Below are 53,450 nucleotides of genomic sequence, written 5' to 3'. Positions count from 1 at the left end.
TTTACAAATGTTCCAGTAAAACTACATCATGAAGTATCAGCAACATTAAAAGTACATGTAACGGAAGAATAAGGAGCGACGATCCATGAGTGAACCGATGATGGACCGCGTTCCACCGCATAACCGGGAGGCGGAGCAATCGGTTATCGGTGCTATTTTCCTTGAACCACAGGCGTTAATAACAGCATCAGAAATTTTATTGGCCGATGATTTTTATTTAAATGCCCATAAGAAAATTTTCGAAACGATGCTGCGTTTGAGTGATCAAGGAAAAGCGATAGATGTTGTAACAGTTACGGAAGAATTATCAGCTAAAAAAGAGATTGAAGACGTTGGCGGGCTATCTTATTTACTAGAGCTCGCCAATGCTGTCCCTACAGCTGCCAATGTCGCACATTATGCAAAAATTGTTGAGGAAAAGGCACTATTACGTCGCTTAATTCGTGTAGCTACGAAAATCGTCGAGGACGGCTATACGCGTGAGGACGAAGTAGAGGCGTTATTAGGTGAAGCAGAAAAGAAAATGATGGAGGTTGCCAATCGAAAGAACGCAGGTGACTTTAAGCATGTTAAAGATGTGCTTGTGGAAACTTTCGATAATATTGAGCAACTGCAATCACAAAAGGGAGAAGTAACAGGAATACCTACTGGCTTCCGTGATTTAGATAACATTACTGCTGGCTTCCAACGCAACGACTTAATTATTGTTGCGGCACGTCCATCTGTAGGGAAAACCGCCTTTGCGTTGAACGTTGCGCAAAGTGTTGCCGTGCAAGCACGTGAAAATGTTGCGATCTTTTCTTTAGAGATGGGTGCAGAACAACTAGTAATGCGTATGCTTTGTGCAGAAGGTAACATAGATGCACAAGTTTTACGTACAGGTGCTTTAACTACGGAAGATTGGGGTAAACTAACGATGGCAATGGGTAGTTTATCGAATTCAGGGATATTTATTGATGATACACCAGGTGTACGTATCAATGAAATTCGTGCAAAATGTCGACGTTTAGCACAAGAAAATGGACTTGGAATGATCTTAATTGATTATTTACAGTTAATTCAAGGTAGTGGTAAGCCAGGAGAAAACCGTCAGCAAGAGGTATCAGAGATTTCACGTTCCTTAAAGGGATTAGCCCGTGAATTAAAGGTTCCTGTTATTGCACTATCACAGCTATCACGTGGAGTTGAGCAACGACAAGATAAACGACCAATGATGAGTGACTTACGTGAATCGGGAAGTATTGAGCAAGATGCTGATATTGTTGCCTTTTTATACCGTGATGACTATTACGATAAAGAATCTGAGAATAAAAATATGATCGAAATTATTATTGCCAAACAACGTAATGGTCCAACAGGAACAGTTACACTTGCTTTTAAAAAGGAATTTAATAAATTCATTAATGTGGATTGGTCACAAATGCCACCACCACCGCCGCGTGATTAGTCATCATTCAGATAAGTTGCCTCTTAAGTAATGAAATATTACCCATAGATTGAATTAATCTGAATGTTCGATAATATTCATATCATTCTGTTATTAAACACGAACGTTGAATCAGATTTTTTGATTATATGTTCGTGTTTTTTAACTTTTTTTTATTGACGGGGCGTTTCTATCATTGTTACAATGATTTAGGCTTAAAAATTGAGATACAAAGGTATCTAACGGAGGTGCTGATTATGACATCAGTAGTAGTTGTAGGAACACAGTGGGGAGACGAAGGAAAAGGTAAAATTACAGATTTCCTTTCGCAAAAAGCCGATGCAATCGCTCGATTTGCAGGTGGGGATAATGCAGGACATACCATTAAAATTGATGGTGAAACATATAAACTACATTTAATTCCATCAGGGATCTTCTATAAAGAAAAAACTTCAGTAATTGGTAACGGATTAGTTGTCAATCCAAAGTCATTAGTAACAGAGCTTAAAGGCTTACAAGAACGTGGTATTGATACAGATAATCTACGTATTTCTAATCGTGCACATGTTATTTTGCCTTACCATATTAAGCAAGATATCGCTGACGAAGCTAGTCGTGGGGAAAATAAAATTGGCACAACTTGTAAAGGGATTGGGCCTTGTTATCAAGATAAAGTAGCACGTATCGGAATTCGAATGGCTGACTTACTTGATAAAGATATTTTTGAGGAAAAACTACGTCATAATTTAGCCATTAAAAATAAATTATTTGAGAAATTCTATGAAGTTGAAGGCGTAACATTCGAAGAAATTTTTGAGGAATACTATGGTTACGGTCAAGAAATTGCAAAATATGTAACAGATACATCTAAAATTTTAAATGATGTACTTGATGAAGGCGGTAAAGTGTTATTTGAAGGGGCTCAAGGTATTTTACTTGATGTAGATCAAGGTACGTATCCATATGTAACTTCTTCAAATCCCGTAGCTGGTGGAGTAGCCATTGGCGCTGGTGTTGGTCCATCACGAGTGACAAGTGTTATTGGTGTATCAAAGGCTTATACTTCTCGTGTAGGAGATGGTCCTTTCCCAACAGAGTTATTTGATGAAGTAGGACAACAAATTCGTGAGGTTGGTCGCGAGTACGGTACAACAACAGGACGTCCACGTCGTGTAGGTTGGTTTGATACAGTAGTTGTTCGTCATTCACGTCGCGTAAGTGGTATCACACATCTTGCTCTAAACTCTATTGATGTTTTATCTGGCTTAGAAACAGTCAAAATCTGTACTGCCTATAATTATAAAGGTGAAACAATAACAGAGTACCCAGCAAATCTTCATATTATTGAACAATGTGAACCAATTTATGAGGAACTTCCAGGCTGGTCTGAGGATGTAACAAGCTGCCGAACTTTAGATGAACTACCTGATAATGCTCGCCGCTACGTAGAACGTATTAGTGAGTTAACAGGAATTCAAATTGCTACGTTCTCAGTTGGACCTGCTCGTGAGCAAACAAACGTTTTAGTTGATGTTTGGGAAGCATAATTTAAGATAAATGGAAATGGGCGTGCCATAAGTGGTACGCCCATTTTTTAGTGAATATCCTTCTTCTTAAAGCGACCACCCTTTACCTCTGCGATATTACCAATGGCCAAAAAGGCATTATCATCTATCTCAGCGACAATTGATTTTAGCTTAGATTCTTCTAACCGAGTAATAACTGTGAAGATGACTTTCTTATCGTTGCCAGTATAAGCTCCTTCCCCATGAAGAAAAGTAACACCACGCCCAAGTCGATCCATAATTGTTTGTCCTATTTCATCAATGTCGTCACTAATGATATAAACGGATTTTGATTCCTCTAATCCTTGAATCACAATATCAATCATTTTATAGGCAATATAGTATGCAATAATGGAGTACATTGCTTGTTCCCAATTAAAAACAAAACCTGCCACTGTGAAAATAAGGACGTTGAAGAACATAATAATTTCTCCAACTGAAAAAGGTGTCTTGCTATTAAAAAGAATGGCTAGTATTTCAGTTCCATCCAAAGAACCACCATACCGAATGACAATTCCGACACCAACGCCTAAAATCATTCCCCCAAAAACTGTAGCCAATAATGTATCTTCCGTAAATGGATGTATGTTATGTAAGACAAGGGTTGCTAAGGAGAGTACGGTAATACCTAGCCCTGTAGACAGTGCGAAAGTTTTACCAATTTGTTTATAGCCTAAGAAAATAAAAGGTAAGTTTAAAATGAAGATGAAAATACCAAGGGGTAAATTTAATAAATGAGATGTAATGATGGAAACACCGACAATGCCTCCATCCATAATGTGGTTGGGTACTAAAAATAATTCTAAGCCCAATGCCATTATAATCGCACCTAGTGACACCATAATAATTCTTAGGAAAATTTTATGCATATTCGTTCTCTGATGTCTCAACATTTTTGTTGGATTATCAGCGGTTTGTGAATCACTCAATTTAATCGCTCCAATCAAATAGTGTACCTTCTCTTATATTTTATCGGAATATTAAAAAAGTAAAAAGTATTAAGTCAAAATTCCCTTGAAAAAATTTAGAGATTAGTATACTCACTATTCAGCATTCATTTCATTAATTACCTAATATGTAGATAAAATATCAATAAATAAAAAGTATCTAAAATGTATTCTATGTAACAATTAGTAGTTAAATAATACATTTACATTACAAAAGGGTGAAATTATTCAAACGTTATTTTCTTTATGGTACATTATAAGGGTGCAAAAAATCCTTGTGGGTAAATCATCCTACTGAAGGGTAAAGTTGGAAGGGGCTTTATTGATGAATTCGTTTTTTAAAAGAAAAGAAGAAAACAATAGATTCACCTACAATTTTTCTTCTTTTAAAAAGGCTTCAATCGTTGCAGTTTTAATGACAAGCCTAACGATTAATATGGGTTTTGCCAAGGAATATGACAAAGAAAACTTAAATAAAATTTACCACGTTTATGTGGGGAATGAATATATTGGTGCAGTATCTGATGAGAAGGTAATTCAAGATATCATTGCATCTAAAGAAAAAGCAGCGAGTCAGCAATTTAAAGGGCTTTCTATTGACGCTAGTTCAGCTGTTAAAATAATCCCAGAACAAGTTTTTGTGAATGAAACAAAAGATGCAGAAACACTATCAAAGCTTAAGCAATCATTAGTAGCGAAGTCTGATGCATTTACATTATTAGTTGATCATAAACCAGTCGTATCGTTAAAGAATACAGAGGCTTATGAAAAAACTGTTCAGCTGTTAAAGCTACAATATGTTTCTCAGCAAGAATTAGATAAACTAGCGAATACCCAACAATCTATTAATAATTTACCTGAACTGCAAAATGGTGAATCGCGTCTTTTAGATATTTCCTTTAAACAGGGAGTCTCAGGATTATCACAAAAGGTTACACCAACTGATATTTTATCGCCTGAGCAAGCAGTAAAATATTTAATGACAGGTCATCTAGAGCAAGAAACATATAAAATTCAATCAGGTGATGTATTAGGTTCGGTTGCTAAAAAACACAATTTAACAACTAGTGAACTATTAGCTTTGAACCCTGGTATTACTGTGGATACAGTTTTACAAATTGGGCAAGCATTAAATGTTACAGTGGCAAAGCCATTTGTCACAATTGAGGTAAAAAAGGAAAAGAAAGTTGCAGATGTAATTCCATTTAAAAAAGTGGTCAAAGAAGACCCGACTATGTATAAAGGCGAAAAAGTGATTAAACAAGAAGGCGCTAATGGAAAAAAAGAAACAACCTATGCATTAACATCTGAAAACGGTACGCAAACATCGAAAGTAGCATTAGAAGAAAAAATCATTCAACAACCAGTAGATCAAATTGAAGTAGTTGGCACAAAGGTAATTTCTTCACGAGGTACTGGCGAATTTGCATGGCCAGCAGTTGGGGGCTATATCTCAAGTGGTATGGGTGAACGTTGGGGAGCCTTCCATCGTGGTATTGATATCGCTCGTCCAAGTAACTATAATATTTTAGCTGCTGATAATGGTATAGTTGTTGCGGCTGGTTCTTCAGGCACTTATGGTAATCGTATTGTTATTAATCACAATAATGGTTATACAACGCTTTATGGACATTTATCTTCAATTAATGTTGAAGTGGGACAAGTAGTGGAAAAAGGTTCTGTAATCGGCATAATGGGTTCAACTGGTAATTCTACAGGTACTCATTTGCACTTTGAAGTTGAAAAGAACGGTTCATTAGAAAATCCATTATCTTATGTAGGTCGATAAACGCGTTGAATAGAAGGCAGTCCGAATAGTGGACTGTCTTTTTCTATTATTTCCCGAGAAATAATTGTTGAAATATATCCTTTTATGTCACAGTATTGGATGGATTGAATATCGATTAATGCATAGAACTCGAAAGCATGATAGAGTTAAGAGTAGTGAATTTACAAATACACATTGTTTAGAATAGATAAAAAGCGAAAGGGAGAGAATGTATGAACAAAACAATATTAGTTGTTGACGATGAAAAACCAATCGCAGATATTTTGCAATTTAATTTAATAAAAGAAGGCTATAAAGTTATTTGTGCTTATGATGGAGATGAAGCGTTAAAGAAAGTGGAGGAAGAGCAACCCGACTTAATGCTTTTAGATATCATGCTGCCGAAGCGTGATGGAATGGAAGTTTGTAGAGAGGTACGTAAAAAATACGATTTCCCTATAATTATGCTAACAGCGAAAGGCTCTGAAATTGATAAAGTATTAGGATTAGAGATGGGTGCAGATGATTATGTAACAAAGCCATTTAGTACTCGTGAGCTTATTGCGCGTGTAAAAGCCAATATGCGCCGTTTACAAGTGGTTGCTCCTGTGGCAGAAGAGGCTGAGGAAGAGTCAAATGAGATTGTGGTAGGATCTCTTGTTATTCAACCAGATGCATATCTAGTAATGAAGCGTGATGAAACAATTGAATTAACACATCGTGAATTTGAGTTACTTCATTATTTAGGAAAACACATTGGTCAAGTAATGACACGTGAGCACTTACTACAAACGGTATGGGGCTATGATTACTTTGGCGATGTGCGAACTGTTGACGTAACAATTCGTCGCTTACGTGAAAAAATTGAGGATAATCCTAGTCATCCTGCTTGGATTGTCACACGACGTGGTGTAGGTTATTATTTACGAAATCCTGAACAGGAGTAATAGGAATGCAGAAAGTAAGCTTCTTTAAATCCATTCATGTCAAATTAGTGCTGATTTATATTTTATTAATCTTACTTGCTTTACAAATTATCGGTATCTATTTCGCACGTCAATTAGAACAAAATTTGAAGAGCAACTTCCAAGATTCTATTTTCCAGCGGGTTGACTTGATGCAATATAGTCTCCGTGAGGAAATTTTAAAGGAACGCGATGAAAGCATGCCAAAACTAGAGGAAAGCTTAAAGTCAATTGTAATGGAGTTTTCTACTGGTTTAAGGGATGTTTCGAATGGTGATATTCTAGAAATTCGTGTCATTGATGATAGACAAAGGATACTAGCAACATCTGAGCTTGAGAATCAAAATTTAATTGGACAACGCTCTAACACAGACCTTGTACGACGTGCGATATCGGCTGAAACGCTCTTTGATATCATTAAACTTGATAACAAAACAAGGAATCGAGTATGGGTATTGGCGAACCCGATTCGAGCGGGTGCAGGGCCAGATGATGAAATTATCGGTGTTCTATATATTGAAGCGAATATTGAGTCTGTTTTTGAACAAATGAACGAAATTAATCGTATTTTCCTTGGCGGCACAGCAATGTCGTTAGTCTTTACGATCTTTTTAGGTATTCTTGTTGCACGAACAATTACACAGCCAATTGCTGATATGCGAAAGCAAGCTCAGGCAATGGCGAAGGGAAACTATTCCAGAAAAGTACGCGTATATGGTACGGATGAAATCGGACAGCTAGCGATAACCTTTAATCATTTAACTAATCGTTTACAAGAGGCACAATCGACCACAGAAGCTGAACGACGTAAGCTCGATTCGGTTCTGAGTAATATGACAGATGGGGTTATTGCAACAGATCGTAAGGGACGTATTATTTTAATTAATGATCCTGCACTTGAGTTGCTACATATTTCAAGGGATATTACATTAGGTCGCCCTATTGCTTCCGTATTGGGAATCGATCAGGAATATAGTTTTGAAGACTTGATTTATATGAGTGATGCAATCAATTTAAACTTTAGTACAGCGGATGCTCCCTATATATTACGTGCCAATTTCTCCGTTATTCAAAAAGAGACAGGCTTTATTAATGGTCTTATTACTGTACTACACGATATAACGGAGCAGGAAAAGATAGAAATGGATCGACGAGAGTTTGTATCGAATGTATCACATGAATTAAGAACACCATTAACAACAATGCGTAGTTATTTAGAGGCACTAGCAGATGGGGCATGGAAAGATGAAAATATCGCTCCTACATTTTTAAATGTAACGCAAACTGAAACAGAGCGTATGATTCGTCTAGTGAATGATTTATTGCAATTATCACGAATGGATAGTGCAGACTACGAATTGAATAAAGATATTGTCTTATTTAATTCATTCTTTAATCGTATAATTGACCGATTTGAAATGTCTAAGTCCGATAAAGTACAATTTGAACGAATATTCCCTGAAACGTCCTTTTATGTAGAAATTGATACGGATAAGGTGACTCAGGTTATTGATAATATTATTTCAAATGCAATCAAATACTCACCGGATGGTGGTAATATTCGCTTTGGCTTTACTGGACAAGGGGATATGCTGAAAGTCATGATTTCAGATGATGGTATGGGGATTCCTAAAGAAAACGTAGGTCGTATTTTTGATCGTTTCTATCGCGTTGATCGTGCACGAGCTCGTTCAATGGGAGGAACAGGATTAGGATTGGCTATTGCTCGGGAAATGATTGAGGCTCATGGTGGTAAGATTTGGGCTGAAAGTGAGGAAGGACAAGGTACAACCATTTTCTTCACATTACCATATGATGCAGATGAATTTGGTGAGGCAGGTGAGTGGGAATGAAATATATAGAACCAGTTAAATCTGTTGTACTATTTCTACTCGTCATGCTGAGTGTGGTTTTAACCTTTTTGATCTGGACCTATACACCTGATTATAAATATATAGAAAAAACAGAGTTAGAGGAAATTCTAATTAAGCCTCAAAAAGATATGGAGGATGTTATTCGTCCATACAAGGCTATTTTCCGTTCCGATGAGGAATTTAAAGGTACAGTATCTAACGCAGCTATGAAAGATATTATGAAAGTATTTAAAGGCTGGAATGTATTAGACTTAGTGCCTGTTAACAATAATCTTTCTGCAAACTATGTCAATCAAATCATTGGCACAAATAATCGCATGACAATCTTTTTCACTGGAGAGATTCCTTTTTCAGCCTTTAACACGATTTTTCAGTATACGGATAAGGAATTACCAGAAACAACATTTAATCGTATGATTATAGATTGGAGCAATTATAATAGCAAGGATTTAATGATTTATTACATTAGTGGTAATAACCAATCATTATTCCGATCACATGTCAGCGTGCCAAACATGAATCAATTTATACAGGAAGTCATAGAGCCTGCAAAAAAATATGGCACTTTTAAAGAAATTGAGCGAGAAAGCCAGACATCTCTTTATGTAGATAACAATAAAACGGAATCTGTAAAATTTACGTACTATATTGAAGAAATCTCACCAGAATTATTTAAAAATGTATTATTTACAGATCCAAATATTGTACGGCGCAATATTGAAAGTGCGTCTTCTGAAAAATATACAGATGGTATGTCATTAATGACGTTAGATACAAATCTAAAGTCATTAAATTATGTTTATCCAGCTGCAGAGAGCGGTATTAGAATTGAGCCATCAAAACTTCTAAAAGATAGCTTTGAATTTATTAACGAGCATGGGGGATTTACTGCAGATTTCCGCTATGCTTCAACGAGTACCAATAAAAATCAAATGGATTATCAATTATATTTGCAAGGTTTACCGGTCTATAGCAATCATGTCATTACCCGGATGACGACAATTTGGGGAGATAGCCGGATTTTCCATTATAAGCGTCCATACTTTTCCTTAGATATGGATATTGAAGCAGAAAAGGAAATAAAAGAATTGCCTTCTGGAGTAAATATTGCCGAGAGATTAAAAAACGCAAATAATATTGCCTTAGCTGATATTGATGAGATTGTTTTGGGTTATTATTTAACGCAAAACCAAGAACTTAATATATTTACATTTGAACCATGCTGGTTTGTCATTCGTAATGGATCTTGGATTAAACTAACTCCTGAAGTATTAGGAGGTGTTAAAAATGGATTGGAATAGAACAAAATCTATTTTTATATTCGTTTTTTTAATTCTAAACATCTTCTTGTATTCCCTTTATGTAAATCGCTATAATGAAGCGAAAGATATTGAGGTTCCAGGTGAAAAAACAATAGAAGCTCGTTTAAAAGATGATAATATTACGTATGGCACACTACCAAATAATATTGAAACTGCTTCGTATATGACAGCTCAAGTCCATAAATTCACAACAGCTGAATTTAGTAATAGCAACCAACAAATTAATATTAAGGATTCAAAGGCGGATTCAAAGGCTCGTGCTATTTTTATAAAACCTGTTAAATTACGTAATGTGAGTGATGATGCAAGCTTTACGGATTTTGTCCTTGCAAACATAACTGAAGGAGAATCTTACGCCTTATGGAAAGTAGACAGGGAAGAACGAGTCGCTGTTTTTTTCCAGAAAACCAATAATCGAATGTTTTATTATAATGGTTCATTAAAAATTAAGTGGAATGCTAACAATGAAGTAACGATGTATGAACAAACAATGATTGATAATATTGAGGAAATGGAACAACAGGAAACTGTCATTCCGCCTCTTCAAATTATTCAAACTTTATATGCAAAGGGAACGCTCAAGCCAGACTCGCGTATTACGCAAATGAAGTTAGGTTACTCCACGCTTGTTAAATTAACTCGAACTCAGGTATTAGTGCCAACATGGGAAGTTCAAGTGAAATTATCTGATGGACAAAAGGAAGAGTATTTTGTCAATGCAGTTGAAGGCAAAGTGATCGAGATCCAGGAGGACAAGCAAGAGAGCGAAGAAGAAGACTGGGGAGTTGAATAATGCGATTTAGTGTTTTAGCTAGTGGCAGTACAGGAAATTCGATTTATGTAGAAAATGACGACTACTCTTTTATCGTCGACGCTGGCCTTAGTGGGAAAAAAATGGAGCAGCTTTTTACAAAAATCGACCGTAATATGAAGCAGCTTAGTGGTATTTTTGTTACACATGAGCATAGTGATCATATTAAAGGGATTGGTGTACTGGCACGAAAATATAATGTACCAATTTATGCAAACGCCAAAACGTGGCAGGCAATGGACGGGCTAGTTGGCGACATTCCTATAGAGCAACGCTTTGAATTTGAAATGGACACAGTGAAACATTTTGGTTCTTTAGCCGTTGAATCCTTTGCCGTTTCTCACGATGCAGCAGATCCAATGTTCTACACTTTCCATGAGAATGATCGTAAGCTTGTCATTATTACAGATACGGGCTATGTCAGTGATCGTATGAAGGGTATTATACGTGGTGCAGATTCTTTTGTTTTTGAAAGTAATCATGATGTTAATATGCTTCAAATGGGACGTTATCCTTGGTCGATTAAACGTCGTATTTTAAGTGATGTAGGACATGTTTCTAATGAGGATGCCGCTATCGCAATGAGTGAAGTTGTGTTTGATAAGACGACCAATATTTATCTTTCGCATTTAAGTAAGGATAATAATATGAAAGAGTTGGCACGTATGAGCGTCACACAAACATTGCAATCTTGTGGCATTCTTGTAGGTGAGCATGTGCATCTTTTTGATACAGATGCAGAGGAACCTACAACATTAGTCACGGTTTAATCATAAGGTATTTAGGGAAAACTTGATGCTGTTCAATGCATTTCACAATGTGCATTGAGCAGCTATTTTTATGTCCATTTTAATTGTTTTTCATCTGATTTTAATGTTTGAATCGTAAGATTAGGGTAACAATTAAACAAATAGCAGTAAATGAAAGGATGAGGAACATGAGTTACTTTCAAGATGATGATAAAAACAGTGATTTCTTAAAAAAGGATGAAATACCGAAATCACCGCTGCAAGAAAGGTTAGAGCGTGAGGAGCAGGAAATGCAGGCCAAGCGTCTTAAAAAGAAAGGCGGAGGAAAAGGCGGTTATTTCTTTAGTGGTTTGATTGGTGTTATTATAGGAGCATTACTTGTATGGCTTATGTTACCGGGACTTGTCAATCAAATGCCTGGAACAACATCAAGTAGTACTGCAAAAAATAATACAACAATTAACCAAGTTGCAACAGAGGTAACGACAGATGTTACTTCAGCGGTAGACAAAGCCTCAGATGCAGTTGTTGGTATTGCAAATATTCAAGAAGTAACAAGTGGAGGTTTTTGGAGTCCACCATCAACAACTACAAAAGAAGCGGGCAGCGGTTCAGGTGTTGTTTATAAAATCGAAGGTGATAAAGCCTTTATCGTCACAAATAACCACGTTATTGAAGGGGCCAAGCAGCTAGAGGTCACAATGCAAGACGGAACAAAAGAACCTGCACAACTAGTCGGTCATGACGTTTGGACTGACCTTGCAGTTATTTCTATTAACTCTAAAAATGTTAAAACAGTGGCGACATTCGGGAACTCAGATGTTTTAAAACAAGGGGAAACGGTCATTGCCATTGGGAACCCACTTGGTCTAGAATTTTATGGCTCTGTTACAACGGGTGTTGTTTCAGGTAAAGACCGCTCTGTACCGGTAGACTTAAATGGTGATGGCACAGAAGATTGGCAACAAGAAGTATTACAAACAGATGCTGCGATTAACCCAGGGAATAGCGGGGGAGCACTTGTGAACTTAGCTGGAGAATTAGTAGGGATTAACTCCATGAAAATTGCTGAATCCTCAGTGGAAGGTTTAGGATTTTCTATTCCAATTAATTCAGCTATTCCAATTATCGAGGAATTAGAGAAAAATGGAGAAATGAAACGTCCAACAATGGGAGTTTCACTGGCTGATTTAACAGATGTCCCATCATTCTATCAGCAACAAACATTAAAATTACCTGCAGAGGTGACAACAGGCGTTGTTGTAACAGATGTTATGAATAACTCACCAGCATCAAAAGCAGGTGTTCAACAATATGATGTTATTGTTGAAATGGATGGTCAAAAAATTGAAACAACAATTGATTTACGCAAACATTTATATAATGACAAAAAAATTGGTGATAAACTAACATTAAAAGTGTACCGTCAAGGTAAATTAGTCGAACTATCACTAACATTAACAAATGGTAATACATTGTAAAGAGTATGAAAAAAACGATGGTGATCTAAAAAATCCCCATCGTTTTTTTATGAGGATGAGGAAAAACTTTAATGAAATATTGTGGATAACTAGAAAATTGTGAATACCATGAAATCGTGAGAAAAAGGCACTTCTTCCATACATGCCATTCCTTTGTTACAATAGATTGTGGATAACATAGACTGATTTGTGAATAAGTTTGTGGAAATTTCGGAAAATAAGGAGACATCAAAAAATGGAAAAGTACAGCTGTGAAAGTCATATAGATCACGCTTTAGACATGTTTGTAGCAGAGCAAAAAGAGTTCCCAATTATGGATAAAATCGAAGAGGATAAAAAGTTATCCACAAAGTGTAGCTACTGTGAACAGCCTGCGGAATATATTGTATCAAGTAAATAACTTTACACAATATATAGGTGGCGCTTGTGGATATGTTGATAACTTTTGTGGATAATTTGTTTGTAAATGAATTGTAAAGGTGGATAACGTGTGAATATAACGATTGTATCAGTCGGCAAACTAAAAGAAAAGTACTTAAAAATGGGTATCGATGAGTACGTAAAACGTCTAGGCGGCTACGCAAAAATAGATGTGATTGAGGTACCAGACGAAAAGGCGCCTGAACAACTAAGTGAAGCCGAAATGGACATCGTCAAGAAAAAAGAGGGGGAACGCATACTAGCTAAAATTAGCCAAGATGCCTACGTGATCGCTCTAGCTATTAACGGTAAAATGAAAACCTCCGAACAAATGGCAGCGGATATTGAATCTCTTATGACCTACGGCAAAAGTAAAATCACCTTTGTCATCGGTGGCTCCCTCGGCCTACATGAAGATGTCCTAAAACGAGCCGACGAACTACAATCCTTTGGCAAAATGACGCTACCGCACCAGCTCATGAAGCTCGTGCTAGTGGAACAGATTTATCGAAGCTTTAGGATTATGAAGGGTGAACCGTACCATAAGTAAGTGCGGTTTTCTTAGTCCTATACATCTAAAATGCTGCATTTTTAGAGGAAAGAGAAGACTTGAAAGATAATTATATAATGCGAATTTTGTAGAAAAGTGTCGGGTGCTATTAAAAGTGCCTGATACTTTTTTGTTTTATCGGGAGTAGATTGGGTATTAACTATCATAAGCAAGTTATATAGCAAGAGGTATTGAAGGAATAATCGAAAAAGAAAGGAGTTATAGCCAACATGTTGTTGAATAAGAAGTTACTATTAGTCTTTAGTACAATTGTAGTCTGCTTTTTGTCTGGTTGTGCTGAGAAGCAGAAGCTTGAAGACGGATCTGAATTAATAAATAAAAATCAATTTGTTTTTGCTACTTCTGGTGAATTTAAGCCATTTAGTTATATAAATGACGATCTCACAATGTCGGGCTTTGATATTGAGGTTGGTGAAGCGATTGCAAAGGAAATGGGCCTTGAGCCGGTTCAGAAACGAATCAAGTTCAAAGGGATTGTTGAAGGGGTAAAAACAGGCAGAGCAGATGCAGCCGTTGCAAGCCACACGATTAACCCACAGCGAAGTAAACATGTTTCTTTCTCTACCCCGTATTATTATTCAGGACCAAAAATTTTCACCAGACCGGATAGTAAGATAAGGACTGTTGAAGATTTAAAGGGAAAGGAAGTAGCGGTTGCAAAAGGATCAACATATGCCGATACAGCTTCTAAGTATACAGACAAAATAAAAACATATGACAGCGATATTACAGCATTAAAGGCGTTGAGTAGCGGACGTCATGATGCAGTAATCACAGATTTTGTTACAGGAAAAACTGCTGAAAAGGAAGGGTTTGAGATTAAAGGACAGCAATTAATTAATCGCAGTGAACAAGCAATCGTGCTGCCCCAGGATAATCCAAAGCTATTGAAGCGAGTAAATGAAACTTTGGAGCAACTTCGGGAAAATGGAACATTGACTCAAATCAGTATCAAATATTTTGGTGAGGACATTACCAAAAAATCAGAATAAACGAATGCTATAAAAGAAAGGAAGTAGTACTTTGCCAAGTTTTTCGCATTTTTTTCACATACTAATGGAAACAAAAGGTGTATTCTTTAAAGCTATGCTTTTAACATTAGAGCTGACGGTGGTTTCTATCTTGCTTGGAATCGTCATCGGACTTGCCTTTGCCTTATTAAAAATTTCTAATATAAAAATTTTAGAACTTATTTCAGATATATATGTCTATTTGGTTCGCGGAACACCGCTGATTGTTCAAATATTTATCCTCTACTTTGGAATTAGCGGGATTTTCCTTCTTCCTGATTTTTGGGCTGCTTCACTTGCTCTAGCGTTACATAATGGAGCTTATATTTCTGAAATTCTTAGGGGAGCAATTCAGTCAGTCGATAAAGGCCAGTTTGAGGCAGGACGCTCTTTGGGAATGACAAAGACACTGACATTAAGAAGGATTATTCTCCCACAGGCATTCCGTAGAGCATTACCGCCTTTAGGCAATCAATTTATCATAAGCTTAAAAGATTCTTCGTTAGCCGCATTTATCTCCATGAATGAGCTGTTTAATGTGGCGACAACACTTGGGTCAAATAATTTTGATGAAATGACTTATTTACTCATTGTAGCAGTCTACTATTTATTACTGGTAGCGTTGATGACATTTGTAGTGAAACGAACTGAACTAAAATTAACAGTAAGCGACAGATAGGAGCTGAAAAGATTGGACACTAAGGAAATGATTAAAATAAAACAATTGAATAAATCATTCGGAGACTTACATGTATTGAAAAATATCGACATGACAGTCTACGAGAGCGATGTTGTTTGTCTAATAGGATCGAGCGGATCAGGGAAAAGCACCCTCCTTCGCTGTTTGAACTTTTTAGAAAGAAAGGATAACGGCCATATTATAATTGAGGGAAATGAAGTCAATCCACGAACAGATGACCTTAACAAGATTAGAGAAAAGGTAGGTATGGTGTTTCAAAATTTCAACTTATTCCCACACAAAACGGTTCTGGAAAATATTATTGAAGCACCTATTATGGTAAAGGGTGTAGGCAAAGAGAAAGCTATCATCAAAGCAAAACAATTACTGAAAAAAGTAGGTTTGGAAGATAAGTCGGATGTCTATCCTAGTAAGCTATCAGGGGGGCAAAAGCAACGGGTGGCGATTGCTAGAGCACTTGCGATGGAACCAGACATTATGCTTTTTGATGAGCCAACATCGGCACTCGATCCCGAGCTTGTGGGAGAGGTTTTAACAACCATGAAAGACTTGGCTGAAGAAGGTATGACAATGGTTGTTGTAACCCATGAAATGGGATTCGCAAGAGAAGTAGCTGATTGGATTGTGTATATGCATGATGGGAAAATTATTGAACGCGGCACACCTGAACAATTTTTTAACCATCCGAAAGAGGAGAGAACTCGGGAATTTTTAACTGCGACAATGCTTAAATAAAACTAAATGGTCCTGCCTATATGAAAGGAAGGACCTCTTATATTGAAGCACTAAATTGTTAATTTATAGAGGAAAGAAGCATTCTTTATATTAATAACTAAAATTTAGTTAAATCACATCATTAAATTTCTTATAAAGCAGGTACTAAAAAACTGCAATTAGACTAGTTAAGGCGAACCATGGAAATTTAATAGCAAAAAGAGAAATTGCACAGCGCAATTTCTCTTTTTGCTTGAACTAAAATTAATTATAACTCAACCTCGGTAACTTCATTATTATCTTTACCGTTGCCATTACCATTACCATTACCGTTACCGTTGCCATTGCCATTGCCATTACCAGGCTTTTCAACCACCACATCAAATGTTAATGTGTGATCACCATACGTTACTGTAATTGTCGTAGTACCTTGACCTTTTCCTTTTACAGCCCCCGCTTTTACAGAAGCTATTTTATCGTTTGTTACTTCGTAGGTTGCAAGCGTTGTAACATCTTTTTCTGTTGTTTTTCCCTCAAAAGTAGTTACTTCAGTAATCTTAACTGAAACTTCTTTACCTATTCTAGTTTCAACCTTAGCTTGGTCAATTTCTAGTGTTACGATTGGTGTTTCTACAACAGGTGCTTTAACTGTAACATTTATCTTAGCTTCATTATCACCGTATGAAATAGTAATCGTAGTCGTGCCCTCACCTACAGCAGTTACTAATCCATTTGCTACTGTTGCAACATTTTCATCTCCAACCACATAAGTAGCTTTTGAAGTTACATCTTCCTCTGTTGCTTCACCTTCTGGAGGAGTAGATGTCTCTGTTACCGTAAGTTGTGCAGTTTCTCCAACTGTTAGGTTTAGCTCTGTTGGATTGACAGAAAGCGTTACTTTTGGTTCAACTACATCATTTTCATATATTAAGGCTTCACCAACATTCCCGGCAGCGTCTTCAATTTTTACAGATACAGCATTAGTTTCTGCTGTTACTGGGAATGTGAAGCTACCGTCTTGATTTAATTCAAAAGGAACTGGTGCTTGTACTTCGCCATTAATCGTCGAAATATAGGAAGCTTTTAATTTATCATTTAAATTGTAATTTAAACCGTATAAATATAACTCTTCATTGTAGTCGATATATTTATCTGTTACCTGTCCTGTAGCGACACCTTCAGTAACTGAACCAGTAATTTCTGGTTTCGTCGTTTTCACGATAATTGGTCCAACATAATCGGACACTACTCCTGATGCCGCAAGACCAGTAAAGTCAATTGTATAGAGACCATCTGGAATTGTTGTGGCAGGTTCTGGTCCCCATGGTTTGTACTGCCCAGCAATATTCAGCGTATAAGATCCTTTTCCTAGTGCAGTACCTGCGTGAAGATAGCCGATGTAGCCGTCACCATATTCTCCACCTTGAGGATTCATAATATCCCAAAGCTCGATATAGTTAGTTGTTACATCTCCAGTTAATGTAAATGAAAGGACAGCTGAATCTTTCACTCCATCACCGTTGAAGGATAGGTCTGTTTCTGTAATCTTTAAATCTTTAAGTTCAGTTACTGCCTCGCTGCCAAAGTCAGCTGCGAATGGTAATGAAATTTCTGTAGCTCCACCGCTGATGTGAATATACCCTAGTATTTCAGAGCCGTTTGGTGCAGTAGCTTGTGAAGCGGTTAATGTAATATTTAACAATTGCTCACCAACTAGGTTAAATGTTGGCTGGTCGACTGTAACAGTTGCATCACCAAATGTTTTTGTCACATCAATTGATACGTTATAATTACCGCCGTTCCCTTTTATATCTTTTACTAAAACTTGTTTTGTTACGGAAATATCCTGATCTTTAAGTGGTTGTGGACCGAACGTAACTGTACCTTTCAAGTTTTCTGAAACAGCTCCAGTTCCATCTAAAATTGCACTATCCAGTGCATAGGCAAGAATTTCTGGATGCGCTGCAGCATAAGCATTTACACGACCTGCTCCTTGAGAGAACACATCGTATTTTGTTTTATCTAAAACCTTTGCTGTATTAGAAAGCGCCACTTTTATGTCGAACGCGTTCCAATCAGGATTTGCTTGTTTAAGTAATGCAACAATACCTGTAATATGCGGTGTTGCCATAGAAGTTCCTGTTTTACGATCATATGCTTCTGCATAATCTGCATCAGGGAAATCCTTTTTATACATTGGAATCGTTGACATAATGTTTGTTCCAGGTGCACTTACATCTGGTTTAATATCAAAGTTTGGTGTAGATGGTCCACGGGAACTTGAATCGTTTACTTCATCTCCTAGTGTCTGTGTGGAAGTAAATTGACTAAAGCTAACTTTTCCAGTTCCGCCTGCCAATGCAGCTCGAATTGCATCGCCATCCGTTTGGGACATATCAAATGTTGGTAGAAAAGCAAATGAATCACCAAGGAATGTACCTGAAATATTAGGTGCATTTGTTCCACCAGCAAAGTTATGAATAATTGTTGCGACTGCTCCATTTGCCTTTGCGTTCGCAATTTTATCAACAAAGGCGATACTGCCACGAGAGATCAATGCCACTTTACCTTCTACATCGATTCCCTCAAAGTCTTTTACTTCCCCGTTTCCAGGGATAGCAACTAGGTCAAATTCTCCTTGAAGCTGTGTTGCTAAATCCCTTCCAAAAGTTGTTCCCATTAATGGGAGCTGTTTTGTTAAGTTGTAGTCACCAACAGTAACATTCACTTCCCCGTTATACTTTGTTTCAGGATTTGTTGTGTTACCGACAGCAATTCCTAAACGAGCAGTTGCAGGCGTGCCCATTGTTCCGCGATTTGGGCCGGAGTTCCCTGTCGCAATTACTCCGATTGTTCCAGCCATCATTGCATTATTAATAGCAAATGAACCAGCATCCGTTTCAGAGTTAGCTCCCCCACCAAGAGAAAGGTTAATAACGTCCATTTTTTCTGTTACAGCGGTTTCAATTGCTTTAACAATACCAGATGTAGCTCCACTTCCATATGCACCAAGAACACGGTAAGCATAAAGGTCTACTTTTGGAGCAATTCCTTTAATACCAAATTTGTTTGCTCCGATTGCTGCAATGGTTCCAGCAACATGGGTACCGTGAGAAGTATAGAACGAGCTTCCTTTTTCATTAAATTCAGGTGTTCCGGCAGGACGCTCAGAAGGCAATGTTTCCGATGCATCGTCATCTGCTCGAGGCTTCGTGTAAGTTGATGAATTTGGAATAAAGTTTTTCCCCCCCTTGTAAATTCCAGCGAATTCAGGGTGATCTGCGTCAATACCAGTATCTAATACTGCTACTTTTATTCCTTGTCCTTCAATTCCTTCATTCCACAGCTGTTCGATCCCAAGGAAAGAAATACTTGTGTTCATTTGGGCCTCTAATTGATCTTCCTTAATAAGTTCCGATGATTTCATTGTATTATCTTCTGATGCGTAAACAATTGCATCAGGTTCGATTAATGTAATTCCTTCTATTGAAAGCAGTTTCGGGAGATCATTTGCTTTCACTGTTGCCGCAAAACCGTTTAAAACAGTATCAAATGTGTAGCCTTGAGTCATTTGAACATTTTTAGTAGCTAACTCTTTTTTTACTTTTGCTTGTTGAGCTTTTACATTTGAACGTACTTCATTTGCTCGCGCATTAGAGAACTTTTGGCCTTTCACCTGGCTCATTCCTTGCTCTAGTGCCACAGGCGTTTCAGATAAATGTACGATGACTGCAACTTCTTGATTGCCTGATACATTTTGTAAGCTTTCGTGAAGAGTTGGACCATCTTTAGACAAGCTTAGCTGTTCAGCGATGGCCGCCTTAAGTTGAAGTATACTTTCACTTTGACTATCCTGTTTAAATGGTTTAGATTCTTCAGCACTAGCGCTCGATAATGGAACCAATAGAAAAAGCACCATAACGAAAGCTATAATACTACTTAAAAACTTCATAAACGTAAACTTTTTCAAAACCCATTTCTCCCTCCACATTTAATTATCACACTAAACAGAAAAGTGTGATAATTCCAATTTATCACAGGAGTAGTAATTCGAATATCGGAATATTTGAATATACCAAAATATTGATAATAAGTATTAGTTTATCAATTATATTTTAATTCTATTTTCCTAGTAATGTAATTAAAAAATAGAACTTTAAAATGAGAAAGGACTTACAGAAATATATTCATTTTGTCAATATAATTAGTAAAGCACAAATAAGAAAGATTTTTTTAAAATCTATTTGACGTTCTGTATTATTTTTTGTACGATATGGAAGAAAAGAATGTGCCCGGACTTGTACGGGAGAGGTTCATAGCTGATACCCTCTATAAAAAACTATGGAAACATGACATTATGCCATGTCCATATCGGACGTGGCTTTTTTATGTTTTTACTTATGTTTTAATAGAATGATTGGTAATGCCTCTCTTGAAAAGTGTTGGGAAACATTTTACAAGGAGGTTTTTTTATGTCTGGTCGAAGTCATGAAGAAGGACTAAAGGATTTAACATTGTTGGGTAACCAAGGTACACAATATTCATATGATTATGCACCTGAAGTTTTGGAGGCAGTAGATAATCTTCATTCCAATCGAGATTATTTCGTTAAGTTTAATTGTCCAGAGTTCACTAGTTTATGTCCGCTTACACATCAGCCTGATTTTGCAACGATGTATATCTCGTATATCCCTGATAAAAAAATTGTTGAGAGTAAATCACTAAAATTGTATTTATTCAGTTTTAGAAATCACGGAGATTTCCATGAGGATTGCGTTAATATCATTATGAATGATTTAATTACATTACTTGACCCAAGATATATAGAGGTTTGGGGGAAATTTACTCCACGAGGTGGTATCTCGATTGATCCATGGTGTAACTATGGGAAGCCAGGAACTAAATACGAAGAAATAGCCAATTATCGTTTAATGAACCACGATCTTAACCCAGAAAAAATTGATAATCGATAAGTGAAGCAAGAAAGAGGTTTTTAGCTACCCTCTTAAAAAAACTAAGAAGAAAGCAGCACTTTTTCTTAGAGTGCTGTTTTTTCGATATAAGGGAGTCTTTATGGATGAAGAAGGAAAAAGCGATTGTTGTATTTAGTGGAGGTCAGGACAGCACAACATGTTTGTTCTGGGCAAAAGAACGTTTTAAAGAGATTGAGGCAGTAACTTTTGATTATGGTCAAAGGCATCGTCTGGAAATTGAATGTGCGAAGGTGATAACAGAGGAGCTTGGTGTCAAGCATCACATTCTGGATATGTCACTCCTGAATCAGCTTGCCCCGAATGCATTGACACGACAAGATATAGAGGTGAAGGACGGAGAAAATGGTGAGCTTCCATCAACTTTTGTGCCTGGTCGAAATCTACTTTTTCTTTCATTTGCTGGCATCTTAGCGAGCCAAGTGGGAGCAAAGCATATTGTAACGGGTGTGTGTGAAACAGACTTTAGCGGATATCCGGATTGCCGAGATATTTTTATTAAATCCTTGAATGTAACGTTAAATTTATCTATGAATGATTCTTTTGTCATTGATACACCGTTGATGTGGCTGAATAAGGCACAGACTTGGGAGCTTGCTGATCAGCTTGGGGCGCTTGAGTTTGTTCGAGAAAGAACGTTAACTTGCTATAACGGTGTCATAGCAGATGGCTGTGGTGAATGCCCAGCGTGTAACCTGCGAAAAAAAGGGCTTGATGAGTATTTGAGTTATAGGAAGGAGTTTTAAGACATGTCAGATTATAAAATCGTCGAGAGGCTCCAAAAAATAGATGAGGATATTCAAAGAAATCAATTGAAATACCATGCAAAGCGTGTTCTCGTAAGCAAAGAATTTACCTTCGATGCTGCTCATCATTTACATCATTATGAGGGGAAATGTAAAAATCTGCACGGTCATACCTATCGTGTCATATTAGGACTGAGTGGCTACACAGATGAACGTGGTTTGATGATTGATTTTGGCGATATAAAAGAGATATGGAAACAAAAAATAGAGATTCATTTGGATCACCGTTATTTAAATGAAACACTTCCACCTATGAATACGACGGCAGAGAACATTGTTGTTTGGATTTACGAAAAGCTGACTGAGGCCTTGCTTGATGAAGGATATAACGGTGCGTGTGTAGAGTTTATCAGGCTTTACGAAACTCCTACAAGCTATGCAGAAGCAAGACGGGAGTGGATGGAAGTTGAGTAAAGTACCTATTATCGAAATTTTTGGACCAACAATTCAAGGTGAGGGAATGGTAGTTGGCCAGAAGACGATGTTTGTAAGAACTGCAGGTTGTGATTATTCTTGTTCCTGGTGTGATTCATCATTTACGTGGGATGGTAGCGGAAAGCATCTTATTGTCCAAATGACAGCAGAAGAGATTTGGTCTGAATTAAAACGTCTTGGTGGCAGTGGATTTTCATTTGTTACGATTTCGGGCGGTAATCCTGCACTCTATCCAAATTTGCAAGAGCTCATTGCGATTTTAAAAGAAAACAACATAAAGGTTAGTGTGGAAACGCAAGGAAGTAGATGGCAAAAATGGATGTATGAGATTGATGAGCTGACAATTTCACCAAAGCCACCTAGTTCTGGAATGACTACGGACTATTCGATGCTCTCAAATATCTTCGAAAAACTTAAAAATCGAAACAGTAATCACCATACATCCCTCAAAATAGTCGTTTTTAATCAAGAGGATTACGACTATGCTAAACAAATTCATCATCGTTATCCAACGATTCCTTTTTATCTCCAAGTTGGTAACGATGATCTTACGTCGATTGATAATTCACGAATAGCTATCCATTTATTAGATAAATATCATGAGCTCATTGATCGAGTAATAAAGGATGAAGAATTAAGAGATGTCAAAGTACTACCACAGTTACATGCTCTTGTTTGGGGGAATAAAAGAGGTGTATAGGGGTGCCATTACAATAATGTCTTGAAATTGATTTGAGGAGTAATAGGATGAGAATACTATTTTATTTATTATCTATTGTCGTTGCTAATGTGGTAACGGCAGCATTTGCGCCGTTACATTTTGGTATGTTTATCGTGCCAATGGGGACGCTTTTAATTGGAGCGACTTTTATTTTTCGCGATCTTGTGCAAAATAAATATGGTAGAGCAAAGACATATATAGTTATTATTACAGCTTTAATTTTATCAGCAGTAGTGTCATTCCTTCTAGGGGATACACTTTTGATTGTGGTAGCGTCAGCCCTATCATTTGTTGTCGCTGAAACGGCTGATACAGAAATTTATAGTCGATTGAAATTACCAATGGCATGGCGTGTGCTCTACAGTGGAATTGTTGGAGGATTTCTGGATTCTGCTATTTTCGTAGTAATCGGCTTGAGTCCATTGGGGGCTAATATGTTGCCTTGGGAAGCGGTGCCTGCCGCCATTTTTGGACAAATTATTGTGAAAACGATTATTCAAATGTTCGGTGCACTAATTTTAGGCCAAGTTGGTGCAATGAAAGAAAAACGTCTTATTTCAGGATAATTTTTGAAATATGATGAAGAGAGCTTTTCTGTAAAAGAAGTGTTTCAACAACATGGCTTTAGATGAAGTAATGCATTTCCTTTTCTATATTTTTTAAGAAATATAGTCTTATACTAGTTGCGTGGGACCATAACTTAAGCAACAGAAATTATAAAAAAGTACCAGTCCTCATGGGCTGGTACTTTTTATTCAAAGTTTAAAGATACTATTTTTATTTTATCTAGCAAGTTCAACAAGTATTATTCTCGAATTATTACTTTACCATTTCTAAGGCTGCTGGTTCTTTATGCTGTATATGACTTGAAGTCCAGCCGATGATGAAAGCGAGTAAAAGGTAAATAAGTAATATACATGCTTGTGTGATTAAGTTTGACCAGCCACCGAGAGAAACAACCTCCTGGAAGCTTTTCAATGAGTGGGCCATCGGTAAAAACCCTCCAACCCTAGCTAACATTGGATTTTCAAGTTCTCCTGGGAAAGTTCCGCCACAGGTTGCTAGTTGAAATACTAAGAGAGTGACAGCTAGTAATTTACCAAGATTCCCTAAGAGAATAATAAGCATCAGGATGAAGGTCATGAAAGTAAATGACACGATAATACTTGATAGGATAAATAACGGTACACTTGCTACTGCTAATTTAAATCCTAAAAGTACGACCAGGTCCACGATAAGTGTCTGAATTATTCCTATTATATAAACTAATCCTAGTTTATTAATAAAGTGAACTGTTCCAGTTACTTTTAGACGTTCTCTACGTCCTAAAGGTAGGATGTTGGCTGCCATAATGCCTCCTACAAAGAAAGCAAGTGATAAGAAGTAAGGAGCAATGCCAGTCCCGTAATTCGGAACTTTGGATAAATGGGATTCTACCAATTCAATTGGTTGTGCAAACATTGTTGAGGTAGAGTCATTGTATTGAAGATTAGACGTTTTTTCTGCAGCTTCATTTAGCTTTGCTGATAATTCATTTGAGCCAATTGCTAGAGAAGAAAGCCCGTCTTGTAGGTCCGCTAATCCGCTTGATTCATGACTGATTCCGTTTGCGAGAGTTGTAATGCCAGTGTTAAGTGTTGTATAGCCTGTCATCCATTTTGTAAACCCACTAGCAAATGCATTCGTACCCTCTTGTAACTGTTTTGCTCCTTCAGTAGTCTGAGTAATGTTAGCACCTAACGTTTCCATCCCAGTTTGAAGCGAAGCCTGTGCAGTAGTAATTTTTTTTGCAGCTATTTCTATCTGATCTTGGTCAGATTTTAAAGTAGTTTCTGTCGTAGATAATTTTTTAGATAAAGCAATAATTTGTTGGAGTTTCCCATCCTGATTTGCTTCAGGATGTTCTTTTACATATTGAGTTATTTGTTCCTCCAAATTCTTAGCGGTGATAGCTGCTTGTTCTTGTCCCTGAGCTAACTTTGTATTTCCAATAGACCAGTTAGTAATGCTTTGGCTTACTTGATTCATTCCCGATTGTAGAGAATGTTCACCATCCGTAAGCTGATGTAACCCCTTATATAAGGAATTAGAGCCGGTTGTAAGTTCATTTACACCAGAAGATAAGCTCTTTTGGCCAGCTGAAAGTTCCGTGCTCCCTGTTTTAAGTTTTTGTGCCCCTTCATCTAAACTTTGAATACCTTCTGTTAACCTTCTACTTCCGTTTTGTGCATCAACAGTGCCGTTATAAAGTTTCTGTGCTCCAGTTCCTGCATCCATGAAGCCAGCTGAAACGTCCTTGAATTTAGTTAGAATTGTTTCAGAATAGATCTTCGTGACATTGGCATTGATTTTTGTATTCATTTTTTCAACAGCCGTTGTAGTAATTTGTGAGGCTACATAGTTTTTCCCTGGATTGACTTCATATAAAAGTTTAGCTGGTTTTGGTGTTTTATCCATGACCGTTGTTATGTTTTTAGAAAAATTCTTTGGAATTTTAATAATCATATAATAGTCGCCAGCTTCAAGTCCCTTTTTGGCGGTCTTGGCAGAGACAAATTGAAAATTTAACTCTTTGCCTTTTTTTAATTGAGCAACAAAATCATTTCCGATATGAATGGCTTTATTATTGATAGTAGCGCCTTCATCAAGATTGACAACTGCTACGGGAAGTTTATCTAATTGTCCATATGGATCCCAATAGCCAGCTAAAAAGAATCCTACGTAAATTAAAGGAACAAGTGTAAGAAAAATTAAAGCAATGCGTCCATGCTTATGTTTCCAAATGGCCACTAAGTCTTGTAATACTAATTGTAATCCTTTCATGAAATATCCTACCTTTCTTTATGCAAAAGATTATTTCATCTTAATCTAATATGTTGATGTTGTATAATACATAAAAGGTTATGCATAATAGATTTGAGTCTATGATAAAGGGGAGTCTGCATGGAACTTTTGCAATTAAAATACTTTCAAACAGTTGCTCGGCTGGAACATATGACGAAGGCAGCAGAACAACTTCAAATTGCCCAGCCATCCCTTAGTAAAACGATTTCTCGTTTAGAGGAAGATTTAGGAGTGGAATTGTTTGATCGGGAACATCGGAAAATAAGTCTGAATGCAGCTGGAAAAGTTTTTTTAAATCGTGTGGATCGAGCTTTTGCAGAATTGAATGAGGGTCAAAGAGAACTTAATCAATTTATCGATCAAGATCAAAAGAGTATTACATTAGCAGTTACCATTCCAAGAGTGTTACCTTCATTATTAGGTTCTTTTTTATCGAAACATCCCGATGTTCGTTTTCAACAATTTCTAAAATCTGTTTCTTCTATGAAGAAAATGCTATTAGAAGGGGATTTAGATTATTGTATTTCTTCAATTCCAATTGAAGGAGAGGGCGTAAGATGGGAGCCACTCATTACGGAAGAAATATTTTTGATTGTACCACCTAATCATCAGCTAGCAGAGAGGGAAAGTATCCGGCTTGAAGAAGTGAAGGATGAAGCATTTATTAGCATGAATACAGGGTATGGATTCCGAAACTTAACTGACCAGTTTTGCCGGGAAGCAGGATTTGTTCAACATATTGCTTTTGAGGGGGACGAACCTACCGTTATTTCAGACTTAGTTAGGCAAGGATTAGGTGTAGCTTTCGTTTCTGAATTATCATGGGTACCTAAATCAGGACAGTTTCCGCATAAGCTTCGAATAGTTGAACCAACTTGTCAACGAACAATTGGATTAGCCTGGTCCGAAAAGCGCTACTTCACACCAATTGCAAAGCAATTTCGCTTATTTGTTTTAGACTATTTTCTATCAATTTCTCAAAGTAAATAAAATGACCAATCTTTATAGTCATAGTTAAGAATATACGTTTACAAGTAAAGCAAATATAAAGGAGATTGGCATTGCCAGTCTCCTTTAATGTGGTCGATCTACTCCGTTAATACATTGGCAGTATAGGCAGCTAATAGTTCACGTACTTCCTCAGTCGAATGGGCATTTAGTAATTGAACTCTTAATTGACTAGCCCCTTTGAAGCCACGTACATATATTTTAAAGAAGCGTTGTAATGCTTTAAATGAGCGCGTTTCAAATTCTTTAGAGTAATGATCATGGAGATCCAGGTGAAGGGATAGCAAGCTAAGGTATTCTTTAGCACTATGCTCTGTCGGCTCCTTTTCAAAGGCAAACGGGTTTGAAAACACACCTCTGCCTATCATTACACCATCGACACCGTATTGCTCAACTAGCTTTTGGCCTGTTGAACGATCTGGAATATCTCCGTTGATCGTCAGCAATGTTTTAGGAGCAACTTCATCTCGCAGTTTTTTGATATCTGCAATTAATTCCCAATGGGCTGCGACTTTGCTCATTTCTTCTCGTGTACGAAGATGAATAGAAAGATTGGCGATATCCTGTTTCAGTATATGAGTGAGCCAATCACGCCACTCGGCTACATTTGTAAAGCCAAGTCTCGTTTTTACACTTACAGGTAAGCCTCCTACCTTTGCGGCTTGAATGATTTCAGAGGCACGTTCAGGATGAAGAATTAAGCCGGCTCCTTTGCCTCTTTCAGCCACATTATCGACAGGGCACCCCATATTAATATCGATACCTTTAAAGCCTAGTTCCTTCATTCCAATACTCATTTGACGGAAATGTTCAGGGTTGTCTCCCCAAATATGTGCGACAATCGGCTGCTCATCTTCTGTGAATGCTAAACGGTTACGTACATTGTCCATACCATCTGGATGACAATAGCTCGTTGTATTGGTGAATTCCGTAAAAAATACATCGGGCCGTCCAGCCTCACTAATGACATGACGAAAAACGACATCTGTCACATCCTCCATTGGAGCTAAAATGAAAAATGGCCGTGGTAAATCAAGCCAGAAATTATTTTGATTCATTGATGAATATCCTCTCTTTCCAAAATACTACCTTGCAAAAAGATATCATATTTACTTTATTTCTACATAATTAATGCTTCTGCAATTAGTGGGAGATTAAATGTAGTACCCCGCTGCAATTTATGATGGAGAATAATTAGTATTTCAAAGAAATATTGACATTTATTTTTCGGGCAACTAAGCTTAATTGAAAATAGAGCTGGGAAGGGGACTGCCAGTGGAATTGATTAAATTAAATTGTCCAAATTGTGATGGGAAAATTGAATACAAAGAAGGGCAATCACTCAAATGTCCTTATTGCGATACTGAAATAATGTTGAAAGAGAATAAGGTATATTATGTAGATCAAACCATTCATAATTATTACGGAACACCTTCTCCTAGTACGATGCCACGCCCAAAATCAAATCTAAAGGTGCTTCTTATTGTGCCGATTATAATCCTTTGTGCATTTTTTGGTTATTTTCTTTTGGGTAGCAATCATACAGAATACGGCAATCAAGAGCAAATCCCAGTTCGAACAATGCCTGAAAGCGAAGTGTTATTATTCTTTTTAAAAGATATTTTTGAAAAAGGTGAAGTATTGCCCACTCAAGAAGAAATCGCAAGCATTCGTTATTTGGCCGCCTATTATTCTGACGATCAATGGCATTTTGATTACAGTCTCGACGATCCATTTACAAATAAAAACGCCAAGATTTCCACTTATATTATGATGGATAAGTTATTGAATACACAAAAAATCGAACAGAAAGATTTTGAAGCCTTTACAGGACTGGCTGTCTTAAAGCTTATGAATGATTATGAAATCTCACAGAGTGAAAATGTAAGCTTCCTACATCTGAAAAACTTAAAGAGCTATACAGGTAGCTTTAATGAATCATTTAGTAAAATTGCGGAATATTTTAGCGATAAATCTAATGTTATAGAGCTCTCAATTCAAATACGAAGTAATAATGAGCTTGCTTTATTATTAGAGTTTCCTAATCTTCAATCACTTGAAATTTCTTATATGACTGAAGAGGTTACAGATTTCCAGCTACTAAATAAATTACCACTAAAATCGCTGTCATTAAAATCTACCAACGATTTAAAGTGGTTGTCTACACTCACTAATTTAGAATCGTTAGCAATAGAAATTAGTGAGGCGACAGATTTTAACTCATTTTATTCATTGAATCAATTACAAGAATTGAAACTCTCATCAGTAAGAAATTTAAAAACGCTTGATTTTATAGATAATATGCCTAACCTACAATCACTTGATCTTGAATATATGAACATTACGAATTTAGAAAAACTTAGAAATAAATCATCTTTGACAAAGCTGCGTTTATCTTCTCCAGGACAATTAGAATTGCTTGATATTGTGAACAGTCTATCATCACTGACTGAGTTATCGGTAACTGGTTATTATGGAGATACGTCAACAATTGTAGTGCCCCATTTGAAAAAGGCCGAACTTCCAGGTTCTTTTATAGAAAAGTTAGAGGCGCCAGCTTTAAAAGATTTGACGGTTTATATAAGTGGGGGAGCAGGAGTGTCCTTTGATGGATCAGAATTACTAAAATACCCACAGCTAGAACAACTTACAGCAAGAGAATATGGTGATTTTACAGGTATTCGTTCTTTCAATCAACTACCGAATCTGCATACACTTAACTTTAATGAGACAGCGTTTTTTCAAGAAACAAGTGAATTATTCAATTTACAGCATGTAAAAACCTTAAATTGTTATAAATGTAGTCTTCAATTAAATAGTACGCAACCATTCACGAATAATGTGTTGGAGCATTTAACCTTGAATGATGTAACGAGTCGAATAGGTAATGGTGATTGGGTACAAGATGTTGAGAAGGTCATACCTTACTTTGTAGACTTTTCAGCTCTCCGTTCATTCACGTTACAAGATAGTTCCTTACAATCGTTAAATATTATGAAAAACTGGCAACAAATTGAGGTTCTTCATCTGGAAAACAACGCTATATCAAATGTAGAGCCTTTAGTGAATCTACCTAATTTGAAAAAGCTTTATATTTTAGGAAATCAGGTGCAAAATAAGTCTGTTCTAGACAAAGAAATTGAGATTTATTGAGGGTAATGAACCTTTAGTTGCTATAGAATTTATACATTAAAGGCCTGGTCTTTCGTAATTGTTAGATTTAAAATTGTGCGAGAAGCAAGAGAATTTACCTCTTGCTTCTTTAGTAGTGTTATAGTTTTTATGGGAGGGTTGAATGATGAAAAAGGCAGAAAAGATGGATCAGCATTTAAATTCTCATGGAAGAAAAATGAGTAGTTCTGAGATTTTTCATGTTGTTGATTTAATTTTTGGTATTAATTTAGATAAAGCACCTATTCTATCTAAAAAGTTAAAAGAGACGTCTTTATCTTCAGGGAGAGGGGTAATAGATTACCATCTACATCAATACAATGGGGCAATAACAGGGGCAAAGATACGCAAAATAATAAATGAAATTTTTGGTGTTAATTTAGAAGCAATATCCTCATTAGAAGGATCACGACTTTCGTTATATTCAAAAGATCAGTGGATTGTTCAACATGAAAAAGACTTATTTGTAGTACACACTGGTGCAGGAGATGTGGATGTGAAGGTCTTTCCTACAAAGTATTTCACTGAACACACAGGATTAGAAGAGCTCCCAGCTGACTTACAAGATGCTCTCACAGGTTTAGGGTATTACTACAATGAAAAAATGGCCAGCTATTATTTCTCAAACCCCTCAGGTGAAGCAGTTTCAGATGCTTTTAAAGGACAAACAATAGGGGCTATACTTGGAGTTATTCGACATTCATTTTCTAATTTGTAAACAATTCGTTAGGTTTAGAGTCGGGAACTTATAATACATAAACAGTTTATAGTAAGATCAAAAAAATCATTTAGAGGGGAGAGATTCTCCCCATCTATATGATCTTTTTATAGTTATGATGCTTTAACGGTTCTATTTCCCAAAAGACGATAAAAATTTAACTCGGTCTCCCATAGGAGGTGTGTTATGATCTGTTAAAACTACTTCCAATACAGCTGGTCCATTTAAATTCATTAAGTTATTAATCATATCGTTAGTAATATCTTGTAGTCCAGTTACTTGGAAACTCGGTATATCCATCGCTGAAGCCATAGCACTTATATTAATTGGATTTTGCTCAAAGGATGGATGAGTACGTTGAAACTGTAAAGCATGTCCATGATATACCATGCCTAATCGAGCATTATTCATGACAATAAATAAAATCGGTAAATTATACTCTTTCGCTGTTAATATTTCCATTCCATGCATGAAGAAACAACCATCACCAGTGATACATACAACAGGACGTTCAGGTTCAGCTAATTTCGAACCAATAGCAGATCCAATCCCACTTCCCATTGCGCCAAAATGAACATTTATATTAAAAGTATCATAATCTAAAACTTTCATATGATGAATGACATAGGACATAAACTCTCCGATATCGATAGTATACCTTGTAGATGCTGGTAAATATTTTTGAATATTTAACAGAACATTTTTCGTGTTATATTCCTCTGCATTTTCAAGAATTTCTTTATTTTCTTTAATCTCAAGGGAAGTTCTTGTTAAACCTTTCGCTCTTAATTCTTCAATAAGTAATAATAAACTTAGATTGATATCACCTAGCACGGGCATATTAATCTCGTATTTTCGATTGAAGACGGATTGGTCAAAGTCCATCTGTATAGAAAAGCGGTTTTTTGTAAGATTTAAATTGTAGTTATTTGTTGCTGTTTCACCTAAACTTGAACCTACAATTAATAATACTTGTCCATCTCCTTCAGCTATCAATTCTGAAGCGGCTTCGTGACCAGCAAAACCGAAAACGCCAACGAGGAGAGGATGATCCTCTGGAATGTACCCTTTGGCTTGTGGTGTTGTAATAATAGGCCAATTAAGAATTTCTGCTAATTCTAATAATGATTCAACAGAATTTCTTACCCCTTGTCCTACCAAAATATAACCATTTTTTCTTTGTATTAGCTGTTCGGCTACATTTTTAATGGTATCTATTTCAGGAACCATGGCTGTTCTTTTTGGTGAAGCTGGTATTTCTACGTTTTCAACTGTTTCATGTTGAACATCTATTGGTATAGCAATATGTACCGGACCAGGAACTCCCGATATAGCAATTTCGGAGGCTTTTACTATTTCCTTTAATAAATCCTTTGATTCTTTAACAGTTACACTATACTTGGTAACTGATTGGAAAATCGGTTGCGCATCCAATTCCTGAGAGGCATTTAGACCAATTGTATTAACAGGAACAGCACCGGTTAAAAATAAAACCGGCAAATGCTCTCGCATGGCATTTGCGGCACCTGTTACAAGATTTGTCCCCCCTGGACCACTACAGCCAATACATACACTTAGATGATTTGTATACTTTGCGTAAGCAGCAGCCATATATGATGCTGCTCCTTCATGCTTTGTGACAATCGGTGTTAATTCCTTCATATCATAGAGTTCATCAAAAAATGCATTGACTGAACCTGCTGGAATACCAAAAATATATTGCACACCGCTATTTTTTAAATACTCTAAGACCGTACGAGCTGCTTTCATTTTAAATCTCCTTTGCTTAATAAATTTAAACACTACTTGAAATATTTTTTCATAATTTCTCCAGATTTCATAGGCTTGCTGAAAAAATATCCTTGCATTAAATGACAATTTTGTGCCAATAAATAGTCTGCCTGTTCTTTGGTTTCAACTCCTTCGGCAATAACCTCCAGTTTTAAGTTTTGAGCAAGCGTAATAATCGTATTCGTAATGGCTGCTGCGTCATCCGTTAACATTTCTTGAACAAAGGATTTATCAATTTTTAATGTAGAAATCGGCAAGTTTTTCAAATAACCTAGGGATGAATATCCAGTACCAAAATCATCAATTGCTAAATTTACCCCAAGTCCTTGCAGTTGTGTCATCGTTTTTAAAGTTACCTCTGTATTTTTAACAATGAGATTTTCCGTAAGCTCTAGTTGTAAATACTCGGGTGACAAATCTGTTTCCTTTAGGACGTTTTTTACAATAGAAAATAAATCATTCTGCTCGAACTGATGGACAGATAAATTCACCGACACACTAATTAAAGGACATCCCTGGTTATGCCATTCTTTTAATTGCTTGCAGGCTTCCCTAAGAACCCACTCACCTATAGGAACAATTAAACCTGTTTCTTCAGCAATGGGAATAAACTTATCCGGTGCTATCATTCCATGTTTTCGATGATTCCATCTTAATAGAGCTTCAACACCCTTAATTCTATTTGTTTTATAATTTATTTGTGGCTGATAGAAGATAATTAGTTCATCTCGCTCTAAAGCTTTATATAAATCATTCTCAAGTTGGATACTTTCAAAAGTTCTTGTATCCATCCCTTCGCTAAAGAAATGGTAGCTAGTACCGGGTGTTTCTTTTGATTTGTACATAGCTGTGTCTGCATTTTTTATTAATGTTTCTGTAGTCTCACCGTTTTCAGGAAACAGGCTTATACCGATACTTGTTTTAATGTAAATTTCATGGTCTATTAAATTAAAAGGTTTAGAGAAGGAATCATTTATACAATTAATAACCTTCAAAATGTCGTTTTCACATTTAATATTAGGTAAACAGATTGTAAACTCATCCCCACCCTGCCTTGACACGGTTGCATCTTCTGGAACGCAAGCACTTAAACGTTTGGCAACATTTTGGAGCAATAGATCCCCATAGCTATGACCGAGTGAATCATTTACTAATTTGAAACGATCTAGATCTAAATAGAGAACTGCTAATTTTTCACCATTCACTTTTGCAGATTTTAAACCTTGAGTTAATCGGTCTAATAAAAGAATTCGGTTGGGTAAATCTGTTAAGCTATCAAAATAAGCGTGGTATTTAATTTTCTCTTCTAGTTGCTTTCTTTGTGTTATATCTTTAAATGTCACAACTTCACCTACGACCTTGTCTCCTTCTTTTATTAATGAGGTTACATATTCGACTGGAAAGTTTGAATTATCTTTTCTAAAAAAAACTTTGTAGCTATTAAAATTTGTGTTTAAGAAGGGTGAAACCATAATTTTGTCCTCTGTTTCACAGCCACTCATTATAATATCGACTGATTTTCCAATCAGTTCCTTCTCTGTTTCATATCCCAACATGTGTGCACCTGCAGGATTGCAAAATGTAATGTTTCGATCAAGATCTAACCCAAAGATCCCCTCCCCTGCGGAATTGAGAATCAACTCCTTTTCACGGCTAAGCTGCTGTAACTCTGCGACAACTCTTTCGAGCTCTTTATTTTTTTCTCTTACTTCGGAGGTTCTTTCCTCGATAATGATCTCTTGCTTTTCCATATATAACAGGTTTGATAATGCAGATGCAGTAGTATCAACAATTGATTGGGCTAATTGTAATTGAGCTTCTGAGTAGTAGAATGGCTTTTTCTCAAGATTTACAATAGAGATTTGTCCTAAAATCTCACCCATTGATATCAAAGGAAACATAACTAAACCGTTTATGCCAAAATTGCGACAGACTTCATGATTAGGTCTGTCATCCTCAAAGACATTTGGAATAAGAATGGCCTTTTTGGTTTCAAAAACCTCCTGCATTACAGCATCATTGCTTTCATCAATTTTTATTTTATTATGTGTTTTTAGCCAATTTTCTTCCGTCCAATCGCTATCCTTACTCAACTTTGCTGGTTTAATATTCTTTTCTGCTAAAGGGTCTAATAGGTGAACGCCAATATTTTTATTGTCTAGAACCTTTTCTAAGTAAAAAAAGCATTTATCAAGACTCTCTTGTAGTGAAGAGCACATTGATAAGTCACGTGTAACATCGAGCAGCAACTGTTTTTCGTTAATAAGGTGTTCTTTATAAGCTAAGTTGTTTGCGTTTTGGATAGCAACAGCAGCCATATTTACATATGCTTCAACCGTTTGAATTTCTTCCTCTGTTAAGTTCATTGGAATACCATAATCAAATAAAAAAACAAGACCAAATAATTCTTGCTCAAAGGAAATAGGTAGTACTAACAAAGATTTAATATGAAATCCTTCAACAGCTCGAGGGTCAGGTCGATTATCCTTTGACGTATCAGGAATATAGATTGTTTTCTTTGTTTCAATTACTTCTTTAGCCAGTAAATCTATTTCGGTGTCAATAATATGCATATTCAATGTCCAACCATTAATTACTTCTGGTTTTCCAACATACCCTCTAAATGTTCCATCTTTTTGTGGCAGATAAATGCCCACAGAATCACATTTGACGATTTCTTCAGATATTGCAGTTGTTACCTGCTCCAATACTTCACGTAAATCTAGCTTCATGTTAATCATCTTCGTAATATTGGCCAGTCGAGAATACCTTGTTTGTTCCATAGACATTTAAGTGAACCTCCCATTTTGTATCGTTGTCCCATAGAAATTTTTATTAAATTTTTGCTTTATTCGTATCGAATGTCTCATTATTTTCATTTTACAGTAGTAATAAACATGTTGGTAAAAAAATGTAGAAATTAGTTAAAAATTTTTAAAAGTATTCTAAGTTTTTGTTATTAGCTTTATAAAGTAGGACTACAATCCTTCTTTATGTGAAGTTCAGTTATCTTTCTTTTGATATGTATTTAATAGGAAAATTAAATCTACCATTCCTGGCATAATTGTTCTAATGGCTATGAATAATACAAAGGTTTTTATAATCTTACTGATAGGAACTACCTTGATTTGTTGTAAATAATCCGATAGTTTTATAATGAATAGACGGTTAACAAGAGGAGTTGAAAGAATATGTTCGCACGTTTTAAAGGTTTCTATTTAGTGTTTTCACTGTTAGCAATCGTTATGATGTTGACAGGCTGTGGTACTGCTAAAGATAGTGAGCAAACAGAGGGAAATACAACTAAGGAATCTCAGAAAACAGCTAATTACGCATCAGAGGTGAAGGAAAAACCAATAGTAACCATTACAATGAATAATGATGAGAAAATTGTCATTGAATTGGAGCCTACCGTAGCACCGAACACAGTTGCTAATTTTATTTCCTTAGTAAATAAAGGGTTTTATGATGGCCTTATTTTCCACCGTGTGATTCCTGATTTTATGATTCAGGGTGGAGATCCATTAGGGAATGGAACTGGTGGACCAGATTATTCGATTGATGGTGAGTTTTCTTCAAATGGTTTTGACAATAACATGAAGCATGAACGGGGTGTTATTTCGATGGCTCGTTCGAAGGACCCTAACTCTGCCAACTCTCAATTCTTCATTATGGTCAAGGAAGCTCCGCACCTTGATGGAGATTATGCTGCTTTTGGAAAAGTCATCGAGGGTATGGAAACAGTCGATGCAATTGTTGCAGCTGAGCGAGATGCTACAGATAAACCACTAGAAGATCAACAAATGAAAAAGGTTGAGGTTGATACGAAGGGCTTTGATTATCCAGCACCTAAGGTAAATAAATAGTTGATGTGAAGTAATAGATATTTAAATAAGTAAAAGGCTAAATCAATGACGATTTAGCCTTTTATATTGGCTATAAAATTCAAAATGTAAATATTTTTAAATAATATGAGAACAATTCCAAATATTAGCGATGTTTTGTATGAAGGGTCCTTTATGATTGTGGAAGAAAGGGTGTTTGGATGAGGATAACAGCTGAAAACTTTATAAAGCATCTAAAGAAAAATCGAGAAGAAGCACTTCAATACGTGATTGATGAATATATCGGAATTGTAAAAGCTATTATTTACAATGCCTTAAAATCTTATAATGATCCTCAAATAATTGAAGAATGTATAAGTGATACTTTCTTAGGTGCATATGAAAATGCTAAACAGTTCAAGGGAGATAAAGAGGATTTTAGAAAATGGATTTGCACTATAGCGAAGTATAAAGCTATTACGAAGCAAAGAAAGCTATCTAAAGCGCCATTTTTTTATGAAATTGATGAGACAGGAAATGCAGTAAAATCTGCTGAGGATGAATATTTAATTAAGTCATCTACAGAGGAGTTACTTATGATGATGAGTCAATTGGAGCAATTGGACCGTGATATTTTTACAATGAAATACTTTTTAAATATGAAAAACGAAGAAATTGCTGAGCATTGTGGTTTAACAAAAGCTGCTATTAATAACCGATTATATCGTGGGAAAAAAAGATTACAGCAAATTCATTTAGGGGGGAGTATGTCATGAAAAAGCTATATCAACAATTTAATCATTTAAATCTTGATCATATAAATATAGAGCCAATGGAAGTGAGTACGCTTGAAAAAGAGAGAATTAAAAGAAATGTGTTAAAGGCAAAAAAGAAAAAGCACCTTATTAGAAATTTTGTTGCTGCAGCAACCTTTTTCATCGCTTCTAGTATTACAATTGGCTATGCATTTCCTACATTTGCAGCGAATATGCCGATTATTGGAAATATCTTCGAGTTGTTCATTGATAACGAAAAGTATGTTTTCGACAATTATGATGAATACTCTACAAATATTGGAATGGTCCAGGAGAGTAATGGGATCGAAGTATCTGTAAACGATGCTGTATATGATGGAGAGAATATTACCATTGCGTACACCATTAAAAGTGCGAAAGATTTAGGAGAAAGGCCAGTATTATATGGTGAAAATCGTGAACTAACTGCTAAGGAATTTGGTAAAAGGTATCAATATGGAGGCTATGCCACGAATCATTTGGTTCAAAAAATAAACGACAATGAGTATGCAGTATTATATATTTTTGAACTCATCAGAGGCTCAAAGCCTGAGGAAGTTCATATTACTTTTCAAGGAGATCAAGTTGTTGATTTAAATAATGTGAATAATGCTGTGGCAGGAAATTGGTCATTTGAATTTACTTTAGGGAAGCTTGAAAGTAAAACACAGCGTATAGAAAAAGATAGCATGAAAACGGAAGCGGAAGGTATAAAAATAGAAGCTTTTAAAATAACGAAAACCCCTATCTCTACAGCAATTTATCTTTCAGAAGAGGTGTTTGTAGAGAAGGAAAATGGTGAATGGCGAGGGGCTGGCATTGAATATGTCGTGAAAGATAATTTAGGGAATGAGTATAATGTTATTCATTTTAGAGGAAATAGTCATAATACAGACTTTGTAGGTCGAGGAAATTTCCCACGCATTGTTATTAATAATTTTGATAAACAAGCAACATCTATAATGATCACTCCTGTAGTAAACTTCTACAAGATCAAGGATAGTACAGGAGCATTGGAACTTATAAAAGAACCGTATACAATAAAGCCGATCGTTGTTCCGCTGCAATAAGCATAAAAAAGGAGTATGTAAATTGATCTTACATACTCCTTTTATTTTTGAATGTCCTCTTTCATCGAAATAAGCCATAAAAAATCATCCTCTATTATTAGTTGAATGTCATGACCCTGATTTATGAGGTGTTCTGCTTTACGTTGTTTAGTACTAATACCACGACGTTTATCTCCAAGAATAACGAAATCTGTTTGCTGTGTAACGGCGCCTTGCAAGGACCCTCCACAAACTTTTACTTGTTTAGCTGCTTCTGAACGGGTCATTGTAGAAAGAGCTCCAGTAAAAACAATTTGTTTATTAAAAAACGGATGGGTTAGGCTTTCGGCTGGATCTGTAATAAAAATGATTTCAGGGTTGTCCCTATTAGTCATACTGGTACTCCTTAAAAATTTTTTTAGCTACCATTTGAGCAATAAATAAATCCACAAAATTTTATATGTATGCTACATTAAAATTAAAAATTTTAAAGAGGTACATAGACATGAATTCACAATTGACTGCTTTTATTACTCTTGGCTGCACATCGGGTGTACTAAATTTGTATTTATGTTTATACGTATTTCTACAACGATTTAACTATACAAAAATTGCGCATTTGTTTATTAGTTATACCGCATTAATATCGATATATTGTTTTGCCTCTGCTTTTGGTTTAATAGCGACAACATTGGGAGCAATAAAGTTTTGGACCGCTATTCAATACGCAGGTATGGCCACTTCAACACCTCTCGGACTATTGTTTATCATGAGATATTTGGGCTTTCAACTGACACGTAAAAAGGTAATTGCACTACTTTCCATTCCCTTTATCAGCTTAATCATGGTTGCTACAAATGATATGCACCATTTTCATTATAGAGTATTTGAAATTGACCCTGTATTGGGATCACCTTATATTCATCAGGAAATTGGAGTATGGTATATCATACATGGGATATTTACATTTGGCTGTATGTTTGTAGCATTTTTATTAATAGTAAAGCAATGGAAAGAAACAAGTAAAGCCTATCGAAAACAACTCATTGCTTTAATGTGTGGTCAGCTGATCCCTATGGTAACCGCATTTATTTACTTGTTGGGCTTAACACCTCAAGGAGTTGATCCCGTTCCAATGGTGTTATGGGCTTCCTCACTGTTGTATTTATGGTCAATAAGTTCCTCTCGTTTATTTAGCGTCATGCCTATTACTAAGGATGTAATATTTCATAATATCAATGATGGTGTCATTGTGCTAGATGAATCGTCACGATTAATAGAGTTTAATCAATCGTGTAACCAAATGTTCCCTCAACTATCTAGATCCATGTTTGGTATGGACTTTGCCCAGGTGTGGCTCCAGGTAACTGGACAATTTATGCCCTTTAATTTGGAAGCGATAGAGAATACGCAAGAAATTGAGCTAAACCATATCAATCGTACTTATCAAGTACGTATATCAGCACTCCAGCATGTTAATCATGGTAATGGGTTACTGCTAATTTTCACGGATTTTACTGAAGTAAAAAAGCTACAACATATGTTAGAACAACAGGCTTACTATGATGAGCTTACACAAATCTATAATCGTCGAGCTTTTTTCAAACATCTAGAAACGTACGAAGAAGCTACTGGCTTTACAGTCGTTTTAATGGATATTGATCACTTTAAACATGTAAATGATACGTATGGACATGCAACTGGGGATCAATTACTTGTTCATGTTGTAAAGGCTTGCCAGAGTGAGCTGAAAAATGGACAATTTTTTGCAAGGTATGGCGGTGAGGAGTTTGTTCTTACACTCAAGGGCTATACATTAGCTGAAGGTGAAAAATTAGCAAATCAGCTCTGTCGCAGCATAGAGACTTCTCCCCTTATGACTATTGTGGGCACTATTAGAGCGACGATTAGCTGTGGAGTGGCAGAGGGTAAAATTGGAGAAGAGTCGCTTTATCAGCTTTTGAATAAAGCCGATAAAGCCTTATATGCAGCAAAAGAAGCAGGACGTAATCGAGTCCATGTTTATAGAGAATAAAAAAAGCTAAAATATACAATCAGTCATCGATAGGGAATGATGTATATTTTAGCTTTTTACTTACCAATTTGTATGGAAAACACCTTCTGCATCAATACGTTCATACGTATGAGCGCCAAAGTAATCACGTTGGGCCTGTAACATATTGGCATTTGATGAACCTGTGCGATAACTATCATAATATGTGAGAGAAGCACTTAAACATGGGAATGCATTACCTGCTTGTATACCTTCACACACAATTTTTCTCAATCCCATTTGATAGTCCTTCGTCTTTTCTGCAAAGTATGGGTCAATTAATAAATTATCTAGAGTAGGCTGCTGTTGGTAGGCTTCACTAATAACATTTAAGAACTCTGCACGGATAATACAGCCGCTACGGAAAATTAATGCAATATCCTTTAATGGCAAGTTCCAGTCATAAAGTTCCGATGTCATTTTATATTGTGTGAAACCTTGCGCATAAGCACAGATTTTACCCATATACAAAGCTTGTCGTACGTATTCAACCCAAACCTCTTTATCAAGGCTTTGTTGATTGTAGTCAGGTCCTGTTAATACAGCCTCCGCACGAACTCGCTCCCCTTTTAATGATGAAATATAGCGTGCAAATAAGGCCTCTGTAATAATGGATGTAGGAATACCATTATCAATGGATTGCATACTAGTCCATTTTCCAGTCCCTTTTTGACCTGCTTTATCAAGAATCATATCAATTAGCGGTAATCCCGTTACTTCATCTTTTTTTCTTAAAATGTCAGCTGTAATTTCGATTAAGTAGCTTTTTAGTTCGCCTTGATTCCAAGTTTCAAAGATAGTAGCAATTTCCTCAACAGATAACCCAACATTTTTTCTTAAAAATGTATAAGCTTCGGCAATTAGTTGCATATCTGCATATTCGATTCCATTGTGGACCATTTTAACGAAGTGACCTGCACCTTTAGGGCCAATATACGTACAGCATGGCATCCCTTTTACTTGTGCTGCGATCTTCGTAAGAATAGGCGCAGCTTTTTCATAGACCTCTTGATCTCCACCTGGCATGATAGAAGGACCTGTCAATGCACCAACTTCACCACCAGAAATACCAATGCCTAAATATCCGATTCCTAGTCCCTTTAATTCATCATATCTACGCTCAGTATCTTTATAGTGTGAGTTACCACCATCCATAATCACATCGCCTTTTTCAAGGAAAGGCACTACAGACTGAATAACAGAATCAATAGCGTTTCCTGCTGTAACCATTAAAAAAATCTTTCTTGGTTTCTCTAAAGATTGTACGAAGTCTTCTATATCATAGTAGGGAGTAAGCGCCTGTCCTTCGACTTTTTCTAAAAGTTTGTCGGTTAAATCTCGTGTGTAATTATAAACGGCTACTTGTTCGCCATTATTAGCCATGTTTAAAGCGATATTACTGCCCATCACGCCTAAACCAATAACGCCTATTGTATTTAACATTGTGCCCGCTCCTTTTTATACATTTCTTAAACAAATAAACTAAGTAATAAAATAAATCCTAAACCAGCCACAGATACTATTGTTTCGAGTAGTGTCCATGTAGCAAAGGTTTCCTTCATGCTCAGCCCAAAATACTCTTTAAACATCCAGAAACCAGCATCATTGACATGTGAAGCAATTAAGCTTCCTGCCCCCGTTGCCAATACGACCAAGGCAAGGTTTACATCGCTTTGACCTAACATTGGAATGACTAACCCAGCTGTTGTTAAAGCAGCAACGGTAGCTGATCCCAATGAAATACGTAAAATAGCGGCGATAATCCAAGCAAGTAAGATCGGTGATAAGGTAGTTCCATGGAATAACTCAGCAACGTAATCCCCAACACCACCATCGATTAATACCTGCTTGAAGGCGCCCCCTCCACCAATTATTAAGAGCATCATGCCGATATGAGTAATTGCTGTAGTACATGATTCCATGACCTGTTTAATAGGAATGTTTCTTGCGATTCCCATCGTATAGGTAGCCACTAGTAAGGAGATTAACATTGATGTACCAGCTTCACCGATGAAGCGGATTCCTGCTAAGAAGCCATTATCTTCAAAGCCTATTGTTTTTTGTAGCAGTGTAATAATAGTAGCGATAGACATTAAAATAACAGGTAGTAGTGCAGTGAAAACACTGATACCAAAACTAGGTGTATCCTCTAGTTCAAATGTTTTTTGTTCACCAAGAGAAGCGATATTACCAGTTTTGTTGAATGATTTAGGCACTAACCTTTTCGCTAATTTTGTGAACAGCGGCCCTGCTAAAATAACGGTCGGAATGGCGATGATAAATCCATAAAGTAAAACTTCACCAATGTTTGCCCCGAATTCACCAGCGATGACAGTTGGTCCTGGATGAGGTGGTAAAAATCCGTGTGTAACAGATAATGCTGCAGTCATAGGAATTCCTAAATATAAAATAGAAACCTTTAATTGTCTTGAAATAGCGAAGACTATAGGGATTAATAGCACTAATCCTACTTCAAAGAAAAGAGCTATACCGATAATAAAGGATGCCGCTACAACAGCCCATTGGATATTCTTTTCCCCAAATTTATTAACAAGGGTCATGGCAATACGCTGTGCCCCTCCTGAATCAGCAATTAGTTTCCCTAGCATAGCTCCAAGTCCAAATATTAATGCTAAGTGACCTAATGTACCGCCTAATCCTGCTTCAATCGTCTTCACGATGCCATCTAAAGGCATCCCAAGAGCCAATGCCACTCCAAATGAAACGATAATTAATGAGATAAACGTATTTAATTTAAAGCCCATTATTAAAATTAACAGTGCGATAATACCAATACCTACAATAATTAATGGCATGTATTCTCCTCCTCTTTAGTCGGGCTTAATTAAGCTCCTTTGATATTGAGCAATGGATGCATAATCATCTGCTAACACCCTGGATAAACGAATGAAAATAGGGAGTAGCTGTCTATATTCTTTTGCTGCATCTTCGATAGGTGTATGTTTATAAGTGTCACCAATCATATCAGCGACAATGTCAAAGGAATCGATTTTTCCGATAGCATATAAGCCTAAAATACAAGCACCAAGACAGGAGCTCTCATAACTTTCAGGGACAACTACTTCCGATTCAAAAATATCAGCCATCATTTGTCTCCAAATCTCAGAGCGTGAAAAACCACCTGTCGCTTGAATACGAGTTACGGGAGTTTCCATACACTCGAGCAATGCTAAATAGACGGTATATAAATTGTAGATAACTCCTTCAAGAGCTGCTCGTATCATATGTTCTTTTTTATGCGACATGGTTAAACCAAAAAATGATCCACGTACATCTGGATTCCATAAAGGTGCACGTTCACCCGATAAATACGGATGGAATAGCAATCCATCAGCACCCGGTCTTACACGTTCTGCAATTTTGGTCAATACTTCATATGGATCAATCCCGAGTCTTTTGGCTGTTTCAATTTCAGATGAAGCAAATTCATCCCGAATCCAGCGAAGCACCATACCGCCATTGTTTACAGGTCCACCAATGACCCAATGATTCTCTGTTAAGGCATAGCAGAAAATTCTACCTTTCACATCAGTTTTAGGCTTATCAATAATAGTGCGAATAGCACCACTTGTCCCAATTGTGACAGCAATTTCACCTTCTCGAATGGCATTCACACCTAGATTAGAAAGTACGCCATCACTTGCACCAATGATAAAAGGTGTTTGTGGGTCAATACCAATTTGTTTAGCTAAAAGGTCATTGCAGTTCGAAAATAATTGAGTTGTTGGTACGAGTGTCGACAATTGTGCTCTCGAAATACCGGCAACAGTTAACGCTTCTTCGTCCCAATCTAATGTGTGGAGATTCATCATGCCCATACACGAGGCTAATGAATAATCGACGACATATTGATTAAAGAATTTTTTAAAAATGTATTCTTTAATACCGATATATTTCTTTGTTTTGCACGCGATTTCAGGATGTTCATGCACAAGCCAAGTAATTTTGCTTAGAGGTGACATTGGGTGAATAGGTGTACCTGTTCTTTTATAAATTTCATGACCATTCCAGTCATCTTTAATTTTATGTGCCCAAGCTTCACTACGATTATCTGCCCATGTGATAACAGGTGTTAACGGTAAATCATTTTCGTCTATAGCGATTACACTATGCATAGCACTGCTAAAGGACACAAATAATAATGATTTATCTGAATGGACTTTCATAATGTTAGAAATGGCTTGCAGTACAGCTTGAAAAATCTCTTCTGGATTTTGTTCAGCTGTTGAAATATCAGGCGTATATAATGGATACCCTATATTTTCTTGTTGAATAACCTTACCTTGTTCACTAAATAACACAGCTTTTGTACTAGTAGTCCCTATATCAACACCTAACATATAGTTAGTCATTTTGTGGCTCAACCCCTTTAGATAGCATTTGCTGTGACCGCCATAGGTCTTCTACCTTGCCTTGAACATCATCAAAATTTTCATGTAAGGATTTGATCATAAGCTCTCGATCTTTGGCTCTAATAGCATCAATATAGAGTTCGTGATTTTTCACAATGCGAGTAAAATCCTCATATTTTTCTTTAAAGCGCATACGCATTGATAATAAAATTAAGCCTTCCATTACTGGTTTTAAATTATTCCAAATCATGGTGATATAGGAATGTCCGATGGAGCGAATAATTGCCTCGTGGAACATAATATCCTGATAAGAAAATTCGTCTGCATCGTTATATTTAATGGCAACCTTCATCATTTCTAATGTTTTGCTAAGCTCTAGCGCTAAGTTAGTTGTATCCATTTTTATAAGACGTTCAAACACAAATGTTTCAATCAGCAATCGAACATCATAAATTTCTTCAATCTCTTTTTCCGATAAACCAAGGACAACAGCACCCATTTTTTCTAATCGAATGATATTTTCAGCCGCTAATATTCTTAATGCTTCACGAATGGGCGAACGACTTACTTCAAAATCTGCTGCAAGTTTATTTTCAGAAAGAATGGTACCGCTTTCAATTAATCCTGAAATAATACGCATTCTAAGTTCATATGCTACGCGATCGCCTGTTGAAGCCTTAGAAAGCCATTTTTGTGGATATAAGTAATCCTTTAATTCGCTCATAATATCACCTTTTCGATCCAGAGTATACTTGTATACAAGTATTATAGTCAGAAAGAAAATAAGATTGCAAGCGACTTAACATTGAAAAAGCCTCAACATTATCCTTAGCTAAATAGAAAATTTAATGCACATTCTTTTATTCCTCGATGGACAAACTTTAGAGTGAGAAGTTTAAAAAACCAAATAAACGGTTTTGAAACTTTTCAAATAATCGATGGAGGATGGTTATGTCAAATATGAAAACAAATCGTAACAATGCAAAAGCAAATGGAACGAGAAGTGCAAAGCAATCAATTCAGCAGCGTCAGAAACTTCCTCAGGAAGAGTTTGGTGCTGAATTTGGGCTTGATGCGGCTTCATCACAGGTCAAGAACTTTGCTGAAACGCAAGGAAAAACAGGTATCAAACAACCGGTTAGTGAGAGAACTGCGTGGCACTAGTTTATATTTGACTATCTATTCAACACATTGAGAGGAACTAAGGATTTAGCCTTAGTTCTTTTTATGTCCTGGGAAATACTGTTTTTTAATTTTCTTCCATACATATTTCCTAAGCAATTCATAATACTACTTTTAGAACAATGAAATTTCTTTAGGAAGGGAAGATGTATCAATTGGCTAAACACTCAGATACAAGTTGGAAGCAGGATCATCCTAGTACATTGTTTAGTAATTCTGTACAAAAGGCTGATCGCATGTTAAAGCATGCAAAGTCACATCCAGAAGAAATAGCAATAGAGCATGCCTTTAACCAAATTAAGCATGCAGAAAATGCTCGTTTTAATGCAGAGCAATATGGTGAACATTTAGATACTGTTCAGCAAAATAAAGAATATTTGGATCAGATTAAACAGCAATTGCATGAAATGAAAAATGATATGAATAGATAATGACAAATATGAACGGCTTACACCCATAAAGAGGGAACTAAGCCGTTTATCATTTTAGTGATGTAACTAACACCAAACAATGATTTCATATGGTGAAGTTTGCGCAGGAATACTTCTAGTAGTAGGACCATAAATGACAATGAGGTTGCGATTAGCTGGATTATTTGAAAAAGGTTGACCGTTTTTAAGTGAAATAATAGTAGTAGAAGAAAGATTTAATTGTAATTGTCCATCATTACTAACTAATTGGTTATTAAAATAGTCCACCTTAACATTTTGATAATTACTTTCTTTGACAACAATCAATGCACGATATTGTGGTGGATAAATCATTGGTACTGGTGCATCACCATCATAATAACCTGTAACCCATTGACCTGTTGTAACGATTTCTTGATTTACAAAATAAGTAGAAGGAGAAATGATAAAATTTACGACTCCACCAGTTCCATCTTCTACAGTCATCATTTTATAACAGCCCTCTCGGTCCCCATTTTGTCCTACAGGAAAATTATTTATGTTTGTTATCACACCACGAAAAGATTTAAAATTTACCATAGTCATTCCTTTCTTACATAATGATCGATTTTACCGTATTATTTTAATTTATGTGACATTATAAAATTAAGTGACAACTATAAATTAGGGATGACTACTTTATATAAACCCATCTATACTGAACATGCTTACTATAAAGTCAGGGGAGTGAATCTATTGAAGTGGACTTCTAAAAATAAGAAAATTCTTTTATTTTTCATAATCGTTATTATCATCATTGCGGGCGTACTCGATATTAAATATGAAGGACTGTTCTATCAGCTATTACCAACATCTATGCAAACATTTTTATCAAGTTTATTTTAACTAAGAACCGTACTTGAAAGAGAGTACGGTTTTTTTATTCAATGAACTCTATTATAGAAATAGGGAATGACTGAAGAAAAAAATAATACTATTAAAAATTACAAAAGGGATTGATTAATTGTTGGACAAATGGAAAACAGCACTAGAAACGTTCTTAAAAGATTGGCAAGACAGAGATGAGGTTATAGGAGCGCTTGTTTGTGGGAGTTATGTTACGGGGAATCCCTCTAAGCGATCTGACATCGATGTACATATTATTTTGGCAGAAGATGTGGCATGGCGGGAAAGAGGCAATCGAGTGATTAATGGGTTTCTAATTGAATACTTTGCTAATCCTCCAAGTCAAATTCGTCGGTATTTCCTAGATGATTTTAACAAGCGTAGAACTATGTCGATGGTGCAATTTAAAACAGGTAGAATTTTATATGATTATACTGGAATAATAAAAGACCTAAAATATGAAGCAGAAGAGTGGCTAAGCAAAAGATATAAGAAAGTGAATAAAACTGTCTTAGAAATAAAAAAATACGGATTATGGGATGCATTAGATAATTTAAAGGACTGTTATGAACAAGATAGGAAAGACTTTACCTTTACGTACCATAACGAATTAGCTAATTTGTTTACGGAGTACTGTCACTTTTTGAATTTAGAAATGATACCTTCTTATCAAATCTGTGCGTATCTTGAAGATCCACTGTATCTACAAAAATATTGTAAGACAGTATTTCCAGATGATGACTTTAAAAAATCTTTTATGAAAGCAATGCAAGAAGATGATGCTCAAAAGAAGATGGAGTTATTTGAAGCATTAGTCAATTATGTACTCAAAAAAATGGGTGGTTTTCGTATAGATGGCTGGCATATGAAAAGTCCAATCGATGATTAAACTTAAGGAGTAGGGAGTTAGTTCAGAAACAAGACGAGCTCCTTAATTTTATGTTATTATATAGATATAATAAAAAAAGAACCTATTTTTTATGAAAATGTCAACCATTTTTAGGCCGATTATTCCAAAAAGCTTAAATAATCCTAGTTTTATCCGTAAGAAAAAGTGAGTTTTTTGCTTGAATTATGAACGGAAAGACTCGAAAAAAGCGGATAACTCTCATATAAATAGTTGATATTTTATTCTTGAACTAATTGTGATAAACTGCAATAAGGTAATAATTGATACAGAAATGGTGTGCTCCGAGGTTGCTCCATGGCTTACAGTACTTCTAAAGCAGGAGTGCTTACATCCTTTCTGCAAATCTTAATATATAAGGAAGGTAAAAATGAGTAACAGACAAATTAAATCAGATGTTATCTTAATTGGTGCCGGAATCATGAGTGCAACTTTGGGAACATTACTCAAAGAATTAGCACCAGATTGGAAAATTACAGTGTTTGAAAAGCTTGAGAAAGCAGGCGAGGAAAGTTCTCACGAATTGAATAATGCTGGAACTGGACATGCTGCACTATGTGAGCTGAACTACACTTCAGAGAAAAAAGACGGATCAATCGATATCAAAAAAGCGATTAATGTTAATGAACAGTTCCATGTTTCAAGACAATTTTGGTCGTATCTTGTAAACAATAAGCTGATCAATAATCCACAAGACTTCATTATGCCTTTACCACATATGAGTTTAGTACAAGGGAAAGAAAATGTTGAGTTTCTAAAAAGACGTCATGAAACGATGACAAAAAATCCTTTATTTGAAGGAATGGAATTCTCAAAAGATCCTGAAACACTAAAAAAATGGATTCCACTTATTATGGAAAATCGTCCAGCTGGTGAAGATATTGCTGCAACGAAAATTGACACTGGTACAGATGTTAACTTTGGTGCTTTAACACGTATGTTAATTGACCACTTAAAAGCACAAGATGTAGATGTGAACTACAAACACAGTGTTGAAAGTTTAAAACAAACTAGTGATGGTTCATGGGAAGTACGTGTGCATGATTTAGACGGCTGTAAAATGGAATATCATTCAGCGAAATTTGTCTTCCTTGGAGCTGGTGGAGGAAGCCTAGAATTACTACAAAAATCTGGTATTCCTGAAGGAAAACATATTGGTGGATTCCCAATTAGTGGTCTATTCTTACAATGTAATAATCCAGAAGTAGCTGAAAAGCATCATGCAAAAGTGTATGGAAAAGCAAAAGTTGGTGCTCCACCAATGTCAGTACCGCATCTTGATACACGTTATATTGATAATAAAAAATCACTACTATTTGGACCATTCGCAGGTTTCTCACCTAAGTTCTTAAAAACAGGCTCAAATATGGATTTATTTGCTTCTGTTAAACCGCATAATATCACAACTTTATTAGCGGCAGGCGTTAAAGAGATGGGATTAACAAAGTATTTAATCCAGCAGCTTATGCTTTCAAAAGAACAACGTATGGAAGAGTTACGTGAGTTCATTCCAAACGCGAAGAGTGATGATTGGGATATTATCGTTGCTGGTCAACGTGTACAAGTTATTAAAGATACAGAAGCAGGCGGTAAAGGTACACTTCAATTTGGTACGGAAGTTGTAAGTGCTGCTGATGGTTCAATTGCAGCTTTACTCGGAGCTTCACCAGGTGCGTCTACTGCTGTACATGTTATGCTTGAGGTTCTTAATAAATGTTTCCCTCAACATATCAAAGAGTGGGAACCAAAAATTAAAGAAATGATTCCATCATATGGTTTATCTTTAGCAGAAAACCCAGAGCTTCTAAAAGAAATTAATGCAACAACAGATAAAGCACTAGGTTTGAAATAAATAAGGAAGAGCTCTCAATCTATTTAAAATTGAGAGCTCTTTTTGTATGCCTTTTCCTGGGAAATTTTTAATGCTTGCCACAATTTTAACAAAGTAACTATAAAAATTAGTATAAATCTTTTTGACTTCATCATGATCTTTTTAAAACTGGAGCCATATATCCTGTTGTTTTGTTATAGGTTGTTTTCTATACTTTTCGTAAATGTAGGAAGGGAGCCATTCAATAGATGATTAAGCTAAAAGATATTGGGACATTTCAGGAGCTACCAGAGATTGCAATGCATATTTATACTGGTAATATCACCGCTTTACGAGTAGCAAAGAATAGGGGCTGGAATATTGAAGAACATTTTATATTAAGTAAGCATACCACGTTAAGTCCATTAAACTTAGCACTGATTTTACAAAAATTTGATGTAGTAAAACTGTTAGTTGAATATAATGTCAACTTGAATGTCGAAAAAAACCCTGCTTTTTTAGTTGCTGTTCGATATTGTAAGGAGAATATCATCCGTTACCTTGTCAAACAAGGGGCAAATCTAGATGGATATAATCAGGTTGGTTCTGGAGCCTTTTCACAGGCCTACTATGGGAATAAAAAAAATATCCCACTTATTCATGAGCTCGGACTAGATATTAAAGAACATGGTGGGGCCGTATTACGTGAGGCTGTAGCTAATTATGATATGAAAACAGTCACTTATTTACTCGATGAGGGGGCAGATATTAATTATCAAAAGTCTGACATGGTTTACCCCTATGCTGCCACACCGTTAACTATTGCCTCACGCATGGGGAAAATTGCTATGGTGAAATATTTGGTTGAACGTGGTGCAGATGTCTCTTTAACCGAGAAAAATGGAGAAAGAGCTTATACTATTGCCGTAGGTTTGAAAAATGAAGAGCTAGCGAATTATTTGAAAGCACAAGAACCTGCGGAACTTCATTCAATAGTAAATAAAAAATATGCATTAAATAAATATAATTTACCAGATGAATTGGTCGATTTTCTAACGGGTGATAAATTGTATCTTAAACTTCCACCAAATGATTATGACATTCAGTATATTGAGTTTTTTAAGCTTACAGACACAATTGAGATGAAGCTTGGTCGTCAAAAACTTCTCCGACTTTCGGCATATGTTGATAATTATTCTGACATAGAAGTAGTGTGGAACCCAAATGGAAAGGGCCAAATTGGGTGCTATGATGTGGAGCATGAAGAATACGCTGATTTATGCAGCTTTACAGAGTTTCTTGCTAGACCAGAAGTCTACATCATCAATTTTCTAGAAGGGGAGCTTTAGCAATGTTCCTTAATACTTGATAACTGAGAATGGAACAATGATTACCTTAATAAAAAGAGTCATCGTATTGCTCAGGAAAAGGCAGTTTCCCAAAAGAATATGCCTTTTCTTGATTATTCTAAACGCGAAGTTTGGATATACAGAATACAATAGAACGTTTGATGTATGTGGCGCAAAAGAACAGAAGTACAGCTACTAGAAGTGCTAGAGGGATACTGAAAATAATAGGTATATCTACACCGTACCAGATACTCATTTTAATTTGATCCAGTCCGAATGTTCGTAAAAAGCCAGAGAATATAGATAGTATAGCACTTAAGAGTAAGCCAATGTATAGAACTGACAATACAACAAGAGCTAGTGAGCAAAAAAAAGCTTGTAGCATTTTTAGGAATATCATTCTATTTCCCTCCGAATAATATGATGCACGACTGCATTTGAATCGATTGAATAATCATCTGTATAATAAAGCCTTTCGATGAGACAATTTTCTCCTACTATAACTACTTCACCTTCCACAATTTGTGCATTTGTATAAGATAGCTTTAACTGTTTTCCACAGATTGTGTGACAAATTAACCTTTTCTTAAATAATGGAAGAAGTGTCACTCGATCTTTTTTTATCATTACATTTTCAGCTTGCAGCCTGCCAATTTTACTTTCTCCTGATAATTTCAACTGAAAGTGATTAGCTACTAATTCAGCGGCTTTCACTACACCAAGAGCCTCAAAATGTTCGCTCTGTAGTTTCCCTTCAATTATTACTTTCCCGGTACTATTGATTTTTTGGACACAACCTTTTTTTACTTTAAGGTTACCTGCATTTGTTAGTTCATCGATTTCACAATAATCTTTTAACGTACATGAACCTGTGCTGTTAAATTCATGGACAATAACGGGAAAATAAAATGAGCTATGGCCATGAGTAGACACTTTTTGCATGCGAACTTCTTGATGTATTGTTACGGCTCCACGAATATTTAATTGCTCATACTCAATATCCAAATGTTTAATACGGCCATTCGTAAGTGTTAGGGTACGCAGTTGTTGAAACATAAAAGTCACCTCATATACTTTAATTAATATATATTTTAATTACTAAAATATATATTAATTAAAGTATATGCAACTTCCCTTTGTCAAGAACAAATGAATTCCCTAATTTTGAGGCAATAAAAAAGGATTTCAATTTGTTGAAATCCTAAAAAATTTTATTCATTAATTGATTTACTTCACGTAAAATATTGGCCATATCTATGAGTTTATCCTGTGAAAACTTTAAAAAGATTTCTTGAACCTTTTTGTCCCCATTGCTTGTTAAAGTCATTTTGACGACACGGCGGTCATTATTTTCTCTAATTCGTTGTATCAGCTCTAGTTTTTCCAGTTTATCGCACATGGAAGTGACAGCTCCAGGAGTGATACTGAAGAATTCGGCAATTTCTGTCGCCTTCATACCATCATTTATTTTTAGTTGCAGGAGTAAAATTAATTGGTTTTGTGATAACGCTTCCCCTTTAGATAAAAGCTCTACAAACATTTTTGACTTTTGCTGTATATCTAGCATTTCCTTCATAATAATCTCTACATTGTGTAGACTTTCAGCCATATAATCACGTCCGTTAAAATATTTAATGGTTAAATTATATAGCAACTAAATTAACCTTTCCAATCATTAATAATTGTTTAAAAGCTACAAGTACCTTAGCCCCTTTTATAGATGAGTCCATGGTGGGAATAGTAGCGCCAATAAAAGAAAGGAAACATCATATCAAGGTATATTATGAATTTTTTAATAGACTTCTTTTTTACATTCGTTTCACAAAAGTAGCGTGATACATTCTTCTTTTATAGACATAAAAGTACATACTTAGTGGCCACCATAGTGTCACGAAAATAGGGTAAATTGCCCATATAACGCTTGGTGAAGAAATAACATTGACTGTAATGAAAAAGATACTAATTAGCAATGTAGCTGTAACGGAGAAGGCTACAAAAGTTTTGCG

At 36.1% G+C, this 53,450-nt stretch carries 47 protein-coding genes, 2 pseudogenes and 1 riboswitch; of the genes and pseudogenes, 33 read left to right on the top strand and 16 right to left on the bottom strand.

Features of this window, described 5'->3' with window-relative positions; genetic code table 11:
• The 3 genes and pseudogenes from RT445_RS02940 to RT445_RS02930 all read left to right on the top strand — a co-directional run.
• Positions 1 to 72 (top strand): annotated as a pseudogene (locus tag RT445_RS02940) (50S ribosomal protein L9); the annotation flags it as partial.
• 13 nt (positions 73 to 85) lie between these two features.
• Positions 86 to 1,447, top strand: coding sequence for a replicative DNA helicase (dnaB, locus tag RT445_RS02935; RefSeq protein ID WP_004233370.1), 1,362 nt, complete (start codon positions 86 to 88; stop codon positions 1,445 to 1,447).
• A 236-nt stretch (positions 1,448 to 1,683) separates the two neighbouring features.
• The gene (locus tag RT445_RS02930) at positions 1,684 to 2,973 is read left to right on the top strand and encodes an adenylosuccinate synthase (protein WP_274795082.1); all 1,290 of its coding nucleotides are present in this window, start codon (positions 1,684 to 1,686) and stop codon (positions 2,971 to 2,973) included.
• A gap of 47 nt (positions 2,974 to 3,020) precedes the next feature.
• Here RT445_RS02930 and RT445_RS02925 read toward each other — a convergent pair whose 3' ends face one another.
• Complete coding sequence (locus RT445_RS02925; protein WP_274797396.1) at positions 3,021 to 3,884, bottom strand: YitT family protein; 864 nt, start codon at positions 3,882 to 3,884, stop codon at positions 3,021 to 3,023.
• A gap of 379 nt (positions 3,885 to 4,263) precedes the next feature.
• On the opposite strand from RT445_RS02925, the gene RT445_RS02920 reads away from it, so the two are divergent.
• From RT445_RS02920 to RT445_RS02865, 12 genes are all read left to right on the top strand, one after another.
• Positions 4,264 to 5,727, top strand: coding sequence for a peptidoglycan DD-metalloendopeptidase family protein (locus RT445_RS02920; protein WP_312506361.1), 1,464 nt, complete (start codon positions 4,264 to 4,266; stop codon positions 5,725 to 5,727).
• 212 nt (positions 5,728 to 5,939) lie between these two features.
• On the top strand, positions 5,940 to 6,653 hold the full coding sequence (gene yycF / locus RT445_RS02915; RefSeq protein ID WP_274795080.1) for a response regulator YycF: 714 nt from the start codon (positions 5,940 to 5,942) through the stop codon (positions 6,651 to 6,653).
• A 5-nt stretch (positions 6,654 to 6,658) separates the two neighbouring features.
• Positions 6,659 to 8,524, top strand: coding sequence for a cell wall metabolism sensor histidine kinase WalK (gene walK, locus RT445_RS02910; RefSeq protein WP_274795079.1), 1,866 nt, complete (start codon positions 6,659 to 6,661; stop codon positions 8,522 to 8,524).
• On the top strand, positions 8,521 to 9,846 hold the full coding sequence (locus tag RT445_RS02905; protein ID WP_274795078.1) for a YycH family regulatory protein: 1,326 nt from the start codon (positions 8,521 to 8,523) through the stop codon (positions 9,844 to 9,846). Before walK ends, RT445_RS02905 begins: the two co-directional genes overlap by 4 nt.
• Positions 9,833 to 10,660: a two-component system regulatory protein YycI gene (locus RT445_RS02900; protein ID WP_274795077.1), complete on the top strand. Its 828-nt coding sequence runs from the start codon at positions 9,833 to 9,835 to the stop codon at positions 10,658 to 10,660. The genes RT445_RS02905 and RT445_RS02900 overlap by 14 nt, the downstream gene beginning before the upstream one ends.
• On the top strand, positions 10,660 to 11,448 hold the full coding sequence (locus RT445_RS02895; protein WP_274795076.1) for an MBL fold metallo-hydrolase: 789 nt from the start codon (positions 10,660 to 10,662) through the stop codon (positions 11,446 to 11,448). The genes RT445_RS02900 and RT445_RS02895 overlap by 1 nt, the downstream gene beginning before the upstream one ends.
• Before the next feature lie 167 nt (positions 11,449 to 11,615).
• The gene (locus tag RT445_RS02890) at positions 11,616 to 12,908 is read left to right on the top strand and encodes a S1C family serine protease (RefSeq protein ID WP_274795075.1); all 1,293 of its coding nucleotides are present in this window, start codon (positions 11,616 to 11,618) and stop codon (positions 12,906 to 12,908) included.
• A gap of 235 nt (positions 12,909 to 13,143) precedes the next feature.
• Positions 13,144 to 13,308: a CxxH/CxxC protein gene (locus RT445_RS02885; RefSeq protein ID WP_274795073.1), complete on the top strand. Its 165-nt coding sequence runs from the start codon at positions 13,144 to 13,146 to the stop codon at positions 13,306 to 13,308.
• A gap of 90 nt (positions 13,309 to 13,398) precedes the next feature.
• A complete protein-coding gene (rlmH, locus tag RT445_RS02880) occupies positions 13,399 to 13,878 on the top strand; it encodes a 23S rRNA (pseudouridine(1915)-N(3))-methyltransferase RlmH (protein WP_274795071.1) in 480 nt (159 codons plus the stop codon).
• A gap of 230 nt (positions 13,879 to 14,108) precedes the next feature.
• A complete protein-coding gene (locus RT445_RS02875) occupies positions 14,109 to 14,891 on the top strand; it encodes a transporter substrate-binding domain-containing protein (protein ID WP_274795070.1) in 783 nt (260 codons plus the stop codon).
• Positions 14,892 to 14,922: 31 nt separating this feature from the next.
• The gene (locus RT445_RS02870; RefSeq protein WP_274795069.1) at positions 14,923 to 15,588 is read left to right on the top strand and encodes an amino acid ABC transporter permease; all 666 of its coding nucleotides are present in this window, start codon (positions 14,923 to 14,925) and stop codon (positions 15,586 to 15,588) included.
• A gap of 27 nt (positions 15,589 to 15,615) precedes the next feature.
• On the top strand, positions 15,616 to 16,344 hold the full coding sequence (locus RT445_RS02865) for an amino acid ABC transporter ATP-binding protein (protein ID WP_396631789.1): 729 nt from the start codon (positions 15,616 to 15,618) through the stop codon (positions 16,342 to 16,344).
• A 247-nt stretch (positions 16,345 to 16,591) separates the two neighbouring features.
• Here the strand turns inward: RT445_RS02865 and RT445_RS02860 are convergent, their stop codons facing one another.
• Positions 16,592 to 20,293, bottom strand: coding sequence for a S8 family serine peptidase (locus RT445_RS02860; RefSeq protein WP_274795067.1), 3,702 nt, complete (start codon positions 20,291 to 20,293; stop codon positions 16,592 to 16,594).
• A gap of 332 nt (positions 20,294 to 20,625) precedes the next feature.
• Positions 20,626 to 20,672: riboswitch (PreQ1 riboswitch) on the top strand.
• A 123-nt stretch (positions 20,673 to 20,795) separates the two neighbouring features.
• Here RT445_RS02860 and queF point away from each other — a divergent pair.
• The 5 genes from queF to RT445_RS02835 all read left to right on the top strand — a co-directional run bounded on the left by queF (position 20,796) and on the right by RT445_RS02835 (position 23,842).
• Complete coding sequence (queF, locus tag RT445_RS02855) at positions 20,796 to 21,296, top strand: preQ(1) synthase (RefSeq protein ID WP_274795066.1); 501 nt, start codon at positions 20,796 to 20,798, stop codon at positions 21,294 to 21,296.
• A gap of 104 nt (positions 21,297 to 21,400) precedes the next feature.
• The gene (queC, locus tag RT445_RS02850; protein WP_312506366.1) at positions 21,401 to 22,060 is read left to right on the top strand and encodes a 7-cyano-7-deazaguanine synthase QueC; all 660 of its coding nucleotides are present in this window, start codon (positions 21,401 to 21,403) and stop codon (positions 22,058 to 22,060) included.
• 3 nt (positions 22,061 to 22,063) lie between these two features.
• Positions 22,064 to 22,534, top strand: coding sequence for a 6-carboxytetrahydropterin synthase QueD (gene queD / locus RT445_RS02845; RefSeq protein WP_312506367.1), 471 nt, complete (start codon positions 22,064 to 22,066; stop codon positions 22,532 to 22,534).
• Entirely contained in the window at positions 22,527 to 23,255 is a 729-nt protein-coding gene (gene queE, locus RT445_RS02840) for a 7-carboxy-7-deazaguanine synthase QueE (RefSeq protein ID WP_312506368.1), read from the top strand. Before queD ends, queE begins: the two co-directional genes overlap by 8 nt.
• A 47-nt stretch (positions 23,256 to 23,302) precedes the next feature.
• On the top strand, positions 23,303 to 23,842 hold the full coding sequence (locus tag RT445_RS02835) for a VUT family protein (RefSeq protein WP_274795061.1): 540 nt from the start codon (positions 23,303 to 23,305) through the stop codon (positions 23,840 to 23,842).
• A 253-nt stretch (positions 23,843 to 24,095) separates the two neighbouring features.
• Here RT445_RS02835 and RT445_RS02830 read toward each other — a convergent pair whose 3' ends face one another.
• A complete protein-coding gene (locus tag RT445_RS02830; protein ID WP_313469646.1) occupies positions 24,096 to 26,099 on the bottom strand; it encodes a YhgE/Pip family protein in 2,004 nt (667 codons plus the stop codon).
• Positions 26,100 to 26,219: 120 nt separating this feature from the next.
• Here RT445_RS02830 and RT445_RS02825 point away from each other — a divergent pair, with 120 nt between their 5' ends.
• On the top strand, positions 26,220 to 27,110 hold the full coding sequence (locus tag RT445_RS02825; RefSeq protein ID WP_274795059.1) for a LysR family transcriptional regulator: 891 nt from the start codon (positions 26,220 to 26,222) through the stop codon (positions 27,108 to 27,110).
• A 98-nt stretch (positions 27,111 to 27,208) separates the two neighbouring features.
• Here the strand turns inward: RT445_RS02825 and RT445_RS02820 are convergent, their stop codons facing one another.
• Positions 27,209 to 28,186: a tRNA dihydrouridine synthase gene (locus RT445_RS02820; RefSeq protein ID WP_312506370.1), complete on the bottom strand. Its 978-nt coding sequence runs from the start codon at positions 28,184 to 28,186 to the stop codon at positions 27,209 to 27,211.
• A 217-nt stretch (positions 28,187 to 28,403) separates the two neighbouring features.
• On the opposite strand from RT445_RS02820, the gene RT445_RS02815 reads away from it, so the two are divergent.
• Both RT445_RS02815 and RT445_RS02810 read left to right on the top strand, forming a co-directional pair.
• Positions 28,404 to 30,281, top strand: a complete 1,878-nt coding sequence (locus RT445_RS02815; protein WP_312506371.1) for a leucine-rich repeat domain-containing protein — start codon at positions 28,404 to 28,406, stop codon at positions 30,279 to 30,281.
• Positions 30,282 to 30,426: 145 nt separating this feature from the next.
• Positions 30,427 to 31,017 (top strand): hypothetical protein, encoded by a 591-nt coding sequence (locus tag RT445_RS02810; protein ID WP_312506372.1) that lies wholly within the window; start codon positions 30,427 to 30,429, stop codon positions 31,015 to 31,017.
• A 132-nt stretch (positions 31,018 to 31,149) separates the two neighbouring features.
• Here RT445_RS02810 and RT445_RS02805 read toward each other — a convergent pair whose 3' ends face one another.
• On the bottom strand, positions 31,150 to 32,787 hold the full coding sequence (locus RT445_RS02805) for a thiamine pyrophosphate-binding protein (RefSeq protein ID WP_312506373.1): 1,638 nt from the start codon (positions 32,785 to 32,787) through the stop codon (positions 31,150 to 31,152).
• Positions 32,788 to 32,819: 32 nt separating this feature from the next.
• Positions 32,820 to 35,597 carry a bifunctional diguanylate cyclase/phosphodiesterase gene (locus RT445_RS02800; RefSeq protein WP_312506374.1) on the bottom strand — a complete coding sequence of 926 codons (2,778 nt, stop codon included), beginning with the start codon at positions 35,595 to 35,597 and terminating at the stop codon, positions 32,820 to 32,822.
• A gap of 402 nt (positions 35,598 to 35,999) precedes the next feature.
• On the opposite strand from RT445_RS02800, the gene RT445_RS02795 reads away from it, so the two are divergent.
• The 3 genes from RT445_RS02795 to RT445_RS02785 all read left to right on the top strand — a co-directional run bounded on the left by RT445_RS02795 (position 36,000) and on the right by RT445_RS02785 (position 38,496).
• Positions 36,000 to 36,674, top strand: coding sequence for a peptidylprolyl isomerase (locus RT445_RS02795; RefSeq protein ID WP_274795053.1), 675 nt, complete (start codon positions 36,000 to 36,002; stop codon positions 36,672 to 36,674).
• 179 nt (positions 36,675 to 36,853) lie between these two features.
• The gene (locus RT445_RS02790) at positions 36,854 to 37,408 is read left to right on the top strand and encodes a sigma-70 family RNA polymerase sigma factor (RefSeq protein ID WP_274795052.1); all 555 of its coding nucleotides are present in this window, start codon (positions 36,854 to 36,856) and stop codon (positions 37,406 to 37,408) included.
• On the top strand, positions 37,405 to 38,496 hold the full coding sequence (locus RT445_RS02785; RefSeq protein ID WP_274795051.1) for a DUF4179 domain-containing protein: 1,092 nt from the start codon (positions 37,405 to 37,407) through the stop codon (positions 38,494 to 38,496). Before RT445_RS02790 ends, RT445_RS02785 begins: the two co-directional genes overlap by 4 nt.
• A gap of 41 nt (positions 38,497 to 38,537) precedes the next feature.
• Here RT445_RS02785 and RT445_RS02780 read toward each other — a convergent pair whose 3' ends face one another.
• Entirely contained in the window at positions 38,538 to 38,870 is a 333-nt protein-coding gene (locus RT445_RS02780) for a BRCT domain-containing protein (protein WP_274795050.1), read from the bottom strand.
• Positions 38,871 to 38,980: 110 nt separating this feature from the next.
• On the opposite strand from RT445_RS02780, the gene RT445_RS02775 reads away from it, so the two are divergent.
• Complete coding sequence (locus tag RT445_RS02775) at positions 38,981 to 40,510, top strand: histidine kinase N-terminal 7TM domain-containing diguanylate cyclase (RefSeq protein ID WP_312506375.1); 1,530 nt, start codon at positions 38,981 to 38,983, stop codon at positions 40,508 to 40,510.
• A 60-nt stretch (positions 40,511 to 40,570) separates the two neighbouring features.
• Here RT445_RS02775 and gnd read toward each other — a convergent pair whose 3' ends face one another.
• Genes gnd through RT445_RS02755 form a run of 4 tightly spaced genes read right to left on the bottom strand, consistent with a single transcriptional unit; the run spans position 40,571 to position 45,625 of the window.
• Positions 40,571 to 41,971 (bottom strand): decarboxylating NADP(+)-dependent phosphogluconate dehydrogenase, encoded by a 1,401-nt coding sequence (gene gnd / locus RT445_RS02770; protein ID WP_274795048.1) that lies wholly within the window; start codon positions 41,969 to 41,971, stop codon positions 40,571 to 40,573.
• 26 nt (positions 41,972 to 41,997) lie between these two features.
• Positions 41,998 to 43,344 (bottom strand): GntP family permease, encoded by a 1,347-nt coding sequence (locus RT445_RS02765; RefSeq protein WP_312506376.1) that lies wholly within the window; start codon positions 43,342 to 43,344, stop codon positions 41,998 to 42,000.
• Positions 43,345 to 43,359: 15 nt separating this feature from the next.
• On the bottom strand, positions 43,360 to 44,901 hold the full coding sequence (gene gntK / locus RT445_RS02760; protein WP_274795046.1) for a gluconokinase: 1,542 nt from the start codon (positions 44,899 to 44,901) through the stop codon (positions 43,360 to 43,362).
• The gene (locus RT445_RS02755) at positions 44,894 to 45,625 is read right to left on the bottom strand and encodes a GntR family transcriptional regulator (protein ID WP_274795045.1); all 732 of its coding nucleotides are present in this window, start codon (positions 45,623 to 45,625) and stop codon (positions 44,894 to 44,896) included. The genes gntK and RT445_RS02755 overlap by 8 nt, the downstream gene beginning before the upstream one ends.
• Positions 45,626 to 45,852: 227 nt before the next feature.
• On the opposite strand from RT445_RS02755, the gene RT445_RS02750 reads away from it, so the two are divergent.
• Positions 45,853 to 46,065, top strand: coding sequence for a hypothetical protein (locus RT445_RS02750; protein WP_274795044.1), 213 nt, complete (start codon positions 45,853 to 45,855; stop codon positions 46,063 to 46,065).
• Positions 46,066 to 46,238: 173 nt separating this feature from the next.
• Positions 46,239 to 46,514, top strand: coding sequence for a hypothetical protein (locus RT445_RS02745; protein ID WP_274795042.1), 276 nt, complete (start codon positions 46,239 to 46,241; stop codon positions 46,512 to 46,514).
• 66 nt (positions 46,515 to 46,580) lie between these two features.
• On the opposite strand, the gene RT445_RS02740 is transcribed toward RT445_RS02745, so the two are convergent.
• Positions 46,581 to 47,072, bottom strand: coding sequence for a hypothetical protein (locus RT445_RS02740; RefSeq protein ID WP_312506377.1), 492 nt, complete (start codon positions 47,070 to 47,072; stop codon positions 46,581 to 46,583).
• A gap of 156 nt (positions 47,073 to 47,228) precedes the next feature.
• Between RT445_RS02740 and RT445_RS02735 the strand changes: the two genes are divergently transcribed.
• From RT445_RS02735 to RT445_RS02720, 4 genes are all read left to right on the top strand, one after another.
• Positions 47,229 to 47,378, top strand: coding sequence for a hypothetical protein (locus RT445_RS02735; protein WP_274797399.1), 150 nt, complete (start codon positions 47,229 to 47,231; stop codon positions 47,376 to 47,378).
• Between the two features lie 118 nt (positions 47,379 to 47,496).
• Positions 47,497 to 48,267: a nucleotidyltransferase domain-containing protein gene (locus tag RT445_RS02730; RefSeq protein WP_312506378.1), complete on the top strand. Its 771-nt coding sequence runs from the start codon at positions 47,497 to 47,499 to the stop codon at positions 48,265 to 48,267.
• Between the two features lie 388 nt (positions 48,268 to 48,655).
• Positions 48,656 to 50,137, top strand: coding sequence for a malate:quinone oxidoreductase (locus RT445_RS02725; RefSeq protein ID WP_274795039.1), 1,482 nt, complete (start codon positions 48,656 to 48,658; stop codon positions 50,135 to 50,137).
• A 227-nt stretch (positions 50,138 to 50,364) separates the two neighbouring features.
• Entirely contained in the window at positions 50,365 to 51,444 is a 1,080-nt protein-coding gene (locus RT445_RS02720; protein WP_313469639.1) for an ankyrin repeat domain-containing protein, read from the top strand.
• 118 nt (positions 51,445 to 51,562) lie between these two features.
• On the opposite strand, the gene RT445_RS02715 is transcribed toward RT445_RS02720, so the two are convergent.
• From RT445_RS02715 to RT445_RS02700, 4 genes and pseudogenes are all read right to left on the bottom strand, one after another.
• Positions 51,563 to 51,844: a hypothetical protein gene (locus RT445_RS02715; RefSeq protein WP_313469637.1), complete on the bottom strand. Its 282-nt coding sequence runs from the start codon at positions 51,842 to 51,844 to the stop codon at positions 51,563 to 51,565.
• Entirely contained in the window at positions 51,841 to 52,500 is a 660-nt protein-coding gene (locus tag RT445_RS02710) for a hypothetical protein (protein ID WP_312506379.1), read from the bottom strand. Before RT445_RS02710 ends, RT445_RS02715 begins: the two co-directional genes overlap by 4 nt.
• A 145-nt stretch (positions 52,501 to 52,645) precedes the next feature.
• Positions 52,646 to 53,053, bottom strand: a complete 408-nt coding sequence (locus tag RT445_RS02705) for a MarR family transcriptional regulator (protein ID WP_312506380.1) — start codon at positions 53,051 to 53,053, stop codon at positions 52,646 to 52,648.
• A 199-nt stretch (positions 53,054 to 53,252) separates the two neighbouring features.
• Positions 53,253 to 53,450 (bottom strand): annotated as a pseudogene (locus RT445_RS02700) (hypothetical protein); the annotation flags it as partial.

The sequence above is a fragment of the Lysinibacillus sp. genome (assembly GCF_032093475.1).
Lineage (GTDB): Bacteria > Bacillota > Bacilli > Bacillales_A > Planococcaceae > Lysinibacillus > Lysinibacillus irui.
The sequence above is the reverse complement of the archived record's forward strand: the minus strand, read 5'-3'. Positions and strand labels throughout refer to the sequence as shown.

Coding starts and splice junctions, on each gene's coding strand:
- dnaB (WP_004233370.1), top strand. CDS start 86: ATGAGTGAACCGATGATGGACCGCGTTCCACCGCATAACCGGGAGGCG.
- RT445_RS02930 (WP_274795082.1), top strand. CDS start 1,684: ATGACATCAGTAGTAGTTGTAGGAACACAGTGGGGAGACGAAGGAAAA.
- RT445_RS02925 (WP_274797396.1), bottom strand. CDS start 3,884: ATGTTGAGACATCAGAGAACGAATATGCATAAAATTTTCCTAAGAATT.
- RT445_RS02920 (WP_312506361.1), top strand. CDS start 4,264: ATGAATTCGTTTTTTAAAAGAAAAGAAGAAAACAATAGATTCACCTAC.
- yycF (WP_274795080.1), top strand. CDS start 5,940: ATGAACAAAACAATATTAGTTGTTGACGATGAAAAACCAATCGCAGAT.
- walK (WP_274795079.1), top strand. CDS start 6,659: ATGCAGAAAGTAAGCTTCTTTAAATCCATTCATGTCAAATTAGTGCTG.
- RT445_RS02905 (WP_274795078.1), top strand. CDS start 8,521: ATGAAATATATAGAACCAGTTAAATCTGTTGTACTATTTCTACTCGTC.
- RT445_RS02900 (WP_274795077.1), top strand. CDS start 9,833: ATGGATTGGAATAGAACAAAATCTATTTTTATATTCGTTTTTTTAATT.
- RT445_RS02895 (WP_274795076.1), top strand. CDS start 10,660: ATGCGATTTAGTGTTTTAGCTAGTGGCAGTACAGGAAATTCGATTTAT.
- RT445_RS02890 (WP_274795075.1), top strand. CDS start 11,616: ATGAGTTACTTTCAAGATGATGATAAAAACAGTGATTTCTTAAAAAAG.
- RT445_RS02885 (WP_274795073.1), top strand. CDS start 13,144: ATGGAAAAGTACAGCTGTGAAAGTCATATAGATCACGCTTTAGACATG.
- RT445_RS02875 (WP_274795070.1), top strand. CDS start 14,109: ATGTTGTTGAATAAGAAGTTACTATTAGTCTTTAGTACAATTGTAGTC.
- RT445_RS02865 (WP_396631789.1), top strand. CDS start 15,616: ATGATTAAAATAAAACAATTGAATAAATCATTCGGAGACTTACATGTA.
- queF (WP_274795066.1), top strand. CDS start 20,796: ATGTCTGGTCGAAGTCATGAAGAAGGACTAAAGGATTTAACATTGTTG.
- queC (WP_312506366.1), top strand. CDS start 21,401: ATGAAGAAGGAAAAAGCGATTGTTGTATTTAGTGGAGGTCAGGACAGC.
- queD (WP_312506367.1), top strand. CDS start 22,064: ATGTCAGATTATAAAATCGTCGAGAGGCTCCAAAAAATAGATGAGGAT.
- RT445_RS02835 (WP_274795061.1), top strand. CDS start 23,303: ATGAGAATACTATTTTATTTATTATCTATTGTCGTTGCTAATGTGGTA.
- RT445_RS02830 (WP_313469646.1), bottom strand. CDS start 26,099: ATGAAAGGATTACAATTAGTATTACAAGACTTAGTGGCCATTTGGAAA.
- RT445_RS02825 (WP_274795059.1), top strand. CDS start 26,220: ATGGAACTTTTGCAATTAAAATACTTTCAAACAGTTGCTCGGCTGGAA.
- RT445_RS02820 (WP_312506370.1), bottom strand. CDS start 28,186: ATGAATCAAAATAATTTCTGGCTTGATTTACCACGGCCATTTTTCATT.
- RT445_RS02810 (WP_312506372.1), top strand. CDS start 30,427: ATGAAAAAGGCAGAAAAGATGGATCAGCATTTAAATTCTCATGGAAGA.
- RT445_RS02805 (WP_312506373.1), bottom strand. CDS start 32,787: ATGAAAGCAGCTCGTACGGTCTTAGAGTATTTAAAAAATAGCGGTGTG.
- RT445_RS02800 (WP_312506374.1), bottom strand. CDS start 35,597: ATGTCTATGGAACAAACAAGGTATTCTCGACTGGCCAATATTACGAAG.
- RT445_RS02795 (WP_274795053.1), top strand. CDS start 36,000: ATGTTCGCACGTTTTAAAGGTTTCTATTTAGTGTTTTCACTGTTAGCA.
- RT445_RS02790 (WP_274795052.1), top strand. CDS start 36,854: ATGAGGATAACAGCTGAAAACTTTATAAAGCATCTAAAGAAAAATCGA.
- RT445_RS02785 (WP_274795051.1), top strand. CDS start 37,405: ATGAAAAAGCTATATCAACAATTTAATCATTTAAATCTTGATCATATA.
- RT445_RS02780 (WP_274795050.1), bottom strand. CDS start 38,870: ATGACTAATAGGGACAACCCTGAAATCATTTTTATTACAGATCCAGCC.
- RT445_RS02775 (WP_312506375.1), top strand. CDS start 38,981: ATGAATTCACAATTGACTGCTTTTATTACTCTTGGCTGCACATCGGGT.
- gnd (WP_274795048.1), bottom strand. CDS start 41,971: ATGTTAAATACAATAGGCGTTATTGGTTTAGGCGTGATGGGCAGTAAT.
- RT445_RS02765 (WP_312506376.1), bottom strand. CDS start 43,344: ATGCCATTAATTATTGTAGGTATTGGTATTATCGCACTGTTAATTTTA.
- gntK (WP_274795046.1), bottom strand. CDS start 44,901: ATGACTAACTATATGTTAGGTGTTGATATAGGGACTACTAGTACAAAA.
- RT445_RS02755 (WP_274795045.1), bottom strand. CDS start 45,625: ATGAGCGAATTAAAGGATTACTTATATCCACAAAAATGGCTTTCTAAG.
- RT445_RS02750 (WP_274795044.1), top strand. CDS start 45,853: ATGTCAAATATGAAAACAAATCGTAACAATGCAAAAGCAAATGGAACG.
- RT445_RS02740 (WP_312506377.1), bottom strand. CDS start 47,072: ATGGTAAATTTTAAATCTTTTCGTGGTGTGATAACAAACATAAATAAT.
- RT445_RS02725 (WP_274795039.1), top strand. CDS start 48,656: ATGAGTAACAGACAAATTAAATCAGATGTTATCTTAATTGGTGCCGGA.
- RT445_RS02720 (WP_313469639.1), top strand. CDS start 50,365: ATGATTAAGCTAAAAGATATTGGGACATTTCAGGAGCTACCAGAGATT.
- RT445_RS02715 (WP_313469637.1), bottom strand. CDS start 51,844: ATGATATTCCTAAAAATGCTACAAGCTTTTTTTTGCTCACTAGCTCTT.
- RT445_RS02710 (WP_312506379.1), bottom strand. CDS start 52,500: ATGTTTCAACAACTGCGTACCCTAACACTTACGAATGGCCGTATTAAA.
- RT445_RS02705 (WP_312506380.1), bottom strand. CDS start 53,053: ATGGCTGAAAGTCTACACAATGTAGAGATTATTATGAAGGAAATGCTA.